Raw genomic sequence first — 55,843 nt, forward strand, 5'->3', positions numbered from 1 at the left:
CAGAATCTTTAACCATTATCCCGCTGCCTGACGCCCCTTGAACCCCTGACGCAGCGGGGTCAGTCTGGCCGACAGTGAGGATTCGGGGGGCATCATGGCGGAATGGTTGCTGTTGCTGATTGCGGGCTTTTTCGGCGGGATGCTGAATGCGGTGGCAGGAGGCGGCACATTTATCACCTTTCCGGCGCTGGTGGCGGCGGGGGTGCCGGTGGTGGCGGCCAATGCAACCAGCACGGTGGCGGCGCTGCCGGGCTATCTGGCCTCGGCCATCGGGTTTCGCCGCGACATTGCCGCGCTGGAGCGGCGACTGATCGGACGGCTGACCATCTGGACCGTGCTTGGCGGCATGATCGGGTCCGGGCTGCTGCTGGTGTCCTCGAATAAGGCTTTTGCGCTGCTGGTGCCGTTTTTGCTGCTGGCCGCAACGGTGGTTTTCCTGTGGGGACCGCGCATCCGCGAATGGGCGGCGCAAAGCCGGGCTGGCGTCACCGCCTTTGGGGCCGGGACCATGCTGCCGGTGGCCATCTATGGCGGCTATTTCAACGGCGGGTTGGGAATCATCCTGTTGGCGCTGTTCGCGCTGTGGGGCATGAGCGACCTGCACCAGATGAACGGGCTGAAATGCTGGCTGAGTTTCGCATTGTCGCTGGTGTCCTGCGCGATTTTCGCGGCGGGTGGAAAGGTGATCTGGCTGGCTGCCTTGTGGATGGGCATAGGCACGGTCCTTGGCGGCTATCTTGGTGCGCCGGTGGCACGGAAAATCCCGGTTCCAGCCCTTCGCGGCTTGATCGCAGCGGTCGGTTTCGGCATGACGGTCGTGTTCTTTTACCGCCTTTTCGCAGGAGCATAAGATATGTCCGACATTACCCGCCTCGATTCCGGCCCGCGCATGAGCCAGGGCGTCATCCATAACGGTCTGGTCTATCTGGCCGGTCAGGTTGGCCAGCCCGGCGAATCGGTGACGGCGCAGACCACCACAATTCTGGCGCAGATCGAGGATCTGCTGGCCCGCGCAGGCAGCGACAAGACCCGCATCCTGTCGGCAACCATCTGGCTGGCCGACATGGCCGATTTCGCGGAAATGAACGCGGTTTGGGACGCATGGGTGCCGCAGGGCGCAACCCCCGCCCGCGCCACCGGCGAGGCCAAGCTGGCCACCCCCGATTACAAGGTCGAGATCATCGTGATCGCGGCGCAGAGCTAAGGTAGCCCAACACGGAACGCGCCGCGCGCAGGCCCGGCGCTTCCCCTCCACGGCCAAGACGGTTCATCGTCACCTCCATCGCCATCTGCTGCGCCGCCCGCGCCGCGGGGTCAGAGAGCAGACGATCCAGCGCCGCCGCCAAGGCAGGCGGGTTGCAATCGGGGCCGATATATTCCGGCACCACCCGCGTTTCGCTGACCAGATTGACCAACGTCACCGTATCCACCCGTAGCATCGCCTGAACGATCACCCGCGTCAGCCATGCGGCGTCATAGCCAATCACCATCGGCACGCCATTCGCCGCCAGCTCCAGACTGACCGTGCCGCTGGCCGCCAGCGCCAGATCGGCAGCGGCAAAGGCAGCGCGCTTTTCGTCGGGGTCGGAAATCAGGATCGGATCGGGCCAGTCGCGGGCCATATCTGCAACCCGATCAGCCAGATGCGGCACCACCGGCACCGCCACCCGCAGCCCCGGATGGCGCTGCGCCAGCTGCCCCGCCGCCTGCCCAAAGCGCGGCCCAAGCCGGGCAACCTCGCCCCCGCGCGACCCCGGCAGCATCAGCAACAGCGGCCCGCTGACACCATGGGCTGCACGAAACGCCGCCGCCTCGGCAGGGGTTGCACGGGTTTCCGAGACAACCGGATGGCCAACGAAATCGCTGCTCATCCCGGCGGCCTGCATCAGCGGCGGCTCGAACGGCAGCAGCGTCAGCACATGGTCAATCACCCGCGCCATTTTTGCCGCCCGCCCCGGACGCCATGCCCACACCGAGGGTGCCACATAATGCACCGTCCGCTGATCCGGGATCGCCGCCCGTACCAGCCGCGCGACCCGCAACCCGAAATCCGGCGCATCAATGGTGATCAGAACATCAGGCCGAGTGGCAATGACCGCATCGGCACATTCGCGGATACGGCGTTTCAGGTGGAAATATTTGGGCAGGATCTCGGCCAGCCCCATGACCGACAGTTCCGACATGGGAAAACGGCTGACCAGCCCTTGCGCCTGCATCAAAGGACCGCCCACCCCGTCAAAGCTGACGCCCGGCACCAGTTCCCGCAGCCCCGCCATCAGTGCCGCGCCAAGCCGGTCGCCAGAGGCTTCACCCGCGATCAGAAAGACCTTCAGCACCTGCATCCGTGATCCCCCACAGGCTGATCCCGGCAGTTTGCGCCCGGCGGATCACCTCATCGCGTTCCAAAAGCAGCACCCCGCCAGCCTGAAAGGCGATGCCTGTCAGCCCCGCCGCCTGCGCCTGCGTGATGGTTTCCGGCCCGATGGCGGGCATGTCGATGCGCAGGTCTTGCCTGGGTTTCGGGGCTTTGAACAGCACCCCGCCCTTGGGGGTGTGTTGCGCCACGAAAGCCAGCATCGCCTCGGTTCCCGGCAGGGTTTCCACGGCGATGCACAGCCCGGCCGAGACCACCGCGCCCTGCCCGATGTCCAATGCGCCAAGCGCCTGCACGATGCCCTTGGCCCGCGCTGCATCCTGCTGATCCCGCGCGGAAGGCTCGCCCGTCAGCACAGCATCGCCCGGCACCAGATCCGGCGCGATGTCAGAGGCCGCGACAATCTGCATCCCCCATTCCTCAAACACCGCAATCACCTCGCGCAGCGCGCCATCATCGCCCGATTGCATGGCAGCAAGGATGCGCGGCACCAGCGTGGCAGTGCGGTTGTCGAACATTTCCGGGTCCAGCCGGGGCCTCTGGATTGCGCCCGCGAAACAGACCCGGCGGATGCCCTGTTCAGTCAGCCCGTCCAGAAACGGCACCAGCCGTTCCAGCCGGAACGGGGTCGCAGGCAGGCCCACGCCGAACCCTTCCAGCGCGAACAGCGCCGCATCGGGCTGACGACGGTGCAATTCGGCGGGCAGGCCGCCATTGCCTGCGATAATCGCCAGATCGCTCATGGATGCACCTGATGCGGCGCAAGGAAAGACCGATCCGAGGGGCCAAGAATAAAGGCCAGAACCTCGGCCTCGCGGTCGGTGACGGGTCCGGCCTCTTGCCGGGCGCGGGCGGTGTCACGGAAACTGCCCTGCCCAAGATCACCCAGCAGGTTACGCAGCGCGGCAATATCGGCGCGGCTGGCGCCGTGGCGCTTCAGACCCACAAGGTTCAGCCCGTCCAGATGGCCGCGCGGCCCCTGCACCAGACCATAGGGGATCACATCCGCCGTCACCATCGTGACCGCGCCGATCATCGCCCCACGCCCGATGCGCACGAATTGATGCACGCCCGACAGCCCGCCGACGATCACATCATCTTCCAAAATGCAATGCCCGGCGATGGCGACGTTATTCACCAGAATCACCCGGTTGCCGATCTGGCAGTCATGGGCGACATGGCTGCCCGCCATGAACAGCCCGTCATCACCCACCCGCGTCACCCCGCCGCCGCCTTCGGTGCCGGGGTTCATCGTCACATATTCGCGGATGCGGTTGCGGGCGCCAATCTCCAGCCGGGTGCTTTCGCCCCGGAACTTGAGATCCTGCGGCACCTCACCGATGCAGGCAAAGGGGTAGATTACGGTTTCCGCGCCGATCACGGTTTCGCCCGTCACGACGACATGGGATTTCAACACTGCGCCATCACCGATACGCACCTGCGGACCGACCACGCAGAACGGGCCGATCTCTGCGCCCTGCCCGATCTCTGCGCCTGGCTCGATCACCGCCGACGGGTGGATCAGCATGTCAGTCATCGGTCTTTTCCGCCATCATGGCGGTGAACTCGGCCTGCGCGGCAAGCTGGCCATCGACCAGCGCACGGCCCTCGAACTTCCAGATTTTGCCACCGCCGCGCTTGGCCTGAACGTGCAGCTCCAGCATATCACCCGGCACCACCATGCGCCGGAACTTGCAGCCGTCGATGCCCATGAAATAGGTCAGCATCGGGCGGTCGATGATGTTCATGCTGATGCCCACGACAATGGCGGCAGTCTGCGCCATCGCCTCGACGATGGTCACGCCCGGCATAACCGGCTGATCGGGGAAATGACCCTGAAAATGCGGCTCATTATTCGTGACCATCTTGATGCCGACCGCCGATTCATTCGGCACGATGTCGCGCACCTTGTCGATGAACAGGAACGGATAGCGATGCGGAATGATCCGCTTGATAAGGCTCAGGTCGGCCTCGGTATAGGGGGCGGGTTGGATGTCAGCGGCCATGATCCGTCCTTTCAGGCAAGTTTCCCACGGGTTAACAACCGGGCCTTGGCTTGGCAAGGACATGCGGGCAGGCGCGCAGCCTTAGCCGCGCCGCCGCCCCTCGGCCAGCCAGCCCGCCAGAGCCGCCCCGGCGATCAGCGCCAGCCAGCCCCATTCCGGCAGCAGCGGGCGGCGCGAGACCGCCCCCACCGCCTGCGCCCCGCGTTCGCGCAGCCCGATCCACGCGCCCGAGACGCCCTGCCCCTGCGCTGGCCGCCCCATCGCCACGCGACGGATCTGCGGGGTGCCATCCGAAAGGTTCAGCACCGCACCGCCGCTTGCCTGCGCCAGCGGTTCCAGTGCAGCGCCGTCTGCCACGGTTTGCTGAAACTCACGCGGGGCCAGCGGGCCAAGCGCGACCAGCCGCGACAAACCGCCCTCGCTCAGCCGGTAAAGACCGGGGGCCGGGGCGGTCCATTGGCCGGTGAAAAGGCCCGGTGCGGTTTCATTCAGGGTCAGGCTGGTGTCAGTATCGGGACCCGTGATCGTGACCGCGCCGACCGTGCCGGACAGGCTTTGCCGGATGACGCTGACCACCAGCCCCGAGGCGCTGGCAGACAGGGATTCCTCCTCCAGATCAGGTTCCTGCATCGACCAATGCGCGATGCGGCGCAGCAGCTCTAGCTGTGGGCCGCCGCCCTCGAAACCGCGATCCCATAGCCAGACCTGATCGCTGGCCAAAAGCGCCACCCGACCCTTGCCGACGCGGTTCAGGATCAGCAGCGGCTCGCCCTCTGCCGCCATCACCACCTGCGCAGCGGGATCGGGGATCACCGACTGACGGCGCAGCCACCGGCCCCATTCCGGCACACCTTCGGCAGTTGCGCCGGGCAGATTCGCCGTCACCGGATGGCGGCGGCCTGCATCGGTCAGTTCGGGCGTGAACGGAGCGTCCACCACCCGCCCGGTCGGACGCGCAGGCAAAATCGTGCCAAGCGGCGACAGGTTCAGGCTTTGCACACCGGCCATTTCCGGCCCCGCCGCGACCAGAATCGCCCCGCCTTCCTGCACATAGCGGCGGATATTGTCGAAATATTCTACCGGCAAAATGCCCTGAACCCGGTAGCGGTCAAAGATAATCAGGTCAAAATCCTGAATCCGGTTCATAAACAGTTCTTCGGTCGGAAAAGCGATCAGCGCCATTTCATTCGGGGCCGCGCCATCGCCCTTGTCGGGAGACCGCAGGATGGTGAAATGGATCAGATCCACCGCCGGATCGGATTTCAGCAGGTTGCGCCAGGTTCGTTCCCCCGCATGAGGCTGCCCCGAGACCAGCAAAACCCGCAGCCGGTCGCGCACGCCCTGAATGGTCAGCACGGCGCTGTCGTTGCGGTCGGTCAGTTGCCGCGGGGTCGCCTCGGGCGCATCAATGGACAGGCTGACGATATTCGCCCCGCCATGCTCGACCGCCACCGGCAGGTCCAGATCAATGCCGGGCGGCAGGTCGATCACCTGATCCGCACCGCCGTCACGGCTGATCCGCAGCCGGGCAGGCTGACCTGCGACAGCGACGGGAACTGCGCCCTGATCCTCGACCCGCAGCCGCAGGGGCACAGGCTGACCGATCAGGCCAAAACCGGGAGCTTCGACCACCACCAGCCGCCGGTCCCAATCCTGCGGCTGCCCCGTCAGCAGCGTGTGAACCGGCGCAGGCAGATCGGCGGGCAGGCTGGCCGGGTCATGCAACCGGCCATCGGTCAGGGCAATCACCCCGGCCAGCCGCTCGGCAGGTTCGGCCGCAATGGCGCGGATCAGGGCTTGTCCCAACAGGGTGCCATCGGGATCATCGCCCACCGTCACCCGGCGCAGATCGACCCCCGGCAGGGCCTGAATCTGTTCGCTCAGCCCCGCCAGCGCCGCGTCAAGCTGCGCGGGCCGGTCGCTGATCTGCTGACTGGCGCTGCGGTCATCCAGCAGGATCACAATATCAGACAGCGGGCTGCGGTCGGTGCTTTCCAGTCCCGGCCCGGCCAGCGCCGCCCCGAGCAGCACCAGTGCCAGCCCGCGCCACGGCCAGCCGCGCAACCCACACCACAGGGCAAAGCCCGCAACCAGCAGGCCAAGCCCCCCAACTGCGGCCATCAGCCACCACGACAGCGCAGGATCAAACACCAGCCGCATCAGTCCAGCCCCGGAACAAGTTGCTGTAACAGCGGATTGCCGCCCGTCAGCGGCTGATCCCCCGGCCCTATGTCCACGCCCGGCCCTGCGTCCGTCACACCCGCATCCTCGCTGCGCAGACGCTCCAGCAAAGCCGGGACATGGACCTGATCGGATTTATAGTTCCCGGTCAGCACATACATCACCAGATTGACCCCGAACCGATAGGCGATCTCGCGTTGACGTTCGCCGTCAAAGCCGCGCCCGACCGGAAAAACCGGCAGGTTACGGTCGTCGATGGCCCAGGCGGCCGCCCAGTCGTTACCGCCGATCAGCACCGGCGACACGCCGTCATTGAGGTTTCGAAACGGCACGCCCTCGGCGCTGGCGGCGCTTTCCGACGCGGCCTCGGCCCAAAGCTGGCCGCTGTCATAGCGGCCCGGAAAGGCGTCCAGCAGGTAAAAGCTGCGGGTCAGCACATGGTCGCGCGGCACCGGGGCCAGCGGCGGGATCTCCAGCGGTGCGGCCAGCCGTTGCAGCGCCGCCGCGCGGTCAGGTCCGCCGATCCCGGCCAGATCGCCGTCGCGGGTGTCGAACAGGATCACCCCGCCCCGACGCAAAAAACGGTTCAGCCGCAGGTAAGCCTCGGGCGTGGGTAGTGGCTGATCCTCGGTCACGGGCCAATAGAGCAGGGTCAGCAGCGATAAATCGTCCTGATCGAGGTCGATGGCGACCGGCTCGCCCGGCTCGACCGAACTGCGCAGGGACAGCACCCGCGACAGCCCGGCAAGGCCCTGATAAGATGTCTGGTCCAGCGCCTCATCGCCGGTCTCGACATAGGCCAGCGCGATCTGAGCGGCGGCGGCAACCAGCTTGGGTTCGGGATTATCGGGGACCTCCTGCGCCATGGGGGCCGACGGCACGGCCAGCAGCGACAGACCGGTCAGCAGCACGAGCGCGGCAACCCGCCCGCCCTTTCGCCCGCCCCGCACCAGCGCCGCCGAGGCCAGCACATCAGCCAGCAGCGCCAGTCCCGCCAGCATCAGCAAGAACGGCCGCAGCGACAATCCGGCGGCGGCATGGGCGGCCTCGACCGTCGCACCGGGCCAGTCGGCAAGGGTCAACGCAGCACCCGCGTTCAGGGCGCGGCGACGCTCGCCTGCGGTATATATCCCCGCCGGACGCCCCGGCGCGGGGCCATCCGCCAGATCGGGTTGCGGCACCGGCGCAAGCCCCTGCGGATCACCAGCACGGCCAAAGCCATCCAGCACCTGCACCGCCTGCCAATGGGTCGCGGGCTGATCCGCCGCCGGGGCCTCGGCAAGCGGCTGCCGCGCCAAGGCCACCAGCCGCGCCAGCATCTGCGGAAACAGCCCCGAGACCGGCAGCCCCGACCAATCCGCATTGGCCGTAACATGAAACAGCACCACCTGCCCGTCACCGACTGACGCGCGCGTGACCAGAGGCGTCTGATCCGCGAGCGCCGCCAGCGTCTTGGCGGCAAGGTCCGGCATCGGCTGCGCCATAAGCTGCGCCCGCACCGTGACTTCATCCGGCGGGACCAGCCCGGCGAAAGGGCCGTCCGCCGCGAATGGCAACAGCCCGCGCGGATCGCCCCAGGACAAAGCGCCGCCGATTTCCCGCCCACCGGGACGGGGAACAATGGGCAACAGCGGCTCGCCCACCAATGCCGGGTCCGAGGCCAGCGCCGGGCCGGCAAAGCGGATCAGCAAGCCGCCACCCGTGACCCATTGCGACAGGGCGGCGGCCTCGGGGGCGGCGCTTTGATCGACCAGCACGATCACATCCGGCGCGGCTTGCAGCACATCGGCCAGCCCACCTTCGATCAGGTCCACCCCGGTCAGCGCTTGCCGCAGATAGTGCAAGGGCGACAACAGCGCCTGCGCCTCGGTCATGCGGTCATCGCCCACCAGCGCGACCTTGCGCCGGGCGGTGCGGTCATCGGTCAGCAGCACCGCCCCTGCCGAGGCCGTCCCGGCAACCGCGAAACGGGTCACGCGATTGCGCAGCTCTGGCGGCAGGTCGATGGGAATGTCGCGGCGGGTGATGCCTGCGCGGGTGGTCGCCGCGCCGGTGGTCAGCCGGGCCAGAACGCGAGGAATACCCTGCGGATCAGGCCCGATCGCCTCAACCTCGGGCGCTTCAGGCGTGGTCGAGAACAGCCGCAGCGCCGGGGTCTCATCAGAGGTCAGTTCCAGCGCATGAACCGGAACGGTTTGCGACACCACCGTCACCACCCCCCGCGCTGACAGCGCCGACAGCAGCGCCGCCCGGCCCGGATGGTCCAGCCCGTCGGACAGCCACAGCGTCGTCAGCCGATCCGGCGCATCCTGCAACGCATCATGTGCATAGCCGGTCTGCCATGCGGCGGGCTGCGCCGCCTCGGCAAGCGCCACGGCATCGCTGCGCAACCCGGCCCGGCCATCCCCCAGCAGCAGCGCCACCGGACGGCCTGCCGCCTCGGCCTGCCGCAGTTCGCGCACGGCACGGGCGCGGGCGCCGTCCCAACCGGGCGCAGCACTCCAGCCCGCATCCAGTACCACCAGCAGCGGCCCGTCCTGCGGCACCGCAGCCGAAGGTCGCCAGACCGGCCCCGCCAGCGCCGCGATCAGTGCCGCCAGCGCCAGACACCGCAGCAGCATCAGCCACCACGGCGTCCGCCGCGCCTGTTGCCGCGCATCCCGCAACCCGGCAAGCAGCCCCGCCGCCGGAAACACGATCCGGCGTGGCGCAGGCGGCAAAGCCCGCAGGATCAGCCACAACAGCGGCAGCGCCAACGCCGCCACCAAAAGCCAGGGGGCCGTGAAACCAAGCGGGCCAAGATACAGCATCAGCCCTCCAGCGCCTGCATGATGCGGGCCAGCGCCGGGGCGGGTTCCGCGCCGGTGTCGTGACGTTCAAAACGCCAGCCGTGACGGGCGGCAAGATCGTGCAGCGCGGCGCGATGATCGGCCAGCCGCGCCAGATAGGCCGCCCGCAGCCCCGCCGCGTCACGAGTCAAATGCGCAGGGCTTGCGCCTGCGGAGGCCTCAAACCGGATGGCACCGGAATAGGGGAAGGTTTCCTCGTCCGGGTCGGTAATCTGGACCAGCACGCCCGACAGGCCCGCCGCCGATACGGCTTCGAGGAACTTTTCATGTCCCATTGAATTATCAAAAAAATCTGAAAACAACACAAGCCGCGTCCGAGGCTGAACCGCACCCGCATCCAGCGCCTGATCCTGCATCAGACTGACGGCCAGCGCATCGGCCTGCGCCCGGCCCGGTCGCGGGGTCTGCCCCAGCGCGGCCACCCGCTCGCCCCCGCGCAGAGCGACCAGCCCCAGCGCCAGCGCCAACAGCCGGGCGCGATCGGCCTTGGTCGGGCGACGATCCGCGCCGCGCCAGTTCATCCCCGCCGCCGGGTCCACCCAAAGCTGCACCGCCTGCGCCCGTTGCACCTCGCGTTCGCGCACAAAACGCGCGTCAGATCGGGCGCTGCGCCGCCAGTCGATCAGCCCCGCCGGGTCACTGTCCTGCGCCGGACGATATTGCCAGAAATCCTCGCCCGTCCCGGCCCGACGCTGACCATGCGCCCCCGGCGCGACCGAAGCCGCCAGCCGCTCGGCCGCCAGCAGCAGCACGGGCAGGCTGGCCGCAACGGTCTCGGCCTGCGCACGGAAACCTGCGAAGGTGGGCGACCTGCTCACGCGGCCAGCCGCTCGCGTTCCGCCAGCAGGCGGGCAATGATCTCAGCCACATTTTGTCCCTGCGCACGGGCTGCAAAGCCAAGCGCCATGCGGTGCCGCAGCACAGGCGCAGCCATCTGGTCGACATCCTCCAGCGTCGGCGCAAAGCGCCCGTTCAGCACCGCCCGCGCCCGGCAGACCAGCATCAGCGCCTGTGCTGCCCGCGGTCCCGGCCCCCACACCAGCGCATCATTGACCCAGGCCGCAGCCTCTGGCGTGCCGGGGCGCGCAGCACGAACCAGATCAAGGATCGCCGCCATCACGCTTTCCCCCACCGGCATCCGCCGGATCAGCGCCTGCGCCTCCAAAAGCCCCGCCGCATCAAAGACCGGATGCGGCTTTCCCTGCTCGGTGCCGGTGGTGGCCAAGAGGATCGCAGCCTCGGTCTGACGGTCAGGATAGCCCACATCGACCTGCACCAGAAAACGATCAAGCTGCGCCTCGGGCAGCGGATAGGTGCCTTCTTGCTCGATCGGGTTCTGCGTCGCCAGCACATGAAACGGGCGGCCCAACGGGCGGTGCTGACCGGCGACGGTCACTTCGCCTTCCTGCATGGCCTGCAACAGCGCCGATTGCGTGCGTGGGCTGGCGCGGTTGATCTCGTCGGCCATCAGCAGTTGCGTGAAAACCGGGCCTTCGACAAAGCGGAACACCCGCCGCCCGTCAGGATCGCTGTCCAGAACCTCGGACCCCAGAATATCAGCTGGCATCAGATCAGGGGTGAACTGGATACGGGCCTGATCCAGCCCCAACACCGTGGCTAACGTATCGACCAGCATGGTTTTCCCCAAGCCCGGCTGCCCGACCAGCAGCGCGTGGCCGCCCGACAGAATGGCCGCGAGAACCTGCTCGACCACCTGATGCTGACCGACGAAGCGCCGTTCCGCGCTGGCACGCGCCTCGGCCAGCCGCGCGGTCAGGTTTTCCACCGCTTTCACCAGATCCGTATCCTCCACCATGACAAGCCCCTGTTCCTGCGTTATCACCATCATATTCAATGAAAGCCGGACAGACCACCAGAGCCATGCCCGATAAAGATCACAAACCCGCCGATGATCCCACCGCCCGTCTGGCCGCAGCGGGCAAAGGCAGCCGCCCGGCCCCGGTGCATCTGTGGAACCCGCCCTATTGCGGCAAGATGGACCTGACCATCCGCGCCGACGGCAGTTGGTGGCATGAAGGCACCCTCATCACCCGCCCGGCGCTGGTGCAGCTTTTCGCCAATATCCTGAAATATGAAGATAACCGCTTTTATCTGGTCACGCCGGTGGAAAAGCTGGGTATTACTGTGCAGGACGCGCCATTTCTGGCTACCGATCTGGACGACACGCCCGAGGGGCTGCGGTTTCAGATCAACTATGCCCCGCCCGTGATCGCCGGACCAGAGAACCCCCTGCGGGTGGATTTTGCGCCGGATGGCACCCCGCGCCCCTATGTGCTGGTGCGCCCCGACCTGTGGGCGCTGATCGACCGCAAAACCTTTTACCGGCTGGCAACACGGGCCACGTCTGGTCCCGACGGCCGCGCGGGCGTGACCTCGCAAAACGTATTCTTTCCGTTGGAGGGCCAGCCGTGAGCCGTTTCGCCGCCAATCTGACCTTTCTGTTTATCGAGATGCCGATTCTCGACCGCTTTGCTGCCGCGAAAAAAGCCGGGTTCGAGGGGGTGGAAATGCTGTTCCCCTATGACATTCCGGCGCAGGATCTGGCCAAGGCCGCGAAAAAGCAGGGGTTGGAGTTCGTCTTGCTGAACGCCCCCGCCGCGAATTGGGCGGGCGGGCCACGCGGCTTTGCCGCCGATCCTGACGGACGCCCCCGGTTCCGCCATGATTTCGACCGCGCCCTGCGCTATGCTCAGATGCTCGGTTGCCGCCATATTCACCTGATGTCCGGCAGTTTCAAAGGCGACGAGGCCCATCACACCATGGTACAGAACCTGCGCTGGGCCTGCAATCGCGCGCCCCACGCCAGCCTGACAATCGAGCCGCTGAACCCGCAGGACATGCCGGGCTATTTTCTGGATAATTTCGATCTGGCCGCCGAGATCATCGCAGAGGTGGACCAGCCCAACCTTGGCCTGCAATTCGACGCCTATCACGCGCACCGGCTGACCGGTGATGTGATCGGCACCTGGGACCAGCATTGCCATCTGGCCCGCCACATCCAGATCGGCGGCTATCCCGGCCGCCATGAACCCGATCACGGCGTCATCGACTTTCCCCGGTTCTTCCGCGCCGCCGAGGCCGCTGGCTATCGCGGCTGGATCTCAGCCGAATATGTGCCGTTCAGGACCACGGCCGCAGGTTTGGGCTGGCTGAAACAAGAGCTGTCAGCCAACGCCTGATCATTTTTACCGGCAACAGGATGGAACCCACGCGGGCGTCACGCGGTTGTCACCACAATGCAACCCGCCGCGCCAAGCGGCCTGTTAATGAGGCAAAAACCATGAACTCTATCATCTATCTGGTCGGTCTGGTCGTCGTTGTTCTGTTCATTCTGGGGATGCTCGGCCTGCGCTGATCCGGCAGGACGATGTCGCAAAGGGGCGCCTTCCGGTGCCCCTTTTTGCATCTGTGCTGGCAATTCCGGGGCAACCGCGTTAGGGGGCGTCAACTTGACGCAAAAGGCCCCAAAATGGACATTCGCAACATCGCGATCATCGCGCACGTTGACCACGGCAAAACCACCATGGTTGACCAGCTTTTGAAACAATCCGGCAGCTTCCGCGAGAATCAGGCCGTGGCAGAACGCGCCATGGACAGCAACGATCTGGAACGTGAACGCGGCATCACCATTCTGGCCAAGGCCACTTCGGTCGAATGGAAAGGCACCCGCATCAATATCGTGGACACCCCCGGCCACGCCGATTTCGGCGGCGAGGTCGAACGCATCCTGTCCATGGTGGATGGCGTCTGCCTGCTGGTCGATGCCGCCGAAGGCCCGATGCCGCAGACCAAGTTCGTGACCTCCAAAGCGCTGGCTTTGGGGCTGCGCCCGATCGTGGTGCTGAACAAGGTGGACAAGCCCGCCGCCGACCCCGACAAGGCGCTGGATGAGGTGTTCGACCTGTTCGCCAACCTCGGTGCCAATGACGAACAACTTGATTTCCCGCATATTTACGCCAGCGGCATCGGCGGCTGGGCCGATGCGGAGCTGGATGGGCCGCGCAAGGATCTGTCGGCGCTGTTCGACCTGATCGTGAACCACGTCCCTGCCCCGGCGCAGATCGCGCATCAGTCCGAACCCTTCCGTATGCTGGCCACCACACTGGGCGCCGACCCGTTCCTGGGCCGCCTGCTGACCGGCCGCGTCGAATCCGGCACCGCCAAACCGGGCGACACCATCAAGGCGCTGTCCCGCGACGGCGAACGGGTGGAACAGTTCCGCATTTCCAAAGTGCTGGCATTTCGCGGGCTGACCCAACAGCCCATCGACGAGGCCGTGGCCGGTGACATCGTGACCATCGCCGGCATGGCAAAGGCCACCGTGGCCGACACGCTTTGCGCGCCCGAGGTCGATGCCCCGCTGGATGCGCAACCAATCGACCCGCCCACCATCAGCGTCACCTTTGGCATCAATGATTCGCCGCTGGCGGGCCGCGACGGCAACAAGGTGCAGTCCCGCGTCATCCGCGAGCGCCTGATGAAAGAAGCCGAATCAAACGTCGCCATCCGGGTCGAGGACACCCCCGGCGGGGAAGCCTTCATCGTCTCGGGGCGGGGCGAATTGCAGATGGGTGTGCTGATCGAGAACATGCGCCGCGAAGGGTTCGAACTGTCGATCTCGCGCCCCCGCGTGATCTACCGTGACGAGGACGGGCAGCGCATGGAGCCGGTCGAAGAAGCCATCATCGACGTGGACGACGAATACACCGGCGCGGTAATCGAAAAGCTGACCGGCGACCGCAAAGGCGATCTGGTCGAGATGAAACCCGCAGGCCACGGCAAGACCCGCATCGTCGCGCATGTGCCGTCACGCGGGCTGATCGGCTATCACGGCGAGTTTATGACCGATACCCGCGGCAATGGTGTGCTGAACCGCATTTTCCACGGCTGGACCCCGTTCAAGGGTAACATTCAGGGCCGCCGTCAGGGCGTTCTGATCTCGATGGAGGACGGCGATTCGGTAGCCTATGCGCTGTGGAACCTCGAAGAACGCGGCAAGCTGTTCATCGGCGCACAGGAAAAGGTCTATCAGGGCATGATTATCGGGGAACATTCCCGCGATAACGACCTGGAGGTGAACCCGCTGAAGGGCAAGAAACTGACCAACGTGCGCGCCTCAGGCACCGATGAGGCCGTGCGCCTGACGCCCCCGGTCCGCATGAGCCTTGAGGAATCCATCGCATATATCGACGATGACGAGCTGGTTGAGGTCACGCCCAAGCACATCCGCCTGCGCAAGCGCCACCTTGACCCGCATGAGCGCAAACGCGCCGCCCGCGCGGAAAGCTGAAACGGCAGCAGCGGGGGTTTCACACCCCCGCACCCCCGTGGGATATTTAAGTGAAGAAGAAGCCGCTTTCTTCTTCATCCAAATATCCTCGGGGGTGAATGGCCGCAGGCCAGAGGGGGCGCGAGCGCCCCCTTTCTTATTCCGAAAGTGCGGCGTATTCGCCCTGCTGGCGGGCAGTCCAAAGCAGGGTCAGTTGCCAGCCGGTTTCGGTTTCGCGTTCCGATTTGACCACCCCCGCCTGATGCAGCCATGCCCGGCGGCGGGCAGCGGCGAACGGCAGGTCCAGCGTGGTTTCCTCACGGGCCTCGTTCAGCACCTCAGCCAGATGGCTGTCGATGGCCGCGACCAGATCGGGCAGCCCTTCGCCGGTCAGGGCGCTGACCGCCTGCACGCCCTCGGTTCGGGCGTCGGTGCGGCGCAGGGCGGCGCGGGTGTCGTCGGACAGCATGTCGATCTTGTTCCAGACCTCGATCATGGTGACGGTTTCATCCACGCCCAAACCGTCAAGGATTTCCGCCACATCCTGCGCCTGTTCCTCGGTTTCGGGATGGCTGATATCGCGGATATGCAGGATCAGGTCGGCTTCCAGCACCTCCTCCAGCGTGGCGCGGAAAGCGGCGACCAGTTCGTGCGGCAGATCACTGATGAAGCCCACGGTATCGGACAGGATGATCTGACGGCCATTCGGCAGGCGGATCGCCCGCATGGTCGGGTCCAGCGTGGCGAACAGCATATCCTTGGCCAGCACATCAGCGCCGGTCAGACGGTTGAACAGAGTGGATTTCCCGGCATTGGTATAGCCGACCAGCGCGACGATGGGATAAGGTACCTTGGCCCGTGCGGCGCGATGCAGGGTGCGGGTTTTTACCACCCGTTCCAACTGGCGCCGCAGCCGGGTCATCTGCTCGTCAATGGCGCGGCGGTCAGCCTCGATCTGCGTTTCGCCGGGACCACCGACAAAGCCAAGCCCGCCGCGCTGGCGTTCAAGGTGGGTCCATGCCCGCACCAGCCGGGTGCGCTGATAGGACAGCGCCGCCAGTTCCACCTGAAGCACACCTTCGCGGGTGCGCGCCCGGTCGGCAAAGATTTCAAGGATCAGCCCGGTGCGGTCGAGGATTTTGACATCCCAGGCTTTTTCCAGATTGCGCTGTTGCACCGGCGTCACCGGGCCGTCGATCAGCACCAGTTCCGCCTCGGCTGCGGCCAGTTCGGCGCCAACCTCCTCCAGCTTGCCCTTGGAAAACAGCATCCCCGGCGAGGGTTTGCGCAGCCGGGCGACCATGGCCCCGGTGATCTCGATAGCAGGCAGCGCATGGGCCAATGCCACGGCTTCTTCCAGCGCCAGTTCAGGGGCGCGGCGCTGATTGCCGCGACCATCGCCCAAATCGGGATGGATCACAAAGGCGCGGGTCGGGCGGGCGTGGGTTTCATGCCCCCCGGCCCCGGCGGCGGTGTCAGCGGCGGGCAATCAGTCCTCACCCTCGTAAAGGCTGATCGGCGCACCGGGCATGATGGTTGAAATCGCGTGCTTATAGACAAGCTGCGACTGACCGTCGCGGCGCAGCAGCACGCAGAAATTATCGAACCAGGTGATGACACCTTGCAGCTTGACGCCGTTAATCAGGAAGATCGTGACCGGCACCTTGGCCTTGCGCACATGGTTCAGGAAGGCATCCTGAAGATTTTGCTTGTCACCGGCCATTTGCACCATCCCCTATTGGCGTTTTTGTTACTTGCGCAATATCTAGGCGGTTGAACAGCCCGGCGCAAGCGCCTGCGGCTTCAGCGGCGCCAGAACTCAGGGCTGAACAACGCCAGAATCGCCAGCACCTCCAGCCGGCCAACGACCATGGTTCCCGCCAGCACCGCCTTGGTGAAATCCGGCAGCCCCGCCCATCCGGCCCAAGGCGCACCTGCAACACCTGCACCACCTTCCAGAACAGGGTTCAGCGGGATCGAACTGGCAAGCTGGCCGGTGTTGGTCAGCGCCGCAATGGACAGGATCACCGCGCTGTCAAAGCTGATCGCATGGACCGAGACCAGAACCACCGTCACCGCCAGCGTCACCGCGAACAGCATAAAGAACACAAAGGCCAGAAACGCGCCTTTTTCACGCAGATGCCGCGCCATATCGCCCCCACCACCGATGGAATGGGGGTGGATCATGCGTTCCATCTCGCGGCGGCCATGCTGGGCCAGCGCATAGACCCGCAACAGCTTGACGCCGCCCGCTGTCGTCGCCACGCCGCCGCCCATGATTGCCAGCCCGGCCAGCATCAGCCCCGGCGCAGACAGCCCCGACCAATTGCGCGCGCCCTCCCATGCCGTGCTGCTCCAGCCGGTCGTGGTCATATAGCTGAGCGCATTGAAAGCCGCCCCCCATGCCGCCGAAGCTGCATCCAGAAACCCGGCAATCGCGCTGGCAGAGGTACCACCTCCCCCGACCCGGATCGCGCCAAAGAAATGCCGGGCCAGCAGCACAACCGTGACAGTCAGAATAATCCCTGCTGCCAGGCGCAGTTCCGGGTCGTCGCCGCCCCGGTCCGATGTCCGCAACTCTCCCCCGCCGGGCCAGAAGCGCCGGGACAGTGCAGGGATCATCAGCAGGAAAATGGCCAGTTCCCCGATCATGCCGCTGCGCTGGCCGACCGGGCCTTCGGTCGCGGAAATGCCACTGGTCGAGATCGTTCCCATCGCATGACACAGCGCCACCAGTGGCGTATCCCCCGCCATCAGCAGCACCACCCACAGAACCAGCGTCAGCCCGGCATAGACGGGGAAAACCACGGACACCGCGCGCAGCACCCGCGCAACCGGATCATCCGCTTCGGGTTTGCGGCCCGGCAGGATCAGGTGCGGGCGGGTCTTGCCGCCCTCCTGCCGTTCAAATCGCTGGCTGCGGTTTTGCCGCCAGGCCATCAGCTCGAACCCGCCAACATGCAGCGGTGCCAGAATGGCAATTGCCGCCACCAGAATGAACAGCCCGCCCATCCAGCCAACCAGCCCCCGCCACAAATGCAGGCTGGGCGGCAGGCGATCAGGTGCGTAAAGCGAAGCGCCGGTCGTGGTCAGGGCGCTGACCATCTCCCACCAGGCATTGAGCAGGCCCGTATCAGGCAGGCTTTCAGCAAAAGGCACCGCCAGCATCAGCGGCAGAACCACCATCGCGCCAAGCATAGCCACCAGCACCTGAAACGCCTGTGACCCGCTTGGCATCCGTGCCGAAGCCAGTCCGATCATGCCGCCAAGGGTCAGGAAAATCAGCCCCGAATACAGAAACGCCCGCGACACCGGATAATCGCGCAGCACACCGGCATGAATGGCCGGGACCCACATCAGCGCCGCGCCGACCAGCATCAACACGACCAACAGCGGCAGGCGGATCAGCACCGACATCAGAAAAAGTCGATCGCAACATGCAGCAGGCGGTCGACCTCTGGCACATCCTTGGTCAGCGCGAACAGCACGATGATGTCGCCATCGTCGATGCGGGTCTCGCCCGTGGGCCTGACGATGCGGCTGCCTTTCAGCACCGCGCCAAGCAACACCCCTTCGGGAAAGTCGATGTCGCGGATCATCCGGCCCGCAATCTGCGTCGTGGCCAGAACCTGCGCCTCGATCACCTCGGCTTCGGCGTCACCGATGGAATAGACATCGCGCACCCGACCATGGCGGACATGGCGCAGGATGGTGGACACCGTCGTTGCCCGCGGGTTGATATAGGCATCAATGTCCAGCACGTCGATCAGCGACACCAGGCTGGGGTCGTTAATCAGCGACAGCACCATCCCGGCGCCAGCCTGTTTGGCCCGGACCGAGGCCAGAATGTTGGTTTTATCGTCATCGGTCAGCACCAACACCGCATCGGCCTTATCGACGGCGGCTTCTTCCATCAGCTCGTCCGACAGACCGTCACCGTTCAGAACGATGGTGCGTTCCAGCGAATCCGCCGCGAACTCGGCCCTTGCGCGGTCGCGTTCGATAATGCGGGCGCGGATGCGCTCGGGCGCACGCTCCAGCGATTGCGCCACGGCAAGGCCCACATTACCGCCGCTGATAATGACCACGCGTTCGGGCCGGATCGGCGGCTTGCCAAAGATTTCCAGCGTGCGGGCGACATCCTGCGTCAGCGTGAACACATAGATCTGATCCCCGGCAAACAACTGGTCGCCCGGTTCCGGCGCGAACAACCGGCCTTCACGGCGCACCCCGGCAACCACCGCCGACAGCGACGAAAACAGCTCGCTCAACTGGCGCAGGGGTGTGTTCAGCGCCGGGCAATCCTCATCCAGCGCAATGCCAAGCATCTGCAAGCGGCCATCAAGGAAACTTTCGGAATCAAAGGTCGAGGGCGTGCGCAGCCGTTGCAACGTAGCCTTGGCAACCTCGCGTTCGGGGCTGATTACCACGTCAATCGGCAGGTGATCGGTGCGGTAAAGGTCGGAATAGATCGCATCCAGATAGGCCCCGGCCCGCAGCCGGGCAATCTTGCGCGGCACCGAAAACACCGAATGGGCCACCTGACAGGTGACCATGTTCACCTCGTCAGAATGGGTAGCGGCAATCAGCAGGTCGCAATCACGCGCGCCCGCCCGGTCCAGAACGTCGGGATGGCTGGCAAAGCCGGTCACGCCCTGCACATCCAGCGCCTCGGTCGCGCGGCGGATCAGATCGGCGTTCTGGTCGATCACCGTGACATCGTTGCGCTCGCCCGCCAGATGGCGCGCGATCTGCCAGCCAACCTGCCCTGCTCCGCAAATAATGATCTTCATGCCATTATCCCCAGCCTGCCTGACCGTGGCTCGCTTGTCCTTGGCCTAGGCTATCCACGATCAAAGGCCAAGCCGCCTTATTTGCCCGTCACCTCGTCTTCATCGCTGCGATTGCCTCCGACCACACCCAGCGATTTCAGCTTGCGGTGCAAGGCGCTGCGCTCCATCCCGACGAATTGCGCGGTGCGGCTGATATTGCCGCCAAAGCGTTCGATCTGCGTCAGCAGGTATTCACGCTCGAACATCTCACGCGCTTCACGCAAGGCCAGCGCGGTGATTGCCGGGCCAAGCGACAGCACATCGCCCACCTGCGCCCCAGCCCCCTGCGTTTCCAGTTCGGATGGCTGCACCGGGCCGCTGTCCTCGGCCAGAATCAGCACCCGCTCGATCATGTTGCGCAATTGGCGAATATTGCCCGGCCAGCGCATCGCCTGAAGCGCAGAGATCGTTTCCGGCAACAGCTCACGCGCGACAAGCCCCTGACTGTCCACGAAACCATCAATGAAATGCTGCGCCAGTTCCGGGATGTCGTCGCGCCGTTCCGCCAGCGACGGCACCACAACCGGCACCACATTCAGCCGGTCAAACAATTCCTGCCGAAAACGCCCGGCCTCGATTTCCTGCGCCAGATCGCGGTTGGTCGAGGAGATCACCCGCAGATCGACGCGCACCTTGTCGCTGCCCCCGGCGCGGGTGAATTGCTGTTCGGTCAGCACCCGCAGGATTTTCGGCTGGGTGCCAAGCGGCATATCGGCCACCTCATCGAAGTAGATCACCCCGCCATGTGCCTGTTCCAGCAGACCCTTTTCCACGCCGCGCTCGGCGCTTTCCCGGCCGAACAGGACTTCTTCCATCCGTTCGGGTTCAATGGTGGCGCAGGATACAGTGACAAAGGGGGCATCCGCGCGCGGGCTGTGGGTGTGGATATAGCGGGCGGCCAGTTCCTTTCCGGTCCCCGGCTCTCCGGTCAGCATCACCCGGCCATTGGATTTCGCCACCTTGTCCAACTGATCCCGCAGCCGCCGGAAAGCAGATGAACTGCCTGTCATCTCGACCGGACCAGCGCCCTGACGCCGCAGGGACGAGTTTTCCCGCCGCAACCGGCTGGTTTCCATGGCGCGGTTGATAACCACAAGCAACTGGTCGATGTTGAAGGGCTTTTCGATAAAATCATAAGCGCCCTGCCGGATCGCCGCGACCGCGATTTCGATATTCCCGTGGCCCGAGATAATCACCACCGGCACCGAAGGGTTGTCCCGCTTGACCTGTTTCAGAATGTCGATCCCGTCCATGCGGCTGTCTTTCAGCCAGATGTCCAGAATCATCAGCGCCGGTTCGGCGTCGTTCAGCGCGGCGATTGCCTCATCGGCATTGGCGGCGGTGCGGGTTGTGAAACCCTCGTCTTGCAGGATGTCCGCGATCAGCTCGCGGATGTCCTTTTCGTCATCGACGATCAGAATATCACTCATTTTGCTGCCTCTTGCTCAATGATTTGGTCGGGGGTCAGATCAGAGGTCTGCCCTGATTTCCGGGTCCGGCTGCGCACCGGATGGCGTTCGCGCGGCAGAGTGATCCGGGCCAAAGCGCCGCGCTGGCCAAAGATGGCCTCAGGCGCGTCGGTCAGAATCAGGCTGCCGCCATGTTCTTCGACGATTTTCTTGCAGATCGGCAGGCCAAGGCCGGTGCCGGTGGATTTCAACGTGACATAAGGATCGAACAGCCGGGCGCGGTCCTCGGGCAGACCGATGCCGTTGTCGGTCACGCTGATCGTCACGGTTTCCGGGTCGTCGGACAGATCAACGCGAATGGCCGGGCGCCAGTCTGCAGTGGCATTTTCTGCATGTTCTTCAACGGCCTCGCCCGCGTTCTTCAGAAGGTTGGTAAACACCTGCGCCATCATGCCCGCATCGCAATCGACCGTCACCGGATGGTCAGGCAGCGCGACCTGCAAGGCCCCGCCAAGCGCATCCTGCTGCAACAGTGCGCTTTCGCGCAACAGGCCCACGATGTCGGTTTCCTTGCGGTCGGGTTCCGGCATCCGGGCAAAACGGGAAAACTCGTCAACGATGCGGCGCAGGTCGCCAGTCTGGCGGATAATCACATCGACATAGCTGTCAAGCTGTTCGCGCTGATCCCCTGCGATGGGGGCAAACTTGCGCCGCAGACGTTCGGCGGAAAGCTGGATCGGGGTCAGCGGGTTCTTGATCTCATGCGCGACGCGGCGGGCCACATCGCCCCATGCAGCCATGCGCTGTGCGCTGACCAGTTCGGTCACATCGTCAAAGGCCACCACATAGCCCGCCAATTCGCCCCCTTCGGCCTGCCGCCGGGCCATGCGCACCAGCAGGCTTTCGCTGCGCCCCTCGCGGGTCAGGCGGATTTCGTCCTGCATGGTTTCGGCCACGCTGCTTTCCAGCTTGTCGAACAGCGCCGCGAACTCTGGCACGGCAAGGCGCAAGGGCGCGTCGATGTCGCGTTCCGGGTCCAGCCCCAGCAGGCGCGTGGCAGAGCGGTTCAGAAAGTCGATCTCGCCCGCCGCATCCAGGCCGACAACGCCAGATGTGACCGAGGTCAGCACCGAATCGAACAGCCGCCGCTGGTCATCGGACAGACGATAGCTTTCAACCAGCTCTGCACGCTGCTGTTTCAACTGCCGGGTCATACGGTTGAAACTGGCGCCAAGGGTCTGGATCTCGTCGCCGGTGTCGGGTTCGACGATCTGCACATCCAGATCACCCGCCCCGACCCTTTCGCTGGCTTCGGCCAGCCGCCCGATGGGGCGCGACAGCCGTTCAGCGAACCACAGCCCCAGCCAGATCGCCGCCGCGACCAGCAGCAGGGCAAAGCCAAGATACAACAGCGAGAACTCGAACAGCACCCGACCGCGCGTGGCCTCCAACTGTTGATATTGGCCGACCGTGGCGCGGGTGTCGTCCAACAGACCCAGCAGACTGCCATCCACATCGCGGGTCACATACAGCAGCCGGTCAACCAAAGGATCCAGCGGCACAAGGGCGCGAAACTCGTTATTCTGCCAATCCTCGATCAGCGCAATACCGCTGCTGCGGGCCTGCGCGATCTGGTCGGGGCCGGGTTGTTCATATGAAAACAGATAGCTGCGCTCCCCCCGCGCCCGGATACTGCCGCCGCCGTCGATGATAAAGGCTTCCCGCAATCCGCGCTGGATCTGCCCCTGCCCATCCACCAGCAATTGCCGCAGCACACCGTCATCGGTCAGCGGGTTCTGCCGCCCGGCCTCGGCGATAAAGATGCCAAGCGCGCGGGCGTCGCTGCCAAGGTCACGGCGATGTTCGTCCTGATAGGCGACGGCAGCCTCCATCGAGGTCGTCACCACCTGCTGCACCCGGCTGGAAAACCAGCCCTCCAGCCCGATATTCACCGTCAGCCCGGCGAAAACCGCCACCAGCACCGTCGGCACCAGCGCAATCACCGTAAAGACCGAGGCCAGCCGCAGGTGCAGCCGCGACCCGGCCTGCGAGCGCCGCCCCTCGGCCAGCATCCGCACCAGCCGCGCCGCCATCAGCCCGCCAAGCACGATCAGATAGATCAGGTCCGCCAACAGCACGAGGCGCAGCGCGTTGGTGGCGACACTCGGCCCCAGCGGCCCCATGACCGCATAGGTCAGCGCCGCCAGCAGCGGCCCAAGCACCACCAGCAGCAGCGCCGCGCCATTCTGGACACGCCGCGCCCGGCGCAGACGCGCCAGCCGGTCCCAGTTTCGCCGTGACAGAGATGCCGCCACTGATGCCTCATTCGCCAAAGCGCACGGTTACCCCGTGTCACCATTTGCCAGGCTGTTGCCATAACGCCCGGCCCTGTGGCCCTTTTACATCAGTTTGCGGCGGCGTGTCACCTCGATATTCAGATCCGTCAGTTTCTTGCGCAAAGTATTGCGATTGATCCCCAGCATTTCGGCACAACGAAGCTGATTGCCGCTGGTCGCATCAAGGGCGATATCCAGCAGCGGACGCTCCACCTCGGCAATCACCCGGTCGTAAAGACCCGCAGGCGGCAACTGCCCGTCCAGCAGCGCGAAATAGCGACGCAGATGCGCCTCAACCGCCTGGGCAAGCCCGCCATCAGCACCTTCGACCGGCGACACATTGCGCGAGACAGCAGGCATCGGGCCATCATTCAGCGCGGCACGGGCCTCATCGCCGCTGATCTCGGCCCCCTGTGCGGTCACGGCCAGACGCCGCAGCAGGTTTTCCAATTCACGCACATTGCCGGGGAATGGATGGGCGCGGATCACCGCTTCCGCCTGATCCGACAGGCTGCGTTCCGGCAGACCCTGCGCCGCCGCGCGGGTCAGCAAGTGCTGCGCCAGCGCCGGGATATCCTCGACCCGACGGCGCAGCGGCGGCACCGTCAGCGTCACTCCGGCCAGCCGGTAATACAGATCCGCCCGCAGCCGCCCGCTGGCCAGATCCTCCTGCGGGTCCGGGCCGGCGGTGGCAATGATCCGCGGGGCGACGGGACCACCACGGGCGGCGCTTGCCTCCCAATCCTCCAGCAGCCCGACCAACCGCGCCTGCGCAGCCGCATCCAGCCCGGCAGCATCCTCGACGATCAGCGTTCCGCCGGGCAGGTCACGGGCCAGCCGGTTCAGGGTTTCGGCACTGGCGTCATGGGCGGTCAGCACGCCAAGCTGACGGTCGCGGCGGTCGGACAGCTCATGCAGGCTGCGGGCGACAAGGCTGCGGCCCGCCCCCGCCTCGCCCGTCACCAGCACCGGCAGATCGGCGTTCAGCACCCGCGCGACCGAGCGGAACAACGCCTGCATCACCGGCGCATGACCGATCAGCGGCAGCTTGCCCGCATCCTGTGCGGGCAGCGCAGGCATATCCGGCACCGGCTCAGGCCGCGATTTCGCCCGCCGCTCCAGCCCGGCCCGCACGCGCGCCATCAGGTCGGGCAGATCAAAAGGCTTGGGCAGGTAGTCAAAGGCATCCGCCTCGGTCGCGCGGATCGTGGTCACGATGGTATTCTGCGCCGAAATCACGATCACCGGCAGGTCCGGCCGCGCCCGGCGAATGGCGGGGATCATATCAATGCCGTTGCCGTCAGGCATCATCACATCGGTCACGACGACATCACCCCGGCCTTCTTCGACCCAGCGTTGCAACTGGCCAAGACTGCCGGTGGCATGAACGCGACACCCGGCACGGGTCAGGGCCTGCGTCAGAACGGTGCGGATGGTGCGGTCGTCGTCAGCGATCAGAACGGTGCCGTCCATGGTGGCTCCTTAGGCTTTGGGCAGGGAAAGGCGGAAAAGCGTGCGTCCGGGGCGGCTGTCCAGCCGCAGCCAGGCCCCGTGGTCATTGGCAATCTTGCTGACCAGTGCCAGGCCAAGCCCGGTGCCGTTTTCACGCCCGGACACAAAGGGTTCAAAGACATGCTCAGCAATCGCATCAGGGATGCCGGGGCCATCGTCCTCGATTTCCAGTTGCAAGGGCAGCGATTGGTTACTGTCCGGGTGGCGGATGGTGCTGTCGTAATGACTGCGCAGCCGCAAGGTGCCGGGACCGCGCGGGTCGGCGCTGCTGCGCCCGTCGCGGGCCAGCGCCTCGGCAGCGTTACGCAACAGGTTCAGGACCAGCTGCATCATCCGATCCGGGTCCACCAGCGCAGGCGGCAGCGAGGGGTCATATTCCCGCACCACCGCCGGACCAGCGGCCGCAAGCTGAAAGCTCTGCCGGGCGCGGTCCAGCACGTCATGAATGTTCACCGCCGCCAGCGCCGGGGCCGAGGTATCCCCAAACCGCTCGACCTGCTCCAGAAGCGCCACCACCCGACGGCTTTCCTCGACGATCAGATCGGCAAGGTCGCGGTCCTCGGGTGACAGCCCTTCGGCCAGCAATTGCGCCGCGCCGCGGATACCGGCCAGCGGGTTCTTGATCTCATGCGCCAGCATCTCGGCCATACCGATGGCGGCACGCGCGGCACTGTTCTGGCGCAACGGGCGGCTGTCGGCAGGCTCGATCACCGCCTGCGCCCCGCCATCGGGCAGCGCCGAGACGAACACCGAGGCGCGGCGCATCTGATAGCCGCCGGTGCGATCACCGATTTCCCAAATCAGGTTATCCTGAAACTGCACATCCAGCGCGGCCCGGTCCAGCATGGCGAACAGCCCCGGATCGACCCGCAACCGCGCCAGCAGCGCCGGATCATCCAGCCGCAGCCCGGCCACGCTTTTGCTGGACAGGTTCAGCCAGACCTCACCCAAATCATTCAGGCTGACCACCCGATGCGCCGCATCAAAGCGGATCGCGGGCAAGGGCAGCGCCAGCCAGACGGGATCGGGGGCGGCGGGGGCAGAATCGGGGGCGGCGCTCATGCAGCCTCGCTTTCCGGCAGATCGGCAAAGCGGCGGATCAGCGCGTGGGTGGCGGCAATATCGGGCGCACGCACCAAGGCATCGCGCAAATCCGGCGCATCGGCGGCCTCAGCATACCAGCCAAGGTGCTTGCGGGCGACGCGAGCGCCAAGTTCATTGCCGTAATGGGACAGGATCTCCTCGTAATGCGCCGACACCAGCGCCGCCAGCGCCGCGCCCTGCGGCACCTCGGGCGCGGGGGCGGCGTGCAAGGCATGGGCAATCTGCGCCAGCCGCCAGGGCGCACCCTGCGCGCCACGCCCGACCATCACCGCATCAGCGCCGGAATCCGCACGCGCCTGCGCCGCGCTGGCCGCATCCACCACATCGCCATTCGCCACCAGCGGCAGCCCCGGCACGGCGTCACGCACCGCCCGGATGGCCGCCCAATCGGCATGGCCCTTATAGAATTGCGCCCGCGTGCGGCCATGCACGGTCAGCATCCTGACCCCGGCATCCGCCGCCCGACGCGCCAGCGCAGGCGCGTTCAGGCAGTCCTCATCCCAACCCAGACGCATCTTCAGCGTGACCGGCAAGCCGCCCTCGGATTCCGCCGCTGCAACGACGGCCTCGATCAGCCGCAGCGCGTGGTCGAGGTCGCGCATCAGCGCCGCGCCGGACAGTCCGCCGGTGACTTTCTTGGCCGGGCAGCCCATGTTTATATCAATGATCCGCGCCCCCATACCCGCCACGATACGGGCGGTTTCGGCCATCGGCGCGGCCTCGCGGCCCGCGATCTGCACGCTGACCGGCTGGCCGCCCGCCACCATCGCCTTGGCCCGCACCGCCGCGCGGGTCGAGGGGCGCGGCGTCACCATCTCGGTTGAGGCCACCATCTCACTGACCACCAGCCCGGCCCCGAACCCGGCCACCATACGGCGGAACGGCAGATCGGTAATCCCCGCCATCGGCGCCAGAAACACCGGCGGCCCAAGGGTCACATCATCAAGCTGGATCGGGTCATGGTTGCTCATAATCTGGTCCTTATGCCGGGGGGCAGGCTGCGATAAGGGCCACCGCATCGCTTTTGCAGGCCAATGACAGCGGGCGGGGCGTGCTGTTCGAAAGTTCGGCATACTGCCTGAAAATTGTGCATAAAGCAATCGCTGGCCCTGCGCGACACGCCCGGATAACCTGCGAAGAAAGCCAAGGAAAGCACCCATGTTTCTGTCCGTTTTCGACCTGTTCAAGATCGGCGTCGGCCCGTCGTCCTCGCACACGATGGGGCCAATGGTGGCGGCGGCTCGGTTTCTGGACCTGTTGCGGGCAGCCCCCTTTGCCGCGCAAGGGCTGCGGGCCAGCCTGCACGGCTCGCTGGCCTTTACCGGCAAGGGCCACGCCACCGACCGCGCCACCATCCTTGGTCTTGGCGGCATGGTGCCGGAAACCATGGACGTAACCGCAGCCGAGGCGCTGCTGGCGGATAACCGCGCCAGCCTGACCCTGACACCCGCAGGGCTTGGCCCGCTGCGGTTCGATCCGGCCAGCGATCTGATCTTTGACTATGACCGGCCGCTGCCGGGCCATGCGAATGGGATGATCCTGTCGGCGCTGGACGCACAGGGCGATGTGATCCTGTCAGAAACCTATTACAGCATCGGCGGCGGCTTCGTGCTGACCGGGGCCGAACTGGCCGCGCGCGGCGATGACACCCGGACCGAGGCCAGCCCGCGCGTTCCCTTTCCCTTTGCCAGCGCCGCCGAGATGCTGGCCATGGCCGCCGAATCGGGCCACAGCATCGCCGCCATGAAGCGCGAGAACGAACGCCGCTTTCGCAGCGATGCGCAGATCGACGCCGGGCTGGCGCGGATATGGAACACTATGCGCGACTGCATGGATCGCGGCCTGACCACCGGCGGCACCCTGCCCGGCGGGCTGAACATCCGCCGCCGGGCGCAGGCGATCCACGCCAGCCTGATGGCGGAGCGCGGCCTGAACCTGACCGCGCCGCATGTCATCAACGACTGGATGTCCACCTATGCGATGGCCGTGAACGAGGAAAACGCCGCTGGTGGTCAGGTCGTCACCGCGCCGACCAATGGTGCGGCGGGGGTGGTGCCTGCGGTTATCCGCTATTGGCTGGACCATGTGCCGGGCGCGTCAGAACGCGATTTGGGCGATTTCCTGCTGACGGCGGCAGCGATTGGCGGGCTGATAAAGCATAACGCCAGCATTTCCGGCGCGGAATGTGGCTGTCAGGCCGAGGTTGGGTCGGCCAGCGCCATGGCGGCCGCCGGTCTGGCTGCCGTCCTTGGCGGCACACCGGAACAGATTGAAAACGCCGCTGAAATCGCGCTGGAACACCACCTTGGCATGACCTGCGACCCGGTGCGCGGGCTGGTGCAGGTGCCTTGTATCGAGCGCAACGGGCTTGGCGCGATCAAGGCCGTATCCGCCGCCAGCCTCGCCCTGCGCGGCGATGGCCAGCATTTCGTGCCGCTGGACGCCGCCATCGAAACCATGCGCCAGACTGGCCGCGACATGTCCGAGAAATACAAGGAAACCTCGCTTGGCGGGTTGGCGGTGAATGTGCCGAATTGCTGAACACCACGCAGGGATATGAAATCAGCACGATCAAGACGACCCGGACAATTTCGCACAACAAAGACGCCACTGTTGCGGTTCCGGCAACTTGCGCAACCGGCCCTTTGGCCCGTTCATCCGCCAAATCAACGACATCTCAATCAGCACTGCCCGCCCGCCCAGCGATCCACCGCCGCAAGCCAGCCATTGCGCCGGGCGGGCGGCTTGCGCTAGGCAGAGGCAAAATGATTTCACGAGGGATGCCCGATGAAACTTCGCCTTGCCGCCCTGGCCCTTCTGCCGCTGGCCCTTGCCGCCTGCGACGAAACGCAGATGCAGAACTTTCGTGACAGCTTCAGCAGCAAGCCTGCCGAAACCGCGCAAGAACCCGCGGAACCCACGCCGCCGCAGCCCCCTGCGGTCTCGCCGCTGAAAGATCCGATCGAGTTGGCAGGCGGGGCGAAAACCGCCCGCGCCACCGCGCAGGCCGGGACGGTGAATGTCACCGCGCTGAACGCAATTGGCACGGAACAGGACTGGTCCGCCGATGTGGCCGGGGGCAAGGTGGTGTTCAAACGCGCGGGCGCGGCGGATGTCACGGTTGCGGTTGATCGTCTGGTCTTTGCCGGTGGGATCGAGTTCATCGGCGTGCTTGGCGGACGCCCCTTTACCCTGCGCGCCTCCGAAGCCGCCTGCACCGGGCGCGGCGGCCAGAAATACCCGCTGAGCGTGACGCTGCGGGCGCAGGGCAACACCCTGACCGGCTGCGGTTCCGCCGCGCAGACGGCCTCCTGATACGAATGGTTCAACGCGCCTGCGGAATATCGCCGCTGGCGCAGTTGCGCTCTGGTTGTTTCGGCTGACGGACGTTAGGATTACGCCAAATCTACGAGGGACTTTCCGACATGCGCCGCCCCGCCAAACGCCGCCCCTATCTTCGCCGCCTTCTGGCGACAACCCTGCCCGCCGCGCTGCTGATGGCCAGCGCGTCCGGCACCGCGCAGGCCGATATTACCATCGGGCGCGGCATGAACAGCTATGGCCTGCCCGGCGCAGTCGATACACCCACCGCCGAGATGCTGCCTGACGCCACCATCGGTGCCACCCTGTCTTTTTCGCATACCGCACGTCGTAACACGCTGTTCTTTCAGGCACTTCCCCGACTGAACGTCGCGCTGCGCTATGCCAAACTGGACAAGTTCGACGATTACCACGATCAGGGCTATATCTGGGACCGCTCGCTGGACCTGCGCTATCAACTGCTGGACCAGACCGACGGCTGGCGGCCCTCGGTCGCGATCGGCTTGCAGGATTTTTTGGGAACCGGGATTTATTCCGGCGAATATATCGTCGCCACCAAGGACGTGACGCCAACCATCCGCGCCACCGTCGGCCTTGGCTGGGGCCGTCTGGCGGGCAAGCCGCGCCCGGTCGAATATGGCGACGAGGGCGGCAAGCCCAATGTCGATACATGGTTCCGCGGCGGGGCGAAGCCCTTTGCCTCGGTCGCATGGCAGGCCAATGACCGGATGCGGCTGGTAGCGGAATATTCCAACGATTCCTATGAACTGGAAGTCGCTGAGGGGCAGGACGCCCCCGATGGCCATATCAATCTGGGCCTGAATTACCGCCTTGGCGAGAATTACGAGCTGGGGCTTTATACCATCGGCAGCAAAAAGGTCGGGGCGCAGTTCACGCTGATGCTGAACCCCAAGACTGCGCCCTTCCCCTCGGGGCTGGAAGGTGCGCCCGCGCCGGTGCGCCCGCGCCCCGCACCAGCGGCAGACCCCGACGGCTGGTCGGGCCATTGGGCCGCCGACCCCAGCGCACAGCCCGCCATTCAGCAGGCTCTGGCCAATGCGCTGCTGAAAGACGGGCAGCGGCTCGAATCCATGCGCCTTGGTCCCGACCGGGCCGAAGTCCGCATCCGCAACCTGCGCTATCTGCAACAGGCCGAGGCCGTGGGCCGCACTGCGCGGCTGATGACCCGCGCCCTGCCGCCTTCGGTGGAAACGCTGGTGATTACCTCGGTAGAAAGCGGAATGCCCGCCTCATCCGTGACGCTGCGCCGGTCCGATGTCGAGCGGCTGGAGAACACCTCATCCGACAAGATCGCCGCAGCCGCGCAGATCGGAGAGGCCGACCTGTCCCGCGACGGCTGGCAGGCCACGCCGGGCATGTTCCCCCGCTTTACCTGGCAGGCCAAGCCCTATTTCATGGCCGGGCTGTTCGACGCCTCGGATTCCGCGAAATATGAGATCGGCGGAGAGCTGAACGCCAGCTATGAGATGGCCCCCGGCATCCTGTTTGAAGGCGCCATCCGCCAGCGCGTCGCCGGCACCATGGGCGAGCGCAGCGGCAAATGCCGGGCGCAAGTGCCAGACGATCAGCCCTGCCCGACCACCAGCGATGTCGTCGTGCGCAGCGATTCGTGGCAATATAACGGCCAGACCAGCCCGACGATCCCCTATCTGACCGCCGCATGGTATGCCCGCCCGGCCAATGATTTCTATAGCCGCGTGACCATCGGCCTGCTGGAACCGATGTATGGCGGGGCCTCGGGGGAAATCCTGTGGAAGCCGGTGGACAGCCGCCTTGCCCTTGGGGCAGAGGTGAACCGGGTGAAAAAACGCAGCCCCGAACAGCGTTTCGGCTTTGAGGATTACGAAGTCACGACCGGCTTTGTCTCGGCCTATTACGATTTTGGCGGCGGCTTTACCGGCCAATTGGATGTCGGCAAATATCTGGCTGGCGACGTCGGCGCGACCGTCTCGCTGGACCGTGAATTCGCAAACGGCTGGAAACTGGGGGCTTTCGTCACCAAAACCGACATGCCCGCCGAACAATTTGGCGAGGGCAGCTTTGACAAGGGCATCCGCCTGTCGATCCCGATGGGCTGGCTGACCGGACAGCCGAGCGATGCCGTCGCCAGCAACGAATTGCATTCGCTGACCCGCGATGGCGGCGCTCAGGTCCGGGTGCGTGGCCGCCTGTATGAGCGTGTGAACGACAGCCATCAGGGCAAACTTTACGAAGGATGGGGAAAGTTCTGGCGATGACCCGCAAATATCTTGGCGCGGCCTGTCTTGCCGCCACAACCCTGACGCTTGCCGCCTGCGGCAATGATACGGAACGCAGCGATACCAGCACGGTCCTGCGCCAGACGCTTGGCGGCGTTGCGGCACAGGCCGGGCAGATGGTCGGCGGCAGCGCGGCAGCCCCGGCGACCCCGGCCCGCAGCCCCGACCAGATCGCCGCAGCAGCCTTGCAGGCCAACCCCGGCCCGCTGATTTTGGCGACGGTAGAATCGGCCGGAAATATGCAGGCCATGGCGCTGATCGGGGAAAACGGCAGCCGTCGCACCTTTGCAACGACGAACCAGCAGGCGCTGGTGTTGGATCAGGGCGTGCTGACCTCGACCAAAGGGCTTGGCCACGACCTGAACGCCACTGACGCGCAGGCCAGCACCGCGCTGATCCGCGCCCGCCGTGCCGGGCAGGCCAACCGGGTGAATTACTACCTGACCGGCGAAGGTGTGGAGCGCGCCCTGCCAGTGAGCTGCACGATCACCAGCGGCGAGATGCAAGCCTTTGATTTTGCAGGCCGGATCTGGTCAGCCCGGCAAATGGCAGAACATTGTCAGGGCCATGGCGCAGATTTCACCAATAACTATCTGGTGGCGGGCGATGGCAGCATCGTGCTGTCGCGGCAATGGATCGGCCCGGCCATGGGCTATGTCACCATCCAGACCATCCGCCCCTGATCCCTGCGCTCAGTCCAATTCTTCGGGCCGCCATTGTGCGGCCCGTTTGCATATCTGCGGCCCCCGAGCCGATCACCCCGCGAATGAAGACAGCGCATAGAAAAAGGGCCGGGGAAAACCCCGACCCTTTCCAGAATGGCCCTAAAAGGGCTAATTCTTACGAGTCGTCCGAAGCGACTGCGGCGATAACGCCCAGCAGCAGCAGGGCCGGGATCACCAGGCCAGCGTTCGACGACGCCGGTTTGGTGTCAACGATAACCGGCTGAACGTCAACGACGGGGGCAACATAGCCACCAGCCAGAGCGGTCGAGGCGGACAGGCCGAGGGCGGCCACGATGGTAGCAAACTTGGTCATGATCATGCTCCGTAAAGTACCAGTGAAAGCTGCCATTAGCGACAGCATCGGGGCGACACTCGCACAAAGCCCGTGGGTTGAAAAGCGATAGCTTGATGTTTTCCACAATGGCTTTGCCCGACTGTTGCATATTAGCCAACACTTTACCCCGCAAAACCGTTCCTTGGCAGGGATATTGGCGCTTTTCTGCGCAAATTATGGCCGACGGGCGAAAATCATCTTCGCCCCCATGGAACCAGACTGGACAGCATAAAGGCCGCAGCGGCGACCACGACGACCGAAGGACCGGCGGGTGTATCCAGCCACAGGCTTGCGGCCAGACCACCCAAAACCGCCCCAGCCCCGATCAGCGTGGCGATCAGCGCCATGGCCTCGGGGCTGCGTGACAGCGGACGGGCGGCGGCGGCAGGCACGATCAGCAGCGCCGAGATCAGCAGCGCCCCGACAATCCGAATCGCCACGGCGACCACCACCGCCAGCAACAGCGCCAGGATCAGCCGCTCGCGCTCGGGGTTGATATCGGATGCAGCAGCCAGTTCTTCGTTCACGGTGGCCGCCAGCATCCGGTTCCAGCGCCAGATCAGCAGCGCAAGAACCGCCAGCGCCGCCGACCAGATCACCGCCAGATCGGCCTTGCCGACCGCCAGAATATCCCCGAACAGCCATGCGGTCAGGTCGCTGCGCATCGACGGCACGAAAGCGGCCCCGACCAACCCCAGCGCCAGCGCGGAATGGGCCAGCACCCCCAGCGCGCTGTCCATCTGATGCCCGCGCCGCGCCATCATTACGACCAGCACCGCCACCAGCACCGCCACCAGCAGCGTGCCCGCATAGACGGACACCCCGAACCCCAGCGCCAGCGCCACCCCAAGCACCGAGGCATGGGCCGTCGAATCCCCGAAATAGGCCATCCGCCGCCAGACCACAAAAGCCCCCAGCGGCCCCGTCACCAGCACAAGGCCAAGCCCCGCCAGAACCGCACGGGTCAGGAAATCGTCAAGCATGGTTGGCCCCGGCAGAATGGTCGTGAGGGTCGTGGTCATGGCCGCAACCGTCATGGCGGTGATCGTGATGATGGTTGTAAAGCGCCAGCGTGGCCTCGGTTCCACTGCCGAACAAGGCGCGGTAGCCGGGGGCAATACTGACTTCGGCCGGGCTTCCCTGACAGCAGATATGCCCGTTCAGGCAAATCACCCGGTCAGAGGCCCGCATCACCACCAGCAGATCATGGCTGACCAGCAGCACCGCAGCCCCGGTTTCACGGCGCACATCCTCGATCAGCCGGTAAAAATCGACGATCCCCGGTTGATCCAGCCCCTGAGTCGGCTCGTCCAGCACCAGCAGATGCGGACGGTTCAGCAGGGCGCGGGCCAGCAAAACGCGCTGGAACTGGCCACCGGACAGGGCGGTAATCTGGCGGCTGTCCAGCCCTTCAACGCCGGTGCGGGCCAGTGCGGCAGCGGCCTCGGCATCTGGCACCCGGCGGTGCAGCGACAGGAACCGCCGCACCGTCATCGGCACCGCAAGGTCGATATGCACCCGCTGCGGCACATAGCCGATGCGCAGCCCCGCCTGCCGGGTGATCCGGCCATGGGTCAGCGGCAATTGCCCCAAAAGCGCCCGGATCAGCGTCGATTTGCCCGAACCATTCGGCCCCACCACGGTCACGATCTCGCCCGCGGCAATGCTGAAATCCACGTCGCGCAGCACCGGCTGGTCGCCGCCGCGTCCCACCGTCAGCGATTCGGCCCGGATCAGCGCGTTCATGCGGCACCCGCGCAGGCGTCACATAATCCGATCGCCTCGAAGCTGCTGCGCTCAATGGTGAAGCCCAGTGCCTGCCCCATCACGCCCATCTGCTGCCGCAGAGCGCTGGCATCGGCCTCGGCCACGCGGTCGCATTGACGGCAGATCAGGAAAGCGGGCGCATGGTCATGGCCGGGCGACAGACAGGCGGTAAAGGCGTTCAACCGCTGGATACGATGCGCCAACCCCTGTTCGACCAGAAAATCCAGCGCCCGATAGGCCACCGGCGGCTGTTTCCCGAACCCATCCGCCGCCAGCCGCTCCAGCACGTCATAGGCGCCCATCGCGCGATGCGATTCCAGCAGGATTTCCAACGTCCGTTGTCGCACGGGGGTCAGACGCGCACCGCTGTCCTGCAACCGGGCCTGCGCGGCCTGCATGGCGTGGCCGATGCAACCCTGATGGTCATGCGGATCAAAAGCAGAGGCCATATGCGTTACCTTGTAACATTACCTGGGTGCCGTTATTACATTACATAAAACCGACACATCCCGCCCGCAAGGAGCCAGAATGACCCGATCCGCCTGCCTGCTGCCACTGCTTCTGCTGACCTCGCCCGCACTGGCCGAGCCGCTGCGCATCGTGACCGATACCGAAATGACTGCCTCGCTGGTGCGCATGGTCGGCGGCGATCTGGTCGCGCCGGTGGCGCTGATGCCACAGGGGGGCGACCCGCATCACTATCAGTTGCGGCCCTCGCAGGCGGGAGCGTTGCAGGATGCGGACCTGCTGGTATGGGTCGGGCCGGAGCTGACCCCTTGGCTGGAGCGCGCCCGCGACGGGCTGGCCAAAGGGGACAATCTGGCGCTGCTGACCGTGCCGGGAACACGGCTGCGGGATTGGGACGGGAGCGAGGCCCACACCGATCACCACGACCACGATCACAGCCATGACGGCATCGATCCTCATGCCTTCCTTGATCCGGGCAACGGCCAGCTTTGGCTGAGCGGCATTGCCGAGGCACTGGCGAAGCAGGACGGCGCAAACGCCAGCACCTATCGCGCCAATGCCGATACCGGACGGGCCTTGTTAACCACGCTGGACGCAGAACTGGCCACGCAGATGGCACCGCTGGCCGATCAGGGTTTCGTCGTGTTCCATGACGCCTACGGCTATTTCACCAACCATTATGGGATGCGCCCGGCCATGGCGCTGGCGCTTGGCGATGCAACGCCGCCTTCAGCCGCCCGGCTGGCCAGGCTGCGGGCAGATCTTGCCGCGAATCACGCGACTTGCGCCTTCCCCGAAGCCAACCACAACCCGCGCCAGATCGAAGCCTTTGTCGCCGGCACCGATCTGCGCATCGGCGCAGCATTGGACCCAAGCGGCGCGGCCTTGCCTGCGGGGGCTGATCTTTACCCGCAGATATTGCGCCAGATGGCACAGGTTTTGCACGATTGCATGGCCCCGGAATAGGCAAGCCACCGCCGGGTTTGGGATACCCTGAACCGTGCCTGCTTTTTTCTTTGACAGTTCCGACTTTTTTTGTCAGGAATGCGTCAGGACAGAAGGAGACGCCCCATGACTGCCCAACCCCGGAACGACTTCACAGCTATCGCACCCGTAGCCGCCCCGCATCCGCTGGCAGCCCTGCCGCAGCACGATGCCAACGCCCTGACGGGCGGCGGCAATCAGGCGCTGATCCTGCTGAACGATCAGGTCTATAACCTGCGCATCACCCGCGCGGGCAAGCTGATCCTGACCAAGTAATCACCCGCGCGGTTTGCGCGGCCCACCCTGCGGCTTGCCCGAGGGAGAACGGCCTGCGGGTTTGCCCGCAGCCGGTCGCCCGCCGGGTTTGCCCGAGGGGCGCCCGCCCGGCTTGCCGCCAAAAGGCTTGCCCGCAGGTGCCCCGCCGAACTTACCGGCAGGTTTCCCAAAGGGTTTTCCGCCCCGACTGCTGCCCCCGCTTTCATCCGAACGCGAGCGGAAACCTTCCTTGCGCGGGCCATCGGATTTCGGCCCCCGCGCAAAGCCTTTGCCCCCATGCGGCGCGTCGCCACGCGCGGAATTGCTGCGGGGCGCATCATCACGGCCGCGCCAGGGTTTCCCCTCTCCCTGCGTGGCCCTGTTGCCGGACGGGGCCTTGCCCGGCCCGAAACTCCGGCCCTGCGGGCGGGCGGCGCGATCGTCTCTGGTGCCGCCCGCCTTGTCGCCCCGGCCTTCATAGCGGGGTTTGTCACCAAACTTGCGGGGGGCATCGCCATCGCGGCGATCATCCCGGCCACCATCCCGGCGTGGCTTGTCGCCAAAGCGCGGCTTGTCACCAAACTTGCCCGGTCGGTCGCCGAAACTGCGAGCAGGACGGTCGCCGCCCCGTTCTTCGCGCGGGCGGTCTTGCAGGCGGTCTTCACGAGGACGATCATCACGCGAAAAGCGCGGCTTGAAGCCCCCCTCACCACGGGGCCGCTCATCACCATCACGGCGCGGACGGTCCCCGAAACGCGGCTTATCCCCGAAGCTGCGCGGGCGATCATCACCTTCGCGCCGCGGCCGGAAACTGCCCCCACGATCACCACCGCCTTCGCGCGGGCCAGCCCCGTGGCGCGGTTTGCGCCCGGCGCGCAGCCCCTCGCCGCTGAACTTGTCGCTGAAATCGCGGGATGGGCGGTCGCCACCCTCACGACCCTCACGATGGCCACGATCCTCGGCACCACGGGCGCGGAACTCTCGCGGGCGGTCCTCGACCTCCTCGCCGGTCAGCAAGCCGCCAAGCTGATCTTTCAACACCCGGCGCTTGATCTCACGGACTTCGTTTTCCTCCATCCCGGTCAGTTTGAAGGGACCATAGCCAATGCGGATCAGCCGGTTCACCATCAGCCCGATATGCGCCATGGCGCGACGGATTTCGCGGTTCTTGCCTTCGCGGATACCAACCGTAACCCAGGCGTTCGCGCCCTGCTGGCTGTCCAGACGGATTTCCATTGGCTGAAAATCCTCGCCATCAAGGGTCACGCCCTCGCGCAGCGGATCGAACGTGGTATCCGAAGGCCGCCCGTTCACCCGAACACGATAACGGCGCAGCCAGCCCGTTGCGGGCATTTCCAGCCGACGCTTCAGCTCTCCGTCATTGGTCAGGAGCAGCAGCCCCTCGGAATTGAGATCAAGCCGCCCGACCGACATCACACGGGGCAGATCGCGGGGCAGCGCGTCGAAGACGGTCTGGCGGCCCTTCTCGTCGGATTCCGACGTTACCAGCCCGACCGGCTTGTAATACAGCCACAACCGGGTTTCCTGCGGCGCATCCATCGGCTTGCCGTCGATCGCCACCCGATCCGAAGGCAGCACATCCAGCGCCGGGCTTTTAATGGTCTTGCCGTTGACCGTCACCCGGCCCTCAAGGATCATCCGTTCCGCATCACGGCGGCTGGCCACACCGGCGCGGGCCATGGCCTTGGCGATACGTTCGCCGGGTTTCGGGGTCTCGGGGGTGGATTCGGTAGTGGTGTCGTCGGTCATGGCGAAGATCTCCTGCGCAATCGCTGCGGTGGTTTCGGCGCGTCTATGCCCAACGCGCCAGGAAGGAAAGCGGTTCTTGCAGGATACAGCAGATCACGCGAAAAGGTGATATGTTCATCAGCCAGATGCCTCTTGCCCTGTCCGAAGCCCGCGCCGCCGCCCTGCGCGGCGAGGTGCCGGTGGGTGCTGTCGTAACCGATGCAGCGGGCCGGGTGGTTGCACAGGCAGGCAACCGCACGCGCGAACTGTCCGACCCGACCGCCCATGCCGAAATCCTTGCCATCCGCGCCGCCTGCGCCGCCGCCCGGTCAGAACGCCTGCCCGGCCATCGCCTTTGGGTGACGCTGGAACCCTGCCCGATGTGCGCCGCCGCCATCAGCGCCGCCCGGATCGAAGTGCTGTATTACGGTGCCGCCGACCCGCGTATGGGCGGCGTGGCACATGGCGCACGGGTGTTTGCGCATCCACAATGCCACCACCGCCCCGAGGTGCATGAGGGGCTGGCCGCTGACGAATCAGCGGTGCTTTTGCGGGATTTCTTCAACGCCCGGCGATAGCGGCCTGAAAGGCACGTTCAGCCCATTCCAGCAGGGTTTCAGGGTCATCCAGAACCTCGGCCGGGACTTCGCGGAAACTGGTCAGGGCACGTTCCTCGCCTTTGGTCTGATAGATCAGCGGGCGTGACCCTGCGGCGTCGTAATCCGCCTGCGTGTCGGCGTCGGTTTTGCAATACAGCCCGCCTTCCCATACCATCGCAAAGACCACCCCAGCACGATAGAGGGCGATTGCGCCGAACAAGGGCCGCAGGGTGATGGGCCAGCCGTCCAGCATATCGGCATATTCCGCCGCCATGGCCCGCGCCTGATCTGTCTGTCTGTTCATGTCTGACCGCCTTTCCGGTGGCTATGTCGGATTGGATATTTATATGAAGAAGAAAGCCGGGCCTTGCAAATAACCGGCAAGGTTTCTTGCATCCCGCGCAACGGGCTGCTAAGCGCCGGTCTGTCGCGGGTGTAGCTCAATGGTAGAGCCGCAGCCTTCCAAGCTGAAGACGTGGGTTCGATTCCCATCACCCGCTCCATCCCCTTTCCGCCGGAACAAGCATCGCCTTTGCGGGTTGTGTGGGGGTAATGCCGCGCCTATCTGTTGCTGCGGTCAAGGAAAGGAATTTGCCATGTCCCAGAATGCGATGCGCCGGTTGTCGTTTTGGCTGCTGATGCTGCTGACACTTTACGCCGGTCTGGCGGGCGCGGCGTAAGGGGGCGGGCATGGCTATTCGGTTCGGTGGCAAATATTCTCCTGACGGGCAACAGGGCGGCAGCTTGCAGCCCGCACCGGCACCGCGGCTTCCGCAAGCGCCGCGGCATCCGTATGAATCACGCACGACATGGATCACCGTCATGGCCGTGCCGTTGCTGGTCAGCGCATTTTTCAATGCGCCCGGCCTGATGGTCGCCAATCTGGCAGGCTTTGGCCTGATCGCGGCCGGCATGTGGATGACCCGTGAGGGTTTGCAGGCCGAAGCCGCCTATAACGCCGCCACTGTCGCCCGCCGTCCGGCCTTTCCGCGTAAACTGTTCGGCGGGGTGATGACCGGGCTTGGCCTTGCGATTGGCGCGTGGGAACCGGGCGCGATGGCCGGTGCAGCGCTGATCGGCGCGGCCGGTTTTGCGCTGCATTGGCTGGGTTTTGGCCCCGACCCGATGCGCGACAAGGGCATGGAAGGCGTGGACCGCTTTCAGCAGGACCGCGTGGCCCGCATCATTGCCGAGGGCGAGGATTACCTGCGCGGGATGCATGATGCGATCCTGCGCACCCATGACCGCCGCCTTCAGGCGCGTGTGCAGATGTTCGAGGCCACTGCCCGGCAGTTGTTCGATCAGGTCCGCAAAGATCCCGGCGATCTGGCGGCGGCGCGGCGTTATCTGGGCGTTTATCTGCTGGGGGCGCGTGATGCGACGGTCAAGTTTGTCGATCTTTACACGCAGACCCGCGACGACAAAGCGCGGGCCGATTACGAATCGCTGCTGGACGATCTGGAGCGGAACTTCACCGACCGCACCCGCAGCCTGATCGAATCGGGGCGCACCGATCTGGATATTGAAATCGACGTGCTGCGTGACCGGCTTGCCCGCGAAGGCGTGCGCCCGCCGGCCGATCCGATTGCCGAGCATGTCGCGGCCGAGGATGCGGGCCTCAAGGCGCTGCCCAATTTCCGCAGCGAGACCGTGGACAGCTTGCTGCGTCAGGCGGACAAGCTGAACCGCTGATGCCGCGCTTTGCCCTGCTGATCGAATATGACGGCACGCCTTTCGCCGGGTGGCAGGCGCAGGCCAGCCAGCCCAGTGTTCAGGGCGCGGTCGAGGCGGCCCTGGCCCGGCTGGACCCCGGCTTTGCCGCCGGGGCGCGGATCGCTGCGGCAGGCCGGACCGATGCGGGGGTTCACGCCACCGGACAGGTCGCAACGGCAGATCTGGCGCGTGACTGGGACGGGTTCCGGCTGGCCGAGGCGCTGAACGCGCATCTGCGCCCTGCCCCGGTTGCCATTCTGCGGGCTGTCCGGGTTGCCGATGATTTCCACGCCCGGTTTTCCGCACATGAGCGGCGCTATCTGTTCCGCCTGATCGCCCGGCGTGCGCCTGTCACCCATGACCGGGGCCGGGTCTGGCAGGTGCGGCACGATCTGGACCCCGACCTGATGCGAAAGGGGGCCGCGCATCTGATCGGACAGCATGATTTCACCACCTTCCGCAGTACCATGTGTCAGGCGAAAAGCCCGGTCAAGACGCTGGACGAGATCAGCCTGACCACCATCCCGGTCCCGGAGGGGGTCGAGTTCCGCTTTCACCTGCGGGCGCGGTCTTTTCTGCACAATCAGGTGCGCTCGATCGTTGGCACGTTAGAGCGCGTCGGCGCCGGTGCCTGGCACCCCGAGCGCGTGGCCGAGGCGCTGGCCGCCCGTGACCGCGCCGCCTGTGGGCCAGTCTGCCCGCCCCAAGGTCTGTATCTGACCGGGGTGGGCTATCCCGAAAACCCTTTCGCCTAGCGCCGGGGAATCCGCTTGTCGCGGCGGGTCAGCACGATCTTGACGGTGTGCCAGATCACCCACAAATCCAGTGCCAGCGTGCGGCGGCGCTGATAAATCAGGTCAATGCGCAGCTTGGCCGGCAGGCAACGGCGGTAATAAGCGGCCTCGGTCGCCTCGGGCGTGGTGCAGCGGGCCATGATCCGGTCTTCGTGGCGGTGATAGATCAACGTCGCCAACCCGGTCACGCCGGGACGGCTTTTCAACACCTGCGCATAAAGCGCGGGGAAACGCTCGACAAACTCGGGCAGCGGTGGGCGCGGGCCGACAAAGCTCATGTCGCCCTTCAGAATGTTCCAGATCTGCGGAATCTCATCCAGACGGGTGCGGCGCAGGAAATGCCCGATCGGCGTGATCCGCCAGTGCTTGTGGCCGCCAGTCGCGCCAGCATCCCCGTCATCCGGCACCATGGTGCGGAACTTATACTGCGTGAACCGCTGACCAGGGCCGCGCATCCGCTCGGCCCGGTAAAAGACCGGACGCCCCTGCACCACCAGCAGAACAGCAGCCACAAGGATCATCACCACACCAAGAAACGGCAGCAGCGCCAGCGCCAGCAGAATATCCATCAGCCGCTTGGAAAAGGTCATGCCGGGTTTCGGCTTGGATACAGGATCACACATAACACCAGAGGCATGCAAAATTGCATGTTCGCGGCTGTCAGCCCCATCCCAATCTGTATGAGCGGTCAATGCGTTATCCTATTCGCGGATGAGCTTTTGCTCGCCCGCCTCTAAACCTTTACGGGAGTAAACGTAACTCCCCCCGACCGGGTTTCCACAATAAATAAACTTATAGGCCAGAACTTGCTGTTCTGCGTTCATCACGCCACAATACCCGTGAAGAATAACGGAGCCCCCCAATGCGTAAGTTTCTGGTTCTGCTGGACGAAACTCAGGAATGCCTGAATGCGATCCGCTTTGCGGCGCTGCGCGCGGCACATTCTCAGGGCGGGGTCGTGGTGCTGTCGGTCATCCCTGCGGCCGAGATTCAGCACGGTTTCGGGGTCGCTGACGTCATGCGGGCCGAAGCGCATGAGCGGATCGAATCGCAATTCGCCATCTATGCGAACTGGATGCGGGATCACCTTGGCGTCACGCCTGAACTGGTCATTCAGGAGGGCGACCCGGTGGCCGAGTTGCGCAAGCTGATCGCCGCCGACCCGAAAATCGGGATTCTGGTGCTGGCCGCCGCGACCGGGGGCGGGCCTGATCCGGTGATTGGCAAGCTGATGCGTGAATTGGGGCAAATGTCCTGCCCGATCACCATTGTTCCCGGCGAAATCGGACTGGAACGGCTGGAACAGATCACCTGACCCGCGACAACAGGGGGCGGCAATCAGCAACCTTGCGCCCCGGCTTGACCCGGCCCGTCCCTGCCCCCATATCTGCGCCCAAAGGAGACCCGCATGTTCATCCAGACCGAGACCACGCCGAACCCCGCCACGCTGAAGTTCCTGCCCGGCCAGACGGTGCTGGACCATGGCACCGCCGATTTCACCGATGCGCAGGACGCAGCCGTTTCGCCGCTGGCGCAGCGGATTTTCGCTGTGAACGGGGTCGTTGCAGTGTTTCTGGGTCAGGATTTCGTGACCGTCACCAAATCCGACGCGGCAAGCTGGGACCATCTGAAGCCCGGCGTGCTTGGCGCCATCATGGAGCATTACCAATCCGGCGCCCCGGCCATGCAGGGCAGCGCCGAAGGGGGCCACCAATCCCATGACGAAACCGGCGAGGACGCCGAAATCGTCGGCCAGATTAAGGAATTGCTGGACACCCGCGTGCGCCCTGCCGTGGCGCAGGACGGCGGCGACATCACCTTTCACGGCTTTGACCGGGGCGTGGTCTATCTGCACATGAAGGGGGCCTGTGCGGGCTGCCCGTCCTCGACCCTGACGCTGAAAATGGGGATCGAGAACCTGCTGCGCCACTATATCCCCGAAGTGGTCGAGGTTCGCCCCGTTGGCTGAGCTGACACTTGGCTTCGACACATCGGCCGCGCATTGCGCGGCCGCTTTGCTGTCGGGCGAAACCCTGCTGGCTTCGGTGCATGAGGACATGACCAAGGGTCAGGCCGAACGGCTGTTTCCGCTGCTGGAAAGCCTGCTGACCGGGGCGGGCGCAGGCTGGCGCGACCTGTCGGTGATCGGCGTTGGCATCGGGCCGGGCAATTTTACCGGCATCCGTATCTCGGTTGCTGCCGCGCGCGGGCTGGCCTTGTCACTGGACGTGCCTGCAATCGGGGTTTCAGGCTTCGAGGCACTGCGCCTTGGTCAGCCACCCGGCACAGTCGCCAGCATCGACGCCCGGCAAGACCGCCTTTATGTGCAAGCGGCAGGTGCGCCGGTCCTGTGTGACATAGACAGCTTGCCCGAACTGCCGCCGGGTGCGGCTTGCATCGGCCATCGCGCAGCGGAACTGGCCGCCCGCTGCGGTGGCTATGTTGCCACCCCCGCCCTGCCGCTGGCCGAGGCTATCGCCCGCATCGCCCTGTCGCGCCGCATGGCCCCCGGCCCCGCGCCCGCGCCGCTTTACCTGCGCGCCGCCGATGCCGCCCCCGCGCGGGAACGCGGCCCGGTTATGTTGTCGTGACCCCCGCTGATCTGGCCGCACTGCATGGGCGATGCTTCACCGTCCCGCGCCCGTGGTCGGCGGAAGAAATCGCGGCGCTGCTGGACACGCCCGGCAGCTTTCTGCTGACCCGCCCCCATGCCTTCCTGATCGGCCGGGTGATCGCGGATGAGGCCGAATTGCTGACGCTGGCCACCGATCCAGCCACGCGACGTCAGGGATTTGCATCCGCCTTATGCCGCAATTTTACGCAACAGGCTGCGGATCGGGGCGCGGCAACCGGGTTTCTGGAAGTCGCCGCAGACAATACCGCCGCGCTCGCGCTGTATCAGGGGCTTGGCTGGCAGGCAGCGGGGCGGCGAAAATCCTATTACGCGCCGGGGGTTGACGGGGTGGTGATGCGCCTGAACCTTGCGGAAATGCGGGCCGATCCGCAAGATTTGGGTTGACCCGCCCGCCGCAATCACGCCCTAATCCGAGGCCAGAAACACGGTCGGAATCGCCCGGCCCGCAATGCTTTATGAGGGGGATTCAATGTCCATGCTGAAAACCATTCTTGGCGGCGCTGCCGCACTTGCCATCTCGGCTGTCGCAGCAGCGGCGGAACCGGCGGTGATCTTTGATCTTGGCGGCAAATTCGACAAATCCTTCAACGAGGCCGCCTATACCGGCGCCGAACGCTGGAAAACCGAGACCGGCGGCACCTATAAAGAACTGGAAATGCGGTCCGAGGCACAGCGCGAGCAGGCCTTGCGCCGTCTGGCTGAATCCGGCGCGAATCCGATCGTGATGACCGGCTTTGCCTTTGGCGAGGTGCTGAACAAGATTGCTCCCGACTATCCCGACACCCGTTTTGTCATCATTGACACCGTGGTGGACCAGCCCAGTGTCGAATCGGTGGTCTTTAACGAAGGCGACGGCTCGTATCTGGCCGGGATCATGGCCGCAATGGCCAGCAAAACCGACACTGTGGGCTTTATCGGCGGCATGGACATCCCGCTGATCCGCAAGTTCCAGTGCGGCTATGCGCAGGGCTTCAAGGCCACCAAACCCGAAGGCAAGATCGTGGTGAACTTTACCGGCACCACCCCCGCCGCCTGGAACGATCCGGTCAAGGGCGGCGAGCTGGCGCGGGCGCAAAAGGCACAGGGCGCGGATGTGATCTTCGCCGCAGCGGGCGGCACCGGTATCGGCGTGCTGCAAGCCGCCGCGGATGAGGGCATCCTGTCCATCGGCGTGGACAGCAACCAGAACCACCTGCATCCGGGCAAAGTGCTGACCTCGATGGTGAAACGTGTCGATAATGCCGTGTTCGACATCTTCAGCGCGGGCGAGGAACGCACCCCTGGCATCCGCGTCATGGGGCTGGCCGACGATGGTGTGATCGTCGCCATCGACGAAAACAACGCGCCGCTTGTGACGCCGGAAATGCAGGCCGCCGTGGATGAGGCCAGCGCCAAGATCAAGGCGGGCGAAATCAAGGTCCATGATTACATGACCGACAACACCTGCCCGGTCGAATAAATGACCCGCGCGGAACACCTTGGGGCGCGGCCGGAAACGGCCGCCCCTTTTGCCATTGAGTTGCAGGGTATCTGCAAATCCTTTGGTCCGGTTCAGGCCAATAAAGGCATCGACTTGTCGGTGCCAAAAGGCTCGATTCACGGAATTATCGGTGAAAACGGAGCCGGGAAATCGACGCTCATGTCGATCCTTTACGGCTTTTATCGCCCGGACGAGGGGCAGATTTTGGTCAATGGCCAGCCCCTGACGCTGAATGATTCCATGGCCGCGATCCGCGCCGGAATCGGCATGGTGTTCCAGCATTTCAAGCTGGTGCAGAACTTTACCGTTCTGGAAAATATCATCCTTGGGGCCGAGGATGGGCCGTGGCTGAACGCCTCGCTGTCGCGGGCGCGGGGCGAATTGCGGCGACTGGCACAGGAATACGGGCTGGAGGTCGATCCCGACAGCCGCATTGAGGATCTGTCTGTCGGCCATCAGCAACGGGTCGAAATCCTCAAGGCGCTGTATCGTCAGGCCGACATTCTGATCCTTGACGAACCCACCGGGGTGCTGACCCCGGCCGAGGCCGACCACCTGTTCCGTATCCTGCGCGGGCTTCGGGATGAGGGCAAGACCATCATCCTGATCACCCATAAGCTGCGGGAAATCATGGAGATTACCGATTCCGTCAGCGTCATGCGGCGCGGCCAGATGGTTGCCCATCGCAAGACCGCCGACACCAACCCGCAGGAACTTGCCGAGCTGATGGTGGGGCGCAAGGTCGTGCTGGACATTCCCAAGGGTCAGGCCGCCCCCGGCACCCCGGTGCTGGAGGTCGCGGGGCTGCGCATGGTGGATGCCTCGGGCGTGGAAAGGTTGCGGGGCATTGATCTGACCATCCGTGCCGGTGAAATCCTTGGTATTGCCGGGGTCAGCGGCAACGGCCAAACGCAATTGCTTGAAATCCTTGGCGGGTTTCCCGAAACAGGTGCAAAGATCAGCGGTGCGGCCCGGCTGAACGGGTGCGATCTGGCGCTGACCGGGCGCGGCGCGGATGCAGCTGCGCGGCGGGCGCAGGGCATCGGCCATATCCCCGAGGACCGCCATGGCGAAGGGCTGATTCTGGACTTTGCCGCCTGGGAAAACGTCGCCTTCGGCTATCATCGCGCCCCGGAATACCGGCGCGGCCTGCTGATGGATAATGCCGCCGTCCACGCCGATGCGGTGGCCAAGATCGAACGCTTTGACGTGCGCCCGCCGAACCCGGATCTTGCGGCCCGCAATTTCTCGGGCGGGAACCAGCAAAAGATCGTCGTCGCCCGCGAAATCGAGCGCAACCCCGACCTTTTGCTGATCGGCCAGCCCACGCGCGGCGTGGACATCGGCGCAATCGAGTTCATCCACCGCCAGATCATTGCCCTGCGCGATCAGGGCAAGGCGATCCTGCTGGTCAGCGTCGAACTGGATGAAATCATGTCGCTGGCCGACCGCATCGCCGTCATGTTTGACGGCCGGATCATGGGCGAGCGCCTGCCCGGCGCAACTTCGGCACAGGAATTGGGAATGCTGATGGCCGGTATGGACACCACCGCGACTGGGGAGTGTGCCTGATGGAGAAAATGCCGAAATGGGCCGATCTGGTCCTGACGCCGCTGATCTCGATTCTGCTGGCCTTCGGGATTTCCGCGCTGGTGGTGGCCGCGCTTGGCTTTGACCCGTGGGAAGCCGTTCAGGTGATGGTGTCCGGCGCGGTCGGAACCTCGTCCGGCTGGGGCTATACGCTGTATTTTGCCACCAATTTCATCTTTACCGGACTGGCGGTGGCGGTGGCCTATCATGCCGGGTTGTTCAATATCGGCGGTGAGGGTCAGGCGCTGATCGGCGGGCTTGGCGTGGCGCTGTTGCTGCTGCATGTGCCGTTTCCGCATTGGTCGCTGGCGCTGCTGGCGGCGATGGTCGCGGCAGGGCTGTTCGGCGCGGCATGGTCCTTTATCCCGGCGATTTTACAGGCCAAGCGCGGCAGCCATATCGTCATCACCACAATCATGTTCAATTTCATTGCCGCCGCGCTGCTGGTCGAGGTCATCAAATACCTGCGCCCGGTCGGCAGTATGGACCCGGCTTCGCCACGCTTTCCCGCATCTGCCACCATCCCGCGCCTCAGCGAAATCCTGCAACCGCTGGGAATAGATTGGGCGCGTCATGCGCCGGTAAACATCACCTTTCTGATTGCGCTGGCCTTTTGCCTGCTGGTCTGGCTGCTCTTGTGGCACACACGCCTTGGCTATGAAATCCGGGCCTTTGGCAAATCCGAAAAGGCCGCGCGTTACGCCGGGATCTCGCCGGTGCGGATCACGATTGTTGCGATGCTGATTTCCGGCGCTCTGGCCGGACTGATGGCGGTCAATACGATCATGGGGCTGCAAGGCCGGCTGATCCTGAACCATGCCGAGGGCGCGGGCTTTATCGGTATCGCCGTGGCGCTGATGGGGCGCAATCACCCGGTCGGCATCCTGCTGGCGGCGCTGCTGTTCGGGGCGCTGTATCAGGGCGGGCAAGAACTGGCGATGATGACCACCATCCCGCCGGAACTGATTACCGTCATTCAGGCCTTGGTGATCCTGTTCACCGGGGCCTTGGACAATATGGTGCGGATGCCGCTGGAGCGGCTGTTCCTGTCTCTGCGCAAAGGGAAAAGCTGATGGATTTCGCCACCCTTCTGCAAATCCTTGACGCCACGCTGCGGCTGATGACGCCGCTGCTGCTGGCATGTCTGGCGGGGCTGTTTTCCGAACGCGCGGGGATTTTCGACATCGGGCTTGAGGGCAAGATGCTGATGGCCGCCTTTTGCGCAGGCGCGGTGGCAGCGGTGACGCTGAACCCCTGGCTTGGGCTGTTGGCGGGGATTTTCGGGTCGCTGGTTCTGTCGCTGATTCACGGGCTGGCCTCGATCACCTTCCGCGGCAACCAGTTGATTTCCGGCGTGGCGATCAACTTTCTGGCCTCGGGGATGACGCTGCTGCTGTCGCTGGCGATTTTTGGCATGGGCGGCAATACGCCGCCGCTGTCGGGGGGCGGGCGCTTTCCGCGCCTGACCCTGCCCTTTGCCGACAGCATCGGACAAGTGCCGCTGATCGGGCCGTTTTATGCGCAAGCCCTGTCGGGCCATACCGCGCTGACCTATATCGCGCTGGCCTGTGTGCCGCTGACCTGGTGGCTGCTGTATCGCACCCGCTTTGGCCTGCGCCTGCGGGCCGTGGGCGAGAACCCCGAGGCCGTGGATACCGTTGGCGTCTCAGTCACGCGGCTGCGCTATGCGGCGGTACTGATCTGCGGCATCCTCTGCGGCATCGCCGGGGCGCATCTGGCAACCGGCATTGCGGCAGGGTTCTTCAAGGAAATGACCGCCGGGCGGGGCTATATCGCGCTGGCGGCGCTGATTTTTGCGAAATGGCGGCCGTGGTGGGCGCTGTTTGCGACCTTCCTGTTCGCGCTGCTGCAAGCGGTGGCGGATCGTTACCCCAACCTTGACCTTGGCCCCGTCACCATCCCGGATACGGCGATGCAGGCCGCGCCTTATATCCTGACAGTTATCATCCTTGCGGGCTTTGTCGGCCGCGCCAACCCACCCAAAGCAGGCGGAGAACCCTATGTCAAAGAGCGCTGACCTCGCCCAACTGATCCGCGACCGCGCTGGCGATGCCGCCCCGGAATACGGGCTGATCCTTGGGTCGGGCCTTGGCCATCTGGCGGGCATGGTGGACGGGGTGGCGATCCCCTATGCCGACCTGCCGGGCTTTCCCCATGCCGGGGTCTCGGGCCATAATCCGCAACTGGCCATCGGCACGCTGGAGGGGCGCCGCGTCGCGGTTTTTGGCGGCCGGGCGCATTACTATGAATCGGGGCGTCCTGATGCGATGCGCCTGCCGCTGGAGGTGCTGGCCGCGCTTGGCTGTCAGCGCCTGATCCTGACCAATGCGGCGGGCAGCACGCGGGCAGAAATCCAGCCGGGCGGCCTGATGCTGCTGTCGGATCATATCGCCTTTGCCGGGACGAACCCGCTGATCGGGGAGGCGACCGACGCCCGTTTCGTGCCGATGACCGACGCCCACGACCCGGACATACGCGCCGCCCTGCTGACTGCCGCCCGCGCCGAAGGCATTGCCCTGCCCCAAGGCGTCTATGGCTGGTTCTCCGGCCCCAGTTTCGAGACCCCCGCCGAAATCCGTGCCGCGCAGGTTTTGGGCATGGATGCGGTCGGCATGTCCACGGTGCCGGAAATCATTCTGGCGCGGTTTTTGGGCCTGCGCTGTGCTGCAATCAGCGTGATAACCAATATGGGCGCGGGCCTGTCGGACGAAACCATCAGCCACGAGCATACCAAGAACATGGCTCCGATGGGTGCCGCCAAGCTGGAACGCATCCTGCGTCGCTTCCTGCGCGATACCCCGGCGGTGGTCTGAACCTGCCCGCAGGCGGCCTATCGGCTTTGTGTGAACAGCCTGTGCCGGATGGCGGGGGTGGTCACTGTCCCCGGCCAGAACGCTGCCAACTCGGTGTTGATGCCCCCACGCCTTCAGGATTGACGCTGATTCCGTCAGTTTTCCGGGGCAAAAACATGAGGGCGCGAACTGTTCCGCCTCTGCGAGACATCCTTCGCCCCTTGCAAGGGGCCATTCCCCATATCAACCTGTCCCATGCCGGAACAAAGCCCCGCGTCGTGACAGGTATCAGCCCCGCAGCCCTGCCAACACGGCCTCGACCCGGCTGGCGGCAAGGTCCAGATCGTCCAGACTGTCCAGCACGACAGTCGCAACCTCACGCGGGGCATAGCGGGCGCGGTGTTTGTCATAGCGTGGGTCGTAATGGTCACGCATCAGGCTTTCGGCCAGCGCCACCCATTCACCACGCGTCACCATGCCGTGCCAGCCCTCGATCCGCGCGGCGGGATGCAGCGGGCGCAGGCGATCAAGGATGGCCTCGACCCGCCCCGGCTCGACCACCGCATCGGCATAATCGCGGGCCGAATAACCCGCCCGCGCCGCAACCGGCACCTCCAGTCTGATCCGAGGCGCCGCGCATAGCCCGCGCCAGATCGCACGGGGCAGGACCAGATTGCCGATCTTGCTGCTTTCGGCCTCGACCAGCACCGGGCGGGCAGGGTCCAGCGCCTCAATTGCGGTGGCCAGCCGCCCCTCGAACAGCCGTTGCGAGGGCTGGCCGCCCGGCATCGCCCCGAACAGGCTGCCGCGATGATTGGCCAGCCCCTCAAGGTCCAGCACCTGCGCCCCCCGCGCCGCCAGCCGGCGCAGGATCGCGGTCTTGGCGCTGCCGGTGTTGCCGTCCAGCACGATCAGCGGGGCCTCGATCCCCAGTTGCTCGACCCGCTGGTTCACCAGCCGCCGCCAGCTTTTATAGCCCCCTTCGATCACCTGCACCCGCCAGCCGATCTGCGCCAGAATCACCCCGAACGATCCCGAACGCATCCCGCCACGCCAGCAATAGACCAAGGGCCGCCAGCCACCGGGCTTATCCGCCAGCGGCCCGCTGATATGGCGCGCAGCATTGGCAGCCACCAAGGCCGCGCCCAGCTTACGGGCATCAAAGGGGGAAACCTGTTTGTAAACCGTGCCGACCCGCGCCCGTTCCGCATCATCCAGCACCGGCAGGTTGATCGCGCCGGGCAGGTGATCGTCAGCATATTCCGCCGGAGATCGCACGTCGATCACCGTATCGAACCCGGCAATCGCCGGGTCCGCCGCCGCTGTCAGGGTCAGGCGCAATTAGTAAACGTAAACCGGCGTGCCGACCGGCACCTGATCGAACAGATCCATCACGGCTTCGTTCCGCATACGGATACAACCGTTCGAGACCGAACGCCCGATGGACCCAGGCTCGGTCGTGCCATGAATACGGATGGCCGTATCATTGCCGTTCTTGTCATACAAATAGATGGCCCGCGCCCCCAAAGGGTTCTTGGGGCCGCCCGGCATCCCGTCCGCATATTTTTCATATTGCTGCGGCGAGCGTTTGATCATTTCCGGCGTCGGCGTCCAGCTTGGCCATTCCGCCTTGCGGCCGACCGTGGCCTGCCCCTTCCAGACCAGTTCGGCCTTACCCACGGCGACACCGTAACGGATCGCCCGCCCCGGCGCGACAACGTGATAGAGGAAATAGTCATCGCTGACGACAACGATGGAGCCAACGGGGAAGCCGTCACGGATCTGCACCTCGGTCGGGGCATAAGGGTCCGCGCCCGCCTGCGTGGCCGGGGCGGCAGGCGCCGCGAAACCGGGGGCCGCAACGGTGGTCGTGGCGGCGATCCCGGCAACGGCAAGGGCAGAGGTCATAAGCTGGCGGCGGTTCATCATCGGTCCTGCATCATGGGCTGTTTCCCCGGCATATAGCCGTAAACCACCCCGATTCCAAGGCAATCGCCTCTCACATAGGCGCTATGCGGTTGAAACCTGTGCCGCTTGCGCACAAATCTGCCACAAACAGACAGGTTTTCACCATGACGCATCTGACATTTGAAATCGACGGCATGTCCTGCGCCTCTTGTGCAGGTCGGGCGGGGCGGGCTTTGGCGGCGCTGCCGGGGGTGGCAGATGCGCAGGTGAATTACGCCACCGGCAAAGCGCAGGTGGCTTACGCCGCCCCCGCCGATCTGGCCGGGATGGCGGCGGCGCTGGACCGCGCGGGCTATCCGATGCGGCTGCAACACAGCGTTCTGGTGGTCGATGGCATGACCTGCGCCTCTTGCACGGGCCGGGTGGAACGCGCCCTGACCACCCTGCCCGGCGTGACCGAGGCCCATGCCAACCTTGCATCAGGCCGGGTGCGGGTGACGCATAGCGGGCTGGAACCGCAGGCGCTTGCCGAGGCGGTGCGCAAGGCCGGGTATGAGGCCACCCCCGCCGCGCAGGCGCAAACCGACAGCCGCGCCACCCGGCAGGACGCCGAAACCGCCCGGCTGCGGCGCAATTTCCTGATCGCACTGGCGCTGACCCTGCCCCTGTTCATCATCGAGATGGGCGGCCATGCTATCCCGGCGTTTCACCACTGGCTGCACGGGCTGGTCGGACAACAGGCGCTGTGGGTGGTGCAATTCCTGCTGGCGGCGCTGGTGCTGGCGGTGCCGGGACGGATGTTCTTTGCCCATGGCATCCCCGCCCTGCTGCGCGGTGCGCCCGAGATGAACAGCCTTGTCGCGCTGGGATCAGGGGCAGCATTTCTGTATTCAGCGGTGGCAACCTTTGCGCCCGGCCTGCTGCCAGCGGACGCTCGCCATGTCTATTACGAGGCTGCAGCTGTCATCGTCACGCTGATCCTGATGGGCCGCTGGCTGGAGGCCCGCGCCCGCGGTCAGGCCGGGGCGGCCATCCGGGCGCTGGTCGAGATGGTGCCGAAAACCGCGCCGCGCCTTGATGCGGATGGGCAGATGCAAGAGGTTCCCGTCGAATCGCTGCGGCCCGGCGATCTGCTGCGCCTGCTGCCCGGTGCGCGGGTCGCGGTGGACGGTATCGTGACCGAAGGACGCGGCGCGGTCGATGAATCCATGCTGACCGGCGAACCCGTTCCGGTCACGAAATCCCCCGGCGATGCGGTGACGGGCGGCACGGTGAACGGACAGGCCGCGCTGACCTATCGCGTCACTGCGACCGGTGCCGATACGGTGCTGGCCGATATTCTGCACATGGTCGATGAGGCCCAATCCGGTCGTCTGCCGGTGCAGGATCTGGTGGACCGGGTGACGCGCATTTTTGTGCCGGTGGTGATTGGCTTGGCGGTGCTGGCCTTTGCGCTATGGCTGGCCTTTGGCCCCGGCCTTGCGCCCGCCGTGGTGGCGGGGGTGTCGGTGCTGATTATCGCCTGTCCCTGCGCGATGGGGCTGGCGGTGCCAATGTCGATCATGGTCGGATCGGGCCGGGCCGCGCAGCTTGGCATCCTGTTCCGGCGCGGCGATGCGCTGCAACGGCTGGCCTCGGCCCGTGTGGTGGGGTTCGATAAAACCGGCACGCTGACCATGGGCGCACCGGCGCTGGTTGACGCCGCGACCTCAGGCATCGACCGGGATCAGGCCCTGCGCCTTGCCGCCGCCGCCGAGGCGCAAAGCGAACACCCGCTGGCCGCCGCCATCATCACCGCGGCCCCCCGCCCCCTGCCCCCGGCGCAGGATGTGACCAGCGACCCCGGTCATGGGCTGACCGCCACAGTCGAAAGCCACGCGGTCTTGCTTGGCAACCTTGCTGCGCTGGCGAAATCCGGCATCGCGGCTGATCCCGCGCTATCGGCACCAGCCGAGAAATGGGCCGCTCAGGGCGCAACCCCGGTGCATATGGCGTTGGACGGGCGGCATGTCGCGGCTTTCGCGCTGGCCGACCCGGCCCGCCCCGAAAGCGCCGCTGCCATCACGGCGCTGCATGATCTGAACGTGCAGACGGCCATGTTCTCGGGCGACCTGCCCGCCACCGCGCAATCCGTGGGCAGCCGCCTTGGCATCGACCGCATCGAGGGTGGGCTGCGCCCCGAGGACAAGCTGGCCCTGATCCGCGACCTTGGCCCCGGCAGCGTCTATGTGGGCGATGGTATCAATGACGCACCCGCGCTGGCAGCGGCGGAAACCGGCATGGCGATCGGCACCGGAACCGATGTGGCGATCGAGGCCGCCGATGCGGTCCTGATGGGGGCCGACCCCGGCGGCGTGGCCCGCGCCATCCGGCTGTCGCGGGCCGTCATGCGCAATATCCGGCAGAACCTGTTTTGGGCTTTTGCCTATAACGTGGCGCTGATTCCGGTGGCGATGGGGGCGCTGGTGCCGTTCGGCGGGCCGCAACTGTCACCGATGCTTGGCGCGGGTGCGATGGCGCTGTCCTCGGTTTTTGTGGTGACGAACGCGCTGCGATTGCGGGGGGCGGCCTAGACGCCCCCCTTCAGGGTCTTAATGCTTCATCTGGTGCATCGGCATCCGGTTATTATCGACCGGCACCACCACATCCAGCGTGCCGCAGGGGCCGAAATCCAGCGTGACCGGGACGTCCCCGCCATTTTCCAGCGGCTTCTCCAGCCCAAAGAACATGATGTGGTCGCCGCCACGGGCCAGCGCATGTTCGCCCTGCGCCGGGATCGGGAATCCGGTTTCGGATTTCATCATCTGCATGACGCCGTTCGCATCTTCTTTGTGCATATGCAGCTCGACACGGTCCGACAGCGAGCTGGTCGCCGCGATCAACTCGCAAGCCTGATCGGTAGGGTTCTGGATCTGCATGAAGGCCGCACCGACCTCGGGGCGTGAACTGCGAGCATAGGCGTCGCTGACGGTCAGTTGCGATTCGGCCATGGCAGCCAGCGGCAGCATCGCCGCAACGGCGGAAAGAGTCAGGGTTCTCATTGTCTTATCCTTGATGTTTCAGAAGTCGTATCAGACGAAACCACGCCCGGCAGGCGGGTCACGGACACGCGGCGCAGCCGTCTGAAACAGGGTCAGGGATAAGGCAGAAATGGCAGTATCAGCGTCCCGCGCCCGCCCGTCCGGTTGCGGCAACACCGCATCAACGGACAGACCCGCCAGCAGCGACAGGACCATATCGGGGCAAAGATGCGCGTGGCGGCTGTCGCCCTCCTCGCCGGGGATCACCGTCACCACGACGGCCCCGCCGATGCACAGAACGACCTGATCGCCCTGCATCACCTGCCCGCGCGCCGCCGCAAAAGACTGGCCACTGACCAGCAGCATCAGGATCAGCAGGAATGAGGCAATGCGGCGCAACATGGCCCGACGATAGCCGCACCGGGCCGTCAAGGCCAGCGCCATTATGCCGCAGACCGAAATGCCAAAACCCCGCCGAATGGCGGGGCTGGCTGTATCGAAGGTTCCTGAAAAATCAGGCCTTTTCGATCTCACGCTTGATTTTCAGGGCGCGGTCGGACAGTTCCACATCCTTGGCTTTCGCCAGGAAGGCGTCCAGACCACCACGGTGATCCACCGAGCGCAGCGCCGAAGCCGAGATGCGCAGCGAGAAGGTGCGGCCCAGCTTTTCCGACATCAGCGAGACATCGTTCAGGTTCGGCAGGAACCGGCGGCGGGTTTTGTTGTTGGCGTGGCTGACATTGTTGCCCGTCATCGGGCCTTTGCCGGTCAGTTCGCAGACGCGCGACATGGTCTTATTCCTTCGTTTGCGGTTCGTCAGGCCAGCAGGCCCGTGAATATGAAAGGGCGCCGCGAGGCAGCGCCCGGAAATCTGTTCGCGGATGAATACGCCCGCGCGTGTGCCAAGTCAAGCCGATTCCTGCATCCCACGCTCCAATTCAATCAGCTTTTGCTTGCGCCACAAGCCACCGGCATAGCCGGTCATCGAACCATCCTTGCCAATCACCCGATGGCAGGGAATCACCAACGCGATGCGGTTCGCCCCATTCGCCCCCGCAACTGCCCGCACCGCCGAGGGCTGGCGCAACGCCTGCGCCAGATCGGCATAGCTGCGGGTTTCCCCCGCCGGGATCAACCTCAGCGCATCCCACACCCGGCGCTGAAAAGCCGTGCCGCCGGTCTCCAGCGGCAGCGAAAACGGCGCCGGATGGCCCGCGAAATAAGCCGCCAGTTCCGCCTCCAGCCGGTCAAGCGTCGCGTTGCGACCAATGCTGATCTGGCCCTTGGCGGCCTTGGAAACCTTGGCCAATTGCCGGGCCAGCGCCTTGCGGTCGGTGAACTCCAGCAGATGCAGGGCGTGGTCATCCGCCACCGCGATCATCCCGCCAAGGGGCGTTTCCAGCCAATCGGCCTGCAACCCACCCGCCCGCATCGCCGCCGGCGGATGGCCGAACAGCCGCGCAAAGGCGCTGCGAAAACCGCTGGCCGAATCGAAACCCGCATCCAATTGCGCCTC

Annotated in this window: 56 protein-coding genes and 1 tRNA gene (2 of these 57 running past the window's edge); 27 read left to right on the forward strand and 30 right to left on the reverse strand. The window is 65.2% G+C overall.

Annotated elements, in window-relative coordinates; all coding sequences use genetic code 11:
- From Q4G24_RS02955 to Q4G24_RS02965, 3 genes are all read left to right on the forward strand, one after another.
- Positions 1 to 31, forward strand: partial view of a DUF411 domain-containing protein gene (locus Q4G24_RS02955; RefSeq protein ID WP_303365116.1) — the 3' end only. The gene continues 392 nt to the left of window position 1, outside the view; 31 of the gene's 423 nt are visible here — the last part of the coding sequence; the start codon falls outside the window, past its left edge; the stop codon is at positions 29 to 31.
- A 63-nt stretch (positions 32 to 94) separates the two neighbouring features.
- Positions 95 to 850: a sulfite exporter TauE/SafE family protein gene (locus Q4G24_RS02960; RefSeq protein WP_303365010.1), complete on the forward strand. Its 756-nt coding sequence runs from the start codon at positions 95 to 97 to the stop codon at positions 848 to 850.
- Between the two features lie 3 nt (positions 851 to 853).
- Positions 854 to 1,204 carry a RidA family protein gene (locus Q4G24_RS02965; RefSeq protein ID WP_303365011.1) on the forward strand — a complete coding sequence of 117 codons (351 nt, stop codon included), beginning with the start codon at positions 854 to 856 and terminating at the stop codon, positions 1,202 to 1,204.
- Here the strand turns inward: Q4G24_RS02965 and lpxB are convergent.
- From lpxB to Q4G24_RS03005, 8 genes are all read right to left on the reverse strand, one after another.
- Entirely contained in the window at positions 1,179 to 2,333 is a 1,155-nt protein-coding gene (lpxB, locus tag Q4G24_RS02970) for a lipid-A-disaccharide synthase (protein ID WP_303365117.1), read from the reverse strand. The two genes, Q4G24_RS02965 and lpxB, sit on opposite strands and share 26 nt — an antisense overlap.
- Entirely contained in the window at positions 2,308 to 3,117 is an 810-nt protein-coding gene (locus tag Q4G24_RS02975) for an LpxI family protein (protein ID WP_303365012.1), read from the reverse strand. Before Q4G24_RS02975 ends, lpxB begins: the two co-directional genes overlap by 26 nt.
- Entirely contained in the window at positions 3,114 to 3,911 is a 798-nt protein-coding gene (lpxA, locus tag Q4G24_RS02980; protein WP_303365013.1) for an acyl-ACP--UDP-N-acetylglucosamine O-acyltransferase, read from the reverse strand. The genes Q4G24_RS02975 and lpxA overlap by 4 nt, the downstream gene beginning before the upstream one ends.
- Positions 3,904 to 4,380 (reverse strand): 3-hydroxyacyl-ACP dehydratase FabZ, encoded by a 477-nt coding sequence (fabZ, locus tag Q4G24_RS02985; RefSeq protein WP_303365014.1) that lies wholly within the window; start codon positions 4,378 to 4,380, stop codon positions 3,904 to 3,906. Before fabZ ends, lpxA begins: the two co-directional genes overlap by 8 nt.
- Positions 4,381 to 4,461: 81 nt before the next feature.
- On the reverse strand, positions 4,462 to 6,543 hold the full coding sequence (locus Q4G24_RS02990; protein WP_303365118.1) for a hypothetical protein: 2,082 nt from the start codon (positions 6,541 to 6,543) through the stop codon (positions 4,462 to 4,464).
- On the reverse strand, positions 6,540 to 9,371 hold the full coding sequence (locus Q4G24_RS02995; protein ID WP_303365015.1) for a DUF4159 domain-containing protein: 2,832 nt from the start codon (positions 9,369 to 9,371) through the stop codon (positions 6,540 to 6,542). Before Q4G24_RS02995 ends, Q4G24_RS02990 begins: the two co-directional genes overlap by 4 nt.
- Positions 9,371 to 10,228 (reverse strand): DUF58 domain-containing protein, encoded by an 858-nt coding sequence (locus Q4G24_RS03000; RefSeq protein WP_303365016.1) that lies wholly within the window; start codon positions 10,226 to 10,228, stop codon positions 9,371 to 9,373. The genes Q4G24_RS02995 and Q4G24_RS03000 overlap by 1 nt, the downstream gene beginning before the upstream one ends.
- Positions 10,225 to 11,226, reverse strand: a complete 1,002-nt coding sequence (locus tag Q4G24_RS03005; RefSeq protein ID WP_303365017.1) for a MoxR family ATPase — start codon at positions 11,224 to 11,226, stop codon at positions 10,225 to 10,227. Before Q4G24_RS03005 ends, Q4G24_RS03000 begins: the two co-directional genes overlap by 4 nt.
- 65 nt (positions 11,227 to 11,291) lie before the next feature.
- Here Q4G24_RS03005 and Q4G24_RS03010 point away from each other — a divergent pair, with 65 nt between their 5' ends.
- The 4 genes from Q4G24_RS03010 to typA all read left to right on the forward strand — a co-directional run bounded on the left by Q4G24_RS03010 (position 11,292) and on the right by typA (position 14,721).
- A complete protein-coding gene (locus Q4G24_RS03010) occupies positions 11,292 to 11,843 on the forward strand; it encodes a DUF1285 domain-containing protein (RefSeq protein WP_303365018.1) in 552 nt (183 codons plus the stop codon).
- Entirely contained in the window at positions 11,840 to 12,610 is a 771-nt protein-coding gene (locus Q4G24_RS03015; RefSeq protein ID WP_303365019.1) for a hydroxypyruvate isomerase family protein, read from the forward strand. The genes Q4G24_RS03010 and Q4G24_RS03015 overlap by 4 nt, the downstream gene beginning before the upstream one ends.
- A 20-nt stretch (positions 12,611 to 12,630) precedes the next feature.
- Positions 12,631 to 12,786, forward strand: a complete 156-nt coding sequence (locus Q4G24_RS03020) for a hypothetical protein (RefSeq protein WP_303365020.1) — start codon at positions 12,631 to 12,633, stop codon at positions 12,784 to 12,786.
- 114 nt (positions 12,787 to 12,900) lie between these two features.
- Positions 12,901 to 14,721: a translational GTPase TypA gene (gene typA / locus Q4G24_RS03025; protein WP_303365021.1), complete on the forward strand. Its 1,821-nt coding sequence runs from the start codon at positions 12,901 to 12,903 to the stop codon at positions 14,719 to 14,721.
- Between the two features lie 136 nt (positions 14,722 to 14,857).
- On the opposite strand, the gene hflX is transcribed toward typA, so the two are convergent.
- From hflX to dusB, 9 genes are all read right to left on the reverse strand, one after another.
- Positions 14,858 to 16,189: a GTPase HflX gene (gene hflX, locus Q4G24_RS03030; protein ID WP_303365022.1), complete on the reverse strand. Its 1,332-nt coding sequence runs from the start codon at positions 16,187 to 16,189 to the stop codon at positions 14,858 to 14,860.
- Complete coding sequence (hfq, locus tag Q4G24_RS03035; RefSeq protein WP_107672734.1) at positions 16,190 to 16,423, reverse strand: RNA chaperone Hfq; 234 nt, start codon at positions 16,421 to 16,423, stop codon at positions 16,190 to 16,192. It lies immediately after the preceding gene.
- An 80-nt stretch (positions 16,424 to 16,503) separates the two neighbouring features.
- Positions 16,504 to 18,117, reverse strand: coding sequence for a potassium transporter TrkG (locus tag Q4G24_RS03040; RefSeq protein ID WP_303365023.1), 1,614 nt, complete (start codon positions 18,115 to 18,117; stop codon positions 16,504 to 16,506).
- Positions 18,117 to 19,493, reverse strand: coding sequence for a Trk system potassium transporter TrkA (gene trkA, locus Q4G24_RS03045; RefSeq protein ID WP_303365024.1), 1,377 nt, complete (start codon positions 19,491 to 19,493; stop codon positions 18,117 to 18,119). Before trkA ends, Q4G24_RS03040 begins: the two co-directional genes overlap by 1 nt.
- Positions 19,494 to 19,570: 77 nt before the next feature.
- Positions 19,571 to 20,962: a sigma-54 dependent transcriptional regulator gene (locus Q4G24_RS03050; protein WP_303365025.1), complete on the reverse strand. Its 1,392-nt coding sequence runs from the start codon at positions 20,960 to 20,962 to the stop codon at positions 19,571 to 19,573.
- Positions 20,959 to 23,256, reverse strand: a complete 2,298-nt coding sequence (locus tag Q4G24_RS03055) for an ATP-binding protein (protein WP_303365026.1) — start codon at positions 23,254 to 23,256, stop codon at positions 20,959 to 20,961. The genes Q4G24_RS03050 and Q4G24_RS03055 overlap by 4 nt, the downstream gene beginning before the upstream one ends.
- Positions 23,257 to 23,340: 84 nt before the next feature.
- Positions 23,341 to 24,750, reverse strand: a complete 1,410-nt coding sequence (locus Q4G24_RS03060; protein WP_303365027.1) for a response regulator — start codon at positions 24,748 to 24,750, stop codon at positions 23,341 to 23,343.
- 9 nt (positions 24,751 to 24,759) lie between these two features.
- A complete protein-coding gene (locus Q4G24_RS03065; RefSeq protein ID WP_303365028.1) occupies positions 24,760 to 25,851 on the reverse strand; it encodes a nitrogen regulation protein NR(II) in 1,092 nt (363 codons plus the stop codon).
- Positions 25,848 to 26,864 (reverse strand): tRNA dihydrouridine synthase DusB, encoded by a 1,017-nt coding sequence (dusB, locus tag Q4G24_RS03070; RefSeq protein WP_303365029.1) that lies wholly within the window; start codon positions 26,862 to 26,864, stop codon positions 25,848 to 25,850. The genes Q4G24_RS03065 and dusB overlap by 4 nt, the downstream gene beginning before the upstream one ends.
- A 187-nt stretch (positions 26,865 to 27,051) precedes the next feature.
- Between dusB and Q4G24_RS03075 the strand changes: the two genes are divergently transcribed.
- The 4 genes from Q4G24_RS03075 (at position 27,052) to Q4G24_RS03090 (ending at position 32,176) form a co-directional block, all read left to right on the forward strand.
- Complete coding sequence (locus Q4G24_RS03075) at positions 27,052 to 28,434, forward strand: L-serine ammonia-lyase (protein WP_303365030.1); 1,383 nt, start codon at positions 27,052 to 27,054, stop codon at positions 28,432 to 28,434.
- Between the two features lie 246 nt (positions 28,435 to 28,680).
- Positions 28,681 to 29,208, forward strand: a complete 528-nt coding sequence (locus tag Q4G24_RS03080) for a hypothetical protein (protein ID WP_303365031.1) — start codon at positions 28,681 to 28,683, stop codon at positions 29,206 to 29,208.
- 110 nt (positions 29,209 to 29,318) lie between these two features.
- The gene (locus tag Q4G24_RS03085; protein WP_303365032.1) at positions 29,319 to 31,472 is read left to right on the forward strand and encodes a YjbH domain-containing protein; all 2,154 of its coding nucleotides are present in this window, start codon (positions 29,319 to 29,321) and stop codon (positions 31,470 to 31,472) included.
- A complete protein-coding gene (locus Q4G24_RS03090) occupies positions 31,469 to 32,176 on the forward strand; it encodes a YjbF family lipoprotein (RefSeq protein ID WP_303365033.1) in 708 nt (235 codons plus the stop codon). The genes Q4G24_RS03085 and Q4G24_RS03090 overlap by 4 nt, the downstream gene beginning before the upstream one ends.
- A 157-nt stretch (positions 32,177 to 32,333) precedes the next feature.
- Here the strand turns inward: Q4G24_RS03090 and Q4G24_RS03095 are convergent, their stop codons facing one another.
- The 4 genes from Q4G24_RS03095 to Q4G24_RS03110 form a co-directional block, all read right to left on the reverse strand.
- A complete protein-coding gene (locus Q4G24_RS03095) occupies positions 32,334 to 32,537 on the reverse strand; it encodes a hypothetical protein (RefSeq protein ID WP_303365034.1) in 204 nt (67 codons plus the stop codon).
- A 209-nt stretch (positions 32,538 to 32,746) separates the two neighbouring features.
- Positions 32,747 to 33,535: an iron chelate uptake ABC transporter family permease subunit gene (locus Q4G24_RS03100; RefSeq protein ID WP_303365119.1), complete on the reverse strand. Its 789-nt coding sequence runs from the start codon at positions 33,533 to 33,535 to the stop codon at positions 32,747 to 32,749.
- Positions 33,528 to 34,298: a metal ABC transporter ATP-binding protein gene (locus Q4G24_RS03105; protein WP_303365035.1), complete on the reverse strand. Its 771-nt coding sequence runs from the start codon at positions 34,296 to 34,298 to the stop codon at positions 33,528 to 33,530. Before Q4G24_RS03105 ends, Q4G24_RS03100 begins: the two co-directional genes overlap by 8 nt.
- The gene (locus Q4G24_RS03110; protein ID WP_303365120.1) at positions 34,295 to 34,717 is read right to left on the reverse strand and encodes a Fur family transcriptional regulator; all 423 of its coding nucleotides are present in this window, start codon (positions 34,715 to 34,717) and stop codon (positions 34,295 to 34,297) included. The genes Q4G24_RS03105 and Q4G24_RS03110 overlap by 4 nt, the downstream gene beginning before the upstream one ends.
- A gap of 130 nt (positions 34,718 to 34,847) precedes the next feature.
- Here Q4G24_RS03110 and Q4G24_RS03115 point away from each other — a divergent pair, with 130 nt between their 5' ends.
- Together Q4G24_RS03115 and hemP are read left to right on the forward strand one after the other, a co-directional pair.
- Complete coding sequence (locus Q4G24_RS03115; RefSeq protein WP_303365036.1) at positions 34,848 to 35,753, forward strand: zinc ABC transporter substrate-binding protein; 906 nt, start codon at positions 34,848 to 34,850, stop codon at positions 35,751 to 35,753.
- 105 nt (positions 35,754 to 35,858) lie between these two features.
- A complete protein-coding gene (gene hemP, locus Q4G24_RS03120) occupies positions 35,859 to 36,047 on the forward strand; it encodes a hemin uptake protein HemP (protein ID WP_303365037.1) in 189 nt (62 codons plus the stop codon).
- Here the strand turns inward: hemP and Q4G24_RS03125 are convergent, their stop codons facing one another.
- A complete protein-coding gene (locus Q4G24_RS03125) occupies positions 36,048 to 37,796 on the reverse strand; it encodes a pseudouridine synthase (protein WP_303365038.1) in 1,749 nt (582 codons plus the stop codon).
- A 110-nt stretch (positions 37,797 to 37,906) separates the two neighbouring features.
- Here Q4G24_RS03125 and Q4G24_RS03130 point away from each other — a divergent pair, with 110 nt between their 5' ends.
- Entirely contained in the window at positions 37,907 to 38,353 is a 447-nt protein-coding gene (locus Q4G24_RS03130) for a nucleoside deaminase (protein WP_303365039.1), read from the forward strand.
- Here the strand turns inward: Q4G24_RS03130 and Q4G24_RS03135 are convergent.
- Positions 38,337 to 38,678, reverse strand: a complete 342-nt coding sequence (locus Q4G24_RS03135; protein ID WP_303365040.1) for a TfoX/Sxy family protein — start codon at positions 38,676 to 38,678, stop codon at positions 38,337 to 38,339. The genes Q4G24_RS03130 and Q4G24_RS03135 overlap by 17 nt on opposite strands.
- A gap of 125 nt (positions 38,679 to 38,803) precedes the next feature.
- Between Q4G24_RS03135 and Q4G24_RS03140 the strand changes: the two genes are divergently transcribed.
- The 3 genes from Q4G24_RS03140 (at position 38,804) to truA (ending at position 40,842) form a co-directional block, all read left to right on the forward strand.
- Positions 38,804 to 38,877 (forward strand) — tRNA-Gly (locus tag Q4G24_RS03140).
- A 187-nt stretch (positions 38,878 to 39,064) separates the two neighbouring features.
- The gene (locus Q4G24_RS03145) at positions 39,065 to 40,066 is read left to right on the forward strand and encodes a 5-bromo-4-chloroindolyl phosphate hydrolysis family protein (RefSeq protein WP_303365041.1); all 1,002 of its coding nucleotides are present in this window, start codon (positions 39,065 to 39,067) and stop codon (positions 40,064 to 40,066) included.
- Positions 40,066 to 40,842, forward strand: coding sequence for a tRNA pseudouridine(38-40) synthase TruA (truA, locus tag Q4G24_RS03150; protein WP_303365042.1), 777 nt, complete (start codon positions 40,066 to 40,068; stop codon positions 40,840 to 40,842). The genes Q4G24_RS03145 and truA overlap by 1 nt, the downstream gene beginning before the upstream one ends.
- Here truA and Q4G24_RS03155 read toward each other — a convergent pair.
- Positions 40,839 to 41,471: a sugar transferase gene (locus tag Q4G24_RS03155; protein WP_303365043.1), complete on the reverse strand. Its 633-nt coding sequence runs from the start codon at positions 41,469 to 41,471 to the stop codon at positions 40,839 to 40,841. The genes truA and Q4G24_RS03155 overlap by 4 nt on opposite strands.
- 272 nt (positions 41,472 to 41,743) lie before the next feature.
- On the opposite strand from Q4G24_RS03155, the gene Q4G24_RS03160 reads away from it, so the two are divergent.
- From Q4G24_RS03160 to Q4G24_RS03200, 9 genes are all read left to right on the forward strand, one after another.
- Complete coding sequence (locus Q4G24_RS03160; RefSeq protein ID WP_303365044.1) at positions 41,744 to 42,196, forward strand: universal stress protein; 453 nt, start codon at positions 41,744 to 41,746, stop codon at positions 42,194 to 42,196.
- A gap of 93 nt (positions 42,197 to 42,289) precedes the next feature.
- Entirely contained in the window at positions 42,290 to 42,850 is a 561-nt protein-coding gene (locus Q4G24_RS03165) for a NifU family protein (protein WP_303365045.1), read from the forward strand.
- Positions 42,843 to 43,472 carry a tRNA (adenosine(37)-N6)-threonylcarbamoyltransferase complex dimerization subunit type 1 TsaB gene (gene tsaB, locus Q4G24_RS03170; protein WP_303365046.1) on the forward strand — a complete coding sequence of 210 codons (630 nt, stop codon included), beginning with the start codon at positions 42,843 to 42,845 and terminating at the stop codon, positions 43,470 to 43,472. The genes Q4G24_RS03165 and tsaB overlap by 8 nt, the downstream gene beginning before the upstream one ends.
- Positions 43,469 to 43,900: a GNAT family N-acetyltransferase gene (locus Q4G24_RS03175; RefSeq protein WP_303365047.1), complete on the forward strand. Its 432-nt coding sequence runs from the start codon at positions 43,469 to 43,471 to the stop codon at positions 43,898 to 43,900. Before tsaB ends, Q4G24_RS03175 begins: the two co-directional genes overlap by 4 nt.
- A gap of 85 nt (positions 43,901 to 43,985) precedes the next feature.
- Entirely contained in the window at positions 43,986 to 44,975 is a 990-nt protein-coding gene (locus tag Q4G24_RS03180; RefSeq protein ID WP_303365048.1) for a BMP family protein, read from the forward strand.
- The gene (locus tag Q4G24_RS03185) at positions 44,976 to 46,568 is read left to right on the forward strand and encodes an ABC transporter ATP-binding protein (RefSeq protein WP_303365049.1); all 1,593 of its coding nucleotides are present in this window, start codon (positions 44,976 to 44,978) and stop codon (positions 46,566 to 46,568) included.
- Positions 46,568 to 47,659, forward strand: coding sequence for an ABC transporter permease (locus tag Q4G24_RS03190; protein WP_303365050.1), 1,092 nt, complete (start codon positions 46,568 to 46,570; stop codon positions 47,657 to 47,659). Before Q4G24_RS03185 ends, Q4G24_RS03190 begins: the two co-directional genes overlap by 1 nt.
- A complete protein-coding gene (locus tag Q4G24_RS03195) occupies positions 47,659 to 48,624 on the forward strand; it encodes an ABC transporter permease (RefSeq protein ID WP_303365051.1) in 966 nt (321 codons plus the stop codon). The genes Q4G24_RS03190 and Q4G24_RS03195 overlap by 1 nt, the downstream gene beginning before the upstream one ends.
- Positions 48,608 to 49,420, forward strand: a complete 813-nt coding sequence (locus Q4G24_RS03200; protein WP_303365052.1) for a purine-nucleoside phosphorylase — start codon at positions 48,608 to 48,610, stop codon at positions 49,418 to 49,420. The genes Q4G24_RS03195 and Q4G24_RS03200 overlap by 17 nt, the downstream gene beginning before the upstream one ends.
- Before the next feature lie 267 nt (positions 49,421 to 49,687).
- On the opposite strand, the gene mnmH is transcribed toward Q4G24_RS03200, so the two are convergent.
- Entirely contained in the window at positions 49,688 to 50,740 is a 1,053-nt protein-coding gene (gene mnmH / locus Q4G24_RS03205) for a tRNA 2-selenouridine(34) synthase MnmH (protein ID WP_303365053.1), read from the reverse strand.
- Entirely contained in the window at positions 50,741 to 51,325 is a 585-nt protein-coding gene (locus Q4G24_RS03210) for a L,D-transpeptidase (protein WP_303365054.1), read from the reverse strand.
- 146 nt (positions 51,326 to 51,471) lie between these two features.
- On the opposite strand from Q4G24_RS03210, the gene Q4G24_RS03215 reads away from it, so the two are divergent.
- On the forward strand, positions 51,472 to 53,880 hold the full coding sequence (locus Q4G24_RS03215; RefSeq protein ID WP_303365055.1) for a heavy metal translocating P-type ATPase: 2,409 nt from the start codon (positions 51,472 to 51,474) through the stop codon (positions 53,878 to 53,880).
- Between the two features lie 18 nt (positions 53,881 to 53,898).
- On the opposite strand, the gene Q4G24_RS03220 is transcribed toward Q4G24_RS03215, so the two are convergent.
- The 4 genes from Q4G24_RS03220 to Q4G24_RS03235 form a co-directional block, all read right to left on the reverse strand.
- Positions 53,899 to 54,348, reverse strand: coding sequence for a copper chaperone PCu(A)C (locus tag Q4G24_RS03220; protein WP_303365056.1), 450 nt, complete (start codon positions 54,346 to 54,348; stop codon positions 53,899 to 53,901).
- Positions 54,349 to 54,378: 30 nt separating this feature from the next.
- The gene (locus tag Q4G24_RS03225; protein ID WP_303365057.1) at positions 54,379 to 54,759 is read right to left on the reverse strand and encodes a hypothetical protein; all 381 of its coding nucleotides are present in this window, start codon (positions 54,757 to 54,759) and stop codon (positions 54,379 to 54,381) included.
- Between the two features lie 82 nt (positions 54,760 to 54,841).
- The gene (gene rpmB, locus Q4G24_RS03230; protein ID WP_303365058.1) at positions 54,842 to 55,117 is read right to left on the reverse strand and encodes a 50S ribosomal protein L28; all 276 of its coding nucleotides are present in this window, start codon (positions 55,115 to 55,117) and stop codon (positions 54,842 to 54,844) included.
- A 117-nt stretch (positions 55,118 to 55,234) separates the two neighbouring features.
- A protein-coding gene (locus Q4G24_RS03235) for a bifunctional transcriptional activator/DNA repair enzyme AdaA (protein WP_303365059.1) crosses the window boundary here: on the reverse strand, positions 55,235 to 55,843 show its 3' portion. The gene runs 441 nt beyond the window's last position; 609 of the gene's 1,050 nt are visible here — the last part of the coding sequence; the start codon falls outside the window, past its right edge; the stop codon is at positions 55,235 to 55,237.

It is taken from the genome of Paracoccus sp. (in: a-proteobacteria), assembly GCF_030538695.1.
Lineage (GTDB): Bacteria > Pseudomonadota > Alphaproteobacteria > Rhodobacterales > Rhodobacteraceae > Paracoccus.

Bases quoted from the DNA above. Each gene is read 5' to 3' on its own strand.
- Q4G24_RS02960 (WP_303365010.1), top strand. From the start codon at position 95: ATGGCGGAATGGTTGCTGTTGCTGATTGCGGGCTTTTTCGGCGGGATG.
- Q4G24_RS02965 (WP_303365011.1), top strand. From the start codon at position 854: ATGTCCGACATTACCCGCCTCGATTCCGGCCCGCGCATGAGCCAGGGC.
- Q4G24_RS02975 (WP_303365012.1), bottom strand. From the start codon at position 3,117: ATGAGCGATCTGGCGATTATCGCAGGCAATGGCGGCCTGCCCGCCGAA.
- lpxA (WP_303365013.1), bottom strand. From the start codon at position 3,911: ATGACTGACATGCTGATCCACCCGTCGGCGGTGATCGAGCCAGGCGCA.
- fabZ (WP_303365014.1), bottom strand. From the start codon at position 4,380: ATGGCCGCTGACATCCAACCCGCCCCCTATACCGAGGCCGACCTGAGC.
- Q4G24_RS02995 (WP_303365015.1), bottom strand. From the start codon at position 9,371: ATGCTGTATCTTGGCCCGCTTGGTTTCACGGCCCCCTGGCTTTTGGTG.
- Q4G24_RS03005 (WP_303365017.1), bottom strand. From the start codon at position 11,226: ATGGTGGAGGATACGGATCTGGTGAAAGCGGTGGAAAACCTGACCGCG.
- Q4G24_RS03010 (WP_303365018.1), top strand. From the start codon at position 11,292: ATGCCCGATAAAGATCACAAACCCGCCGATGATCCCACCGCCCGTCTG.
- Q4G24_RS03020 (WP_303365020.1), top strand. From the start codon at position 12,631: ATGGAACCCACGCGGGCGTCACGCGGTTGTCACCACAATGCAACCCGC.
- typA (WP_303365021.1), top strand. From the start codon at position 12,901: ATGGACATTCGCAACATCGCGATCATCGCGCACGTTGACCACGGCAAA.
- hfq (WP_107672734.1), bottom strand. From the start codon at position 16,423: ATGGCCGGTGACAAGCAAAATCTTCAGGATGCCTTCCTGAACCATGTG.
- Q4G24_RS03040 (WP_303365023.1), bottom strand. From the start codon at position 18,117: ATGTCGGTGCTGATCCGCCTGCCGCTGTTGGTCGTGTTGATGCTGGTC.
- trkA (WP_303365024.1), bottom strand. From the start codon at position 19,493: ATGAAGATCATTATTTGCGGAGCAGGGCAGGTTGGCTGGCAGATCGCG.
- Q4G24_RS03050 (WP_303365025.1), bottom strand. From the start codon at position 20,962: ATGAGTGATATTCTGATCGTCGATGACGAAAAGGACATCCGCGAGCTG.
- Q4G24_RS03060 (WP_303365027.1), bottom strand. From the start codon at position 24,750: ATGGACGGCACCGTTCTGATCGCTGACGACGACCGCACCATCCGCACC.
- Q4G24_RS03065 (WP_303365028.1), bottom strand. From the start codon at position 25,851: ATGAGCGCCGCCCCCGATTCTGCCCCCGCCGCCCCCGATCCCGTCTGG.
- dusB (WP_303365029.1), bottom strand. From the start codon at position 26,864: ATGAGCAACCATGACCCGATCCAGCTTGATGATGTGACCCTTGGGCCG.
- Q4G24_RS03075 (WP_303365030.1), top strand. From the start codon at position 27,052: ATGTTTCTGTCCGTTTTCGACCTGTTCAAGATCGGCGTCGGCCCGTCG.
- Q4G24_RS03080 (WP_303365031.1), top strand. From the start codon at position 28,681: ATGAAACTTCGCCTTGCCGCCCTGGCCCTTCTGCCGCTGGCCCTTGCC.
- Q4G24_RS03085 (WP_303365032.1), top strand. From the start codon at position 29,319: ATGCGCCGCCCCGCCAAACGCCGCCCCTATCTTCGCCGCCTTCTGGCG.
- Q4G24_RS03090 (WP_303365033.1), top strand. From the start codon at position 31,469: ATGACCCGCAAATATCTTGGCGCGGCCTGTCTTGCCGCCACAACCCTG.
- Q4G24_RS03095 (WP_303365034.1), bottom strand. From the start codon at position 32,537: ATGATCATGACCAAGTTTGCTACCATCGTGGCCGCCCTCGGCCTGTCC.
- Q4G24_RS03100 (WP_303365119.1), bottom strand. From the start codon at position 33,535: ATGCTTGACGATTTCCTGACCCGTGCGGTTCTGGCGGGGCTTGGCCTT.
- Q4G24_RS03105 (WP_303365035.1), bottom strand. From the start codon at position 34,298: ATGAACGCGCTGATCCGGGCCGAATCGCTGACGGTGGGACGCGGCGGC.
- Q4G24_RS03110 (WP_303365120.1), bottom strand. From the start codon at position 34,717: ATGCAGGCCGCGCAGGCCCGGTTGCAGGACAGCGGTGCGCGTCTGACC.
- Q4G24_RS03115 (WP_303365036.1), top strand. From the start codon at position 34,848: ATGACCCGATCCGCCTGCCTGCTGCCACTGCTTCTGCTGACCTCGCCC.
- hemP (WP_303365037.1), top strand. From the start codon at position 35,859: ATGACTGCCCAACCCCGGAACGACTTCACAGCTATCGCACCCGTAGCC.
- Q4G24_RS03125 (WP_303365038.1), bottom strand. From the start codon at position 37,796: ATGACCGACGACACCACTACCGAATCCACCCCCGAGACCCCGAAACCC.
- Q4G24_RS03130 (WP_303365039.1), top strand. From the start codon at position 37,907: ATGTTCATCAGCCAGATGCCTCTTGCCCTGTCCGAAGCCCGCGCCGCC.
- Q4G24_RS03135 (WP_303365040.1), bottom strand. From the start codon at position 38,678: ATGAACAGACAGACAGATCAGGCGCGGGCCATGGCGGCGGAATATGCC.
- Q4G24_RS03145 (WP_303365041.1), top strand. From the start codon at position 39,065: ATGGCTATTCGGTTCGGTGGCAAATATTCTCCTGACGGGCAACAGGGC.
- truA (WP_303365042.1), top strand. From the start codon at position 40,066: ATGCCGCGCTTTGCCCTGCTGATCGAATATGACGGCACGCCTTTCGCC.
- Q4G24_RS03155 (WP_303365043.1), bottom strand. From the start codon at position 41,471: ATGACCTTTTCCAAGCGGCTGATGGATATTCTGCTGGCGCTGGCGCTG.
- Q4G24_RS03160 (WP_303365044.1), top strand. From the start codon at position 41,744: ATGCGTAAGTTTCTGGTTCTGCTGGACGAAACTCAGGAATGCCTGAAT.
- Q4G24_RS03165 (WP_303365045.1), top strand. From the start codon at position 42,290: ATGTTCATCCAGACCGAGACCACGCCGAACCCCGCCACGCTGAAGTTC.
- Q4G24_RS03180 (WP_303365048.1), top strand. From the start codon at position 43,986: ATGTCCATGCTGAAAACCATTCTTGGCGGCGCTGCCGCACTTGCCATC.
- Q4G24_RS03185 (WP_303365049.1), top strand. From the start codon at position 44,976: ATGACCCGCGCGGAACACCTTGGGGCGCGGCCGGAAACGGCCGCCCCT.
- Q4G24_RS03190 (WP_303365050.1), top strand. From the start codon at position 46,568: ATGGAGAAAATGCCGAAATGGGCCGATCTGGTCCTGACGCCGCTGATC.
- Q4G24_RS03195 (WP_303365051.1), top strand. From the start codon at position 47,659: ATGGATTTCGCCACCCTTCTGCAAATCCTTGACGCCACGCTGCGGCTG.
- Q4G24_RS03200 (WP_303365052.1), top strand. From the start codon at position 48,608: ATGTCAAAGAGCGCTGACCTCGCCCAACTGATCCGCGACCGCGCTGGC.
- Q4G24_RS03210 (WP_303365054.1), bottom strand. From the start codon at position 51,325: ATGAACCGCCGCCAGCTTATGACCTCTGCCCTTGCCGTTGCCGGGATC.
- Q4G24_RS03215 (WP_303365055.1), top strand. From the start codon at position 51,472: ATGACGCATCTGACATTTGAAATCGACGGCATGTCCTGCGCCTCTTGT.
- Q4G24_RS03220 (WP_303365056.1), bottom strand. From the start codon at position 54,348: ATGAGAACCCTGACTCTTTCCGCCGTTGCGGCGATGCTGCCGCTGGCT.
- rpmB (WP_303365058.1), bottom strand. From the start codon at position 55,117: ATGTCGCGCGTCTGCGAACTGACCGGCAAAGGCCCGATGACGGGCAAC.